Here is a 57671-nt window from a genome sequence, read left to right as displayed (position 1 = left end):
CTGGCTTCCTTGGGGGCCTGCTCGCCCTTGAGCACGCGCTTGATCAGGCGATGGTTGACCATGTCGCCGTACTTGCGGATCGGGGAGGTCCAGGTGGCATAGGCGGCCAGTCCCAGGCCAAAGTGCGGACCCGGCTGGGCCGACATGGCGGTGAAGCCCTGGAACTTGCGCAGGCGGGCATCCAGCCAGGCGTCATCGCGACTTTCCAGCGCGCGCTTGAGCTCCTTGTAGCGGGACAGGTCGGTCAGCGCCTCACGTTCGACGCTGATGTCCTGGGTCTCCAGGAAGCTCTGGGCGGCCTCGGCCTTGTCGTCCTCGAAGGCACGATGGACGTTGAAGATGCCATGACCAACCTTGTCGGCAAGCAGCGCCGCGCAGCACGCATTGGCGGCGATCATCGATTCTTCGATCATGCGGTTGGCGATGCGCCGCTGTTCGGTGCGGATCGCCAGCACGTTACCGGCCTCGTCCAGGTCGAAGACATAGTCGGGACGGTCCTTGAACACCAGGGCGTGCTCCTGGCGCCAGCGAGTGCGTGCCTCGGTCAGATCACGCAGGGCCTTGAGCTGATCGCCGATGGACGCTTCAGGTGCCCACTCGCCCTGGCCCTCGAGCCAGTCAGAGACGTTGTCGTAGACCAGGCGAGCCTGTGAACGCGCGGTGGCAGCGAAGAACTGATAGTCACCGAGGCTGCCATCGGCGTTGACGTCCAGGCGACAGGCCAGCACCGGGCGTTCCTGGCCCTCGTGCAGCGAGCACAGATCATCGGCCAGCTGCTCGGGCAGCATGGTGACGTTCTGGCCCGGCAGGTAGACGGTGAAGGCACGAGTGCGGGCCTCGAGGTCGGCGGCGTGGCCTTCCTCCACGTAGGCGGTGGGGTCGGCGATGGCTACCGACAGGCGCCAGCCGCCGTCCTCGCGGACTTCGACGCGCAGGGCGTCGTCCATGTCGCGGGTCTTCTCGCCGTCGATGGTGAAGAACGGCTCCGCGGTCAGGTCCTCACGGGTGAGCCCTTCGTCGCGTAGCGGCCAGTCGGTGCCGGCGTCGGGGCATTCCTGCTCGAGGGCATGGCGGGCCAGGGTGACGCGCCACGGCACGGCGGGGTCGTCGGTCTTGGCCACCAGTTCGTCGATCTGGGTGAAGAAGGCGCGGTCATCCGGCTTGAGCGGGTGGCGCACCAGTCGTGCTACGACCCAGTCCCCATCGCCGATGGTGTTTTCGTCCAGGCTGCGCTTGATGCGCGCCTTGAGGGCGGTCTTGATCGACGGGTGGTCGGGCACCACCGCCAGGCGGCCCTCGCGCAGCTGCACTCGGGCAACGAAGCGCTCCATGTTGCTTTCGATCAAGGTGTCGGGTTCGACCGACTTGCGCTCACCTTCTTCGTGCAGCACCGCCTCGACGCGATCGCCGTGCAGCACCTTCTTCATCGCGGGAGGTGGCACAAAGTAGGACGCACCATCATCGGTTTCGAGAAAACCGAAGCCTTTTTCGGTGGCTTTGATGACACCCGTGACACGGGGGGTGTTATCGCGGATCTGTTGCTTGAGCTGAGCCAGCAAGGCGTTGTTCTGCAGCATGGTCACGATCGAGTGGCGGGAATAAGGGGGCCACTATACGGATTGTTCGCGCGGCGGCCAAACCCCTTGCTCGGTGACAACGGGAAATCAAGATCTTGTGGGTACTTATCGGCCCTTGCCGACACGCTGACAAGAGCAGGGGCCTCCTTTCGCGCCCTGCTGGATACCTCGGGCGGGGTGTTGAGTGGCATCTCCCTTCGCCGTGAAATGCACAGTCAGGGTTCGACCAATGTGGTACTAGATTGGTATTCAATTGGTCTTCATGTGGAGCTATATTGGTCCTATTAGCTCCGAGGACCTGACCGCCATGGATTCACGATTCGATCGTCTAAGACTTGATGGAACGCTGGCCACCCCCCTGTATCGGCAGCTGGCGAATGAGCTGGAGGCCGCGATTCGCGGAGGCGAGTGGCGTGCCGGCGAAGCCTTGCCATCCGAACGCAACCTGGCCGAAGCGCTGGGTGTGTCCAGAATTACCGCCCGCAAGGCCCTTGATCAGCTGGAAACGACGGGCCTGATTCGACGGGATCGCGGTTCTGGCACCTTTATCCGGCCTAGCATGGACCAGTCTCTGACGCGCCTGACCAGCTTCAGCGAGATGTTGACCAGGCGGGGGTTTCAGCCTCGCTCGGAGTGGATCGCACGTGAGCGTTGCCAGCCCGGCAGTGAGGAGAACCTTCGCCTCGGGCTGTCCAGCAACGCCCAGGTGTCACGGCTCAAGCGTCTGCGCCTTGCCGACGATGTGGTGATGGCGGTCGAAGAAAGCTGCCTGCCGGTCACGGTGTTGCCCAACCCCATGGATGTGGATGTGTCCCTCTACCGCTGGCTGGAGGACGCCGGTACGCCGATCGTCCGCGCGCGCCAGCAGGTGACGGCGGTCAATGCCGATGCCGAGCTGGCCGCCCTGGCCCAGGTAGCACCAGGGCAAGCGCTGCTCAAGGTCACCCGTCTGGGGTTTCTCGCCGACGACACTCCTGCCGAGTTAAGCGTTACTTACTGTCGCACTGACTACTACGACTTCACCGTTGAGCTTGTCCGCTAGGAGGTGTCCATGACGATCGCTGCTACCCGCTTGAGCGGCAATATATTGACCCCGGAGGGCTGGTTGCTGGGTCACATGCGGCTGGAAGATGGCCGCATTGCCGCGATAGAAGGTCGCCCCGTCGACCCTGAGCAAAACGATGCTCCGCGGCTGATTCCGGGATTCATTGACCTGCACGTGCATGGCGGCGGGGGAGCGGACGCGATGGAGGGGGCCGCCTCGGTGGCGACCCTGGCACGCACTCACCTGCGCTTTGGTACGACCAGCCTGCTGGCGACGACCATGACCGCCACTCCGGCACAGGTCCGCGCGGTGCTGCGGGAGATCTCGACCTACATGCGTGAGCCGGAGCCCCAGGCATCGCGAGTCCTGGGCGTGCATCTCGAAGGACCCTACATCAACCCTGGCAAGCTCGGTGCCCAGCCGGCCCATGCCCAGGTCGCCAGCGTGGCCGAGATGGACGAGTTGCTGGCGCTGGCCCCGATCCTGGTGGTCACACTGGCCGCCGAGATCAGCGGCCATGGTGAGGTGATTCGTCACCTCAGCGAACAGGGCGTCAAGGTTCAGCTGGGCCACACCCTGGGCAGCTACGAGGACGGGGTGGAAGCCTTGGCACATGGCGCCTGTGGCTTTACCCACCTGTTCAATGCCATGACCGGCCTGCATCACCGCAAGCCCGGCATGGCCGGTGCTGCGCTAGCCCACGCTGAGTATGCCGAGATCATCCCGGATCTGTTGCACGTTCATCCTGGGGCTATTCGCACTGCGCTTCGCTGTATCCCGCGCCTGTATGCGGTGACCGACTCCACCGCGGCGGCAGGCATGCCCGATGGCGACTACCGCCTGGGAAGCCAGACGGTCTCCAAGTGCCTGGGCGGTGTGCGCCTGGCAGACGGCACCCTTGCGGGCAGCACGTTGACGATGGATCAGGCGCTGCGCAACTTCGTCGGTCTCGGCCTCAGCCTGGCCGAGGCTTCGGATCGCTTGTCGCGTTTTCCCGCCGACTTTCTTGGGCGCACCGACGTGGGCCGCCTGGAGGTTGGCGCGCGCGCCGATGTCGTCACGCTCGATCCCCAGTTAACGCTTTCGGCTGTCCACCTGGATGGTCATCTGGTGTCAGGAGACCCCCATGTCACTCATGCTTGAAGAGGCGCTGAATGCGCCGGAACGACTGCGCGGCCAGCTGGCGCGTAACCAGACCCTGCTGCGCGATCTGGGGGAGCGGCTGCGCCATGAAGCGCCCAGCGCTGCCGTGACGGTGGCGCGGGGCAGCTCGGATCACGCCGCCAGCTATCTGGCCTATCTGTGCATGCAGGCCCGGGGGATACCGGTGGCATCGCTGCCGCCCTCCCTGTCGACGCTTGCACGCACCCCCTGGAAGCTTCAGGGACAGCTATCCATTGCCATTTCCCAGTCGGGCCAGAGCCCCGATCTAGTGGTCAGCCAGCGCGCTCTGAAGCAGGGAGGCGCCACCACTCTGGCCTTGGTCAACACCGCTGAATCGCCACTTGGGCAGGCCAGCGATATCGAGATACCGCTGTTCGCCGGAGAAGAACGCAGCGTGGCAGCCACCAAGAGCTTCCTGGCGACCCTGAGTGCTGGGGCCCAGTTGCTGGCGCACTGGAACGAGAGTGCCATGCTGCTGGGCGCACTCAACGAGCTTCCCGATCGGTTGGTGGAGGCTGCCGCTCAGGACTGGAGCCCTGCCGTGGAAGCGCTCAAGGATGTCGATCGCTTGATGGTGATTGGACGTGGCGCCGGCCTGGGGATCGCCCAGGAGGCCGCGCTCAAGTTCAAGGAAACCTGCGGTATCCAAGCCGAGCCGTTCAGCGGAGCTGAGGTCAAGCATGGGCCGATGGCGTTGATCGAGCCCGGCTACCCGGTGCTGGTGTTCGCTCCCCCAGGCGCCGAGCAGGCCGGTCTGCTGGAGCTTGCGGAATGGCTGGAAGGCGTCGGGGCCAAGGTGCTGCTCGCCGCTGACGAGAGGGTGGCCCGGCGACAGCTGACGCTGACCGGCACCAGCCATGAGGCCCTTGAGCCGCTGTCCGTCATTCAGAGCTTCTATCCGATGGTGGCACGTCTCGCCGAGGCGAGGGGGATCGATCCTGATCAGCCCCGTCACCTGCGCAAGGTGACGTGCACGGTCTAGTGCGATCCCTTCCACCCAAGCGTCCTCTCCTCAATGACAACGATACGGAGCAGATCATGGTTTTGAGCAATGTCACCCTGGTGGCGCCGGTCAAGGGGGTGGTGGTCCCCCTGGCCGACGTCCCGGATCCCGTGTTCGCCGAGGGCAGTCTCGGCCAGGGCATCGCCCTGGACCCGCTAGGCGGGTGCTTGCATGCCCCCTGTGACGGCGAAGTGGTTCAGTCTGCTCGCACCCATCATGCGTTTACCATCAGGAGTGATGAGGGCATCGAGGTCCTGGTGCACCTTGGGCTCGACACCGTGATGCTCGAAGGTCGTGGCATCGAGGCCTGCGTGACCCAGGGGCAACGGGTACAGGCAGGCGAACCTCTGTGTTACTTCGACCTGGACCAGCTGGCCTGCGACGCTGCCTCGTTGGTGACGCCCATGGTCGTGCTGGATAGCGGTGAGCGCCAGTGGATCGAGCTGGAGCTGCGTGCCGGCGATATCGTACAGCGAGGGGAACCACTGATCGTGCTGGGCCCGGCAAGCCCAGCGGTGGCCGGCGGCGTCGCTGGCGTTGAGCCGGCGGGGCCAAAGCTCGAGCGCACGGTGACGCTGGCCATTGAAGCGGGACTGCACGCACGTCCGGCGGCCAGGCTCAGGGCGATTGCCCGCGACCACCAGGTCGTCATGAGCCTGGGTGCCAAGGCGCGCACCGCGAGCTCCGGCAGTGTCAGCGCATTGATGAATCTCGGGCTCGAGTGTGGCGATGCGGTGCAGATCAAGGTGGAAGGGGCCAACGCTGAGGCGGCAATGGCCAGTGCTGTTGCCCTGCTGACCACAGCGGAAGGCCATGGCGCCGGTGAGATTCAGCAGGCGGCCCCCGCTGCAGGGGAGCTGGAGCCTGGACAGTTAGGGGGCCTGACAGCCAGTCGCGGGATGGCCAGTGGGCCGCTTTCGGTGTTGAGCGTCAGGTTGCCTGAGGTGCCGCTAGAGGGTCACGGTCGTCAGGTGGAGTGTCCACGCTTGATGGCGGCGCTGGAGCAGGTAGGGGCGCAGCTAGAGGCGTCCAGGACACGCGCCTTGCGTGAAGGCCAGCAGGCCGAAGCTGAGGTGTTCGAAGCCCATCAGGCGTGGTTGGAAGATCCGGACCTGGTGGCATCGGCGGTCAGCAGGCTGGAAGAGGGGCTCAGTCCGGGGCAAGCCTGGCGTGAAGCCCTGGACGCAGAAGCCGACCGCCTTCGCGCCACCGGCAACGCCATCTTGATCGGTCGCATCGCTGACCTGAGAGACCTTCAGCGTCAAGTGATGCTGACCTTCAGTGATGGCCCGTCAACGGCCCTGGGGGAGCTGCCGGCAGACGCCATTGTCGTGGCCGATGACCTCACTCCCTCATCCTTCGTCGAGCTGTGCCAGCATGATCCGGCGGGGCTCTGCCTGGCGGCGGGCGGTACCACCTCCCACGTATCGATCATGGCCCGCGCCCGGGGCGTGCCCTGTCTGGTGGCCATGGGCGGCGCGCTGCTTGAGGCAGCCGATGCCCATCACGGCAGCACGGTAGTGCTGGATGCCGACAAGGGGCGGCTGGAGCTGACACCTGACCAGCCTCGTTGCGAACAGGTGGTGAAGGAGATCGCCGCCCGGGCCGCCCGCGCCGAAGAAGAACGCAGCCAGGCACACCTGGAAGTGGTGACCCGCGATAGCCGCATGGTAGAGGTCGCCGCCAATATCGGCAGCGCCGAAGAGGCCCGCCAGGCAAGCGCCAGTGGGGCAGATGGTGTCGGCCTGATGCGCAGTGAGTTTCTGTTCCTGGGGCGGGACTCGGCGCCCAGCGAAGCACAGCAGCGTGAGGAATACCAGGCCAGCGTCGATGCCCTGGGCGCCAAGCCAGTGATCATCCGCACCCTGGATATCGGCGCCGACAAGCAGCTGCCGTACCTGACACTGCCGTCGTCACCCAACCCTGCCCTCGGGGTCCGCGGCATGCGCCTGTGGCATTCTCACCCTGAGTTGCTGGATACCCAGCTACGCGCCTTGCTGGGGGTCAAGCCACTGCGTCATCTGCGCATCATGGTGCCGATGGTCAGCGATGCCAGCGAGCTCGAATGGGTGCGCGAGCGCATGGAGGCAATGGCGGCCGACATGCGCCTGACCGAACTGCCGCTGCTGGGAGCGATGATCGAAGTACCCAGTGCGGCGCTATGTTCCGCCGCCATGGCCAAGGTGGCTGACTTTCTGTCGATCGGTACCAACGATCTGACCCAGTATGGGCTGGCCATGGATCGCGAGGATGCGCTGCTGGCGGCCCGGGCGGATGTGCTTCACCCCGGCGTGCTGCGACTGATTCAGGCGACCCTGGCGGGCACCGGGGGGCGCTGCCCGGTGGGAGTGTGCGGAGCGGCAGCCGGCGATGAGCTTGCGGGTCCTCTGCTGGTGGCCATGGGCGTCTCCGAGCTATCGGTGGAGCCTGCCAGCGTAGCGGCGGTGAAGGCGCGCTTGCGCCGCCTGGACGCCAGCGTGATCGCGCGCGAAATCGATACCCTGCTGGCGATGCCAGACGCTGCATCGGTGCGCCATGCACTGACGCAACTGGTAGAGGCCGCGCTGGTCGCCGAGACACCTTCCGAGAGGATCATGACATGACAAGCTCACTGGGCTCACGCCTGATGGCTGCGCTGCAGCTGCTGGGGCGTTCGTTGATGCTGCCGATTGCCGTCTTGCCGGTCGCCGGCCTGCTGCTGCGGCTGGGGCAGCCTGACCTTCTCGACATTGCCTTTGTGGCCAGCGCTGGCCAGGCGATCTTCGCCAACCTGGCGTTGATCTTTGCCATAGGACTGGCCGTCGGCTTTGCCGACGACAGCAATGGTGCTGCGGGCCTTGCCGGGGTCATCGGCTATCTGGTGCTGGATGCGGTGCTGGAAAGTCTCAACCCCGAGATCAACATGGGAGTGCTGGCGGGTATCATCATGGGTACCGTCGCGGGGCTACTGTACAACCGCTTCAAGGCCATCAAGCTACCCGACTATCTGGCGTTTTTTGGTGGCCGGCGTTTCGTCCCCATCGCTACCGGCCTTGCTGGCGTGGTACTGGGCATCGCCTTTGGTTGGGGCTGGCCGCCAATACAGCATGCCATCGACACCCTTGGCCATTGGCTGATTGACGCTGGCGCTTTCGGCAAGTTTGTCTACGGCGCACTCAATCGCCTGTTGATCGTCACCGGCCTGCACCACGTCCTCAACAGCTTTGTATGGTTTGTCTTCGGCAGCTTTGGCGACGCCACCGGCGATCTCAATCGCTTCTTTGCCGGAGATCCTACTGCCGGTGGCTTCATGGCGGGCTTCTTCCCGGTGATGATGTTTGGCCTGCCGGCGGCGGCACTGGCCATGTACCACACCGCCGACAAGGGACGTCGGGCCCAGGTCGGAGGGCTGCTGCTATCACTGGCACTGACCGCCTTCCTGACCGGGGTGACCGAGCCCATTGAGTTCACCTTCATGTTCCTGGCACCGCTGCTCTACGCCTTCCATGCGGTGATGACCGGTCTCAGCATGGCCATCATGCAGTGGCTCGACGTCAAGCTGGGCTTCACCTTCTCCGCCGGGGCCTTCGACTATGCCCTGTCCTACGGTTTGTCCACCAACGGCTGGCTGATGCTGCCGGTCGGCGTGGTCATCGGGCTTGTCTACTACGGCCTGTTCCGTTGGGCGATTGTGCGGTTTGACCTGCTCACGCCGGGACGCGAGCCGCTGACGCAGGACACCCAGATGAGCGCCGCCGAACTCGGTGAGCGTGGTCCCGCCTTTACCACCGCCCTTGGAGGGGCGGCCAACCTCGAAGCGGTGGGGGCCTGTACCACCCGTCTAAGACTGGTGCTGAAACAGCCGGACCAGATCGACGAGGCAGCGCTGAAGGCACTGGGGTCTCGTGGTGTGTTGCGACTGGGTGGGGGCGGTGTGCAGGTGATCCTGGGCCCTATCGCCGACACCGTCGCCGACGAGATTCGTGCGGCCATGGCGGCTCAGGGGCAGACGCCCCCAGTGGGGGCTGATCCCGCCGAGGTCGTGGTCGGACAGAAGGTATCCACCCCGACAAGCCTCAACGATGAGCAGGTAGCAGCCTGGCGCCAAGCCCTGGGAGGAAGTGACAACATCCGCGCGCTGGACGTTCGCGCCGCGACTCGCCTGCGTCTGGCGGTCCGTCACGATAGCGAGCTGGATGAGCAGGCCTTGGCCCAGCTGGGCTGCCACGGTGTGCTAAGGGTGGCAGAGGGGGTCTGGCATCTGGTGGTCGGCAAGGATGCGGACGCTCTGGCCGGGGGCCTGCGTGAGGCAGGTGTGGTGCCCAACTGAGCATGTTTCCCAGGAGACCTTGGCGAAGCACCCTAAGCAACGGCATGCCGAGAGGCGTGCCGTTGCTCTTTCATACGTTGCTCTTTCATATGTTGCTCGCAAGACGCTGTCCCTTTGTGTCGCCGGTCGATGGTGTAGACTGCTGCGATCCCTGGCCCTATCCACTTGCAACGTCCTGGAGCCTTTATGCAGCCACACTTGATCGTGTCCGACCTTGACGGCACCTTGCTGGGTGCCGATCACGACCTGGCCGCGCTGACCATTGATACCCTGCGTGCGTTGGCCGGGGAGGGGCATCGGCTGTGCCTCGCCTCAGGCAGACACCACCGGGATATGGTCGGTTTTCGCGATCGACTGGGTGGGGCGGCACACATCATATCCAGCAACGGCGCCTGGACTCTGGATGCTGCCGGGCAGTGTGTGCGGTCTGCGCACCTGCGGCCGGAACAGGTGGAAATGCTGCTGGGCCTTCCCCGGCCGTCAGAGGTACGCCTCAACATGTACCGCGAGGATGCCTGGTTGATCGACGATCATGCCCCTGGTCTGCTGGCCCTGCATGAAGCGACTGGCTTCGAGTACCAGGTGGCGCCAACGGAGCGAATGGAGGTGGAGGGTGTAGGTAAGGTGCTCTACATCGGCGAGCCTCGTCTGCTGGCCACCATTGAAGCGGCCGCACGGGAGGCAGCAGGCGATGCCTTGCACATCACCTATTCGATGAGTCACTCGCTGGAAATCATGGCGGCAGGGGTCAACAAGGGCAGTGCCGTGTCTGCGCTGCTCGACGATCTGGGGATTCCTGCAGAGCGCTGCCTGGCCTTTGGCGACAACCTCAATGACCTGGAAATGCTGAGCCTTGCGGGCGAAGCCCACGTCATGGCCAACGCCCATCCCCAGCTGGCGCAGGATCTGCCCGGGGCGACAGTGATCGGCCATCACGCCGAAGAAGGGGTGGCGCGCTGCCTGCGCCGTCGCTTCGGGCTCGCGGATGAGCGGCACGGCTAGTTGCCGCGCCAGCCCCACCAATGCCCCAGACATGCCCCTGTCGCTGGCCTCGTGCGGGCCTTGGCGCCCAGCATGAACAGGTCATATAGCCTCGGATCACTTCTCAGGAGCGTCGGATGAACGGATACGACCCGCTGTTTCTCGACCGTCACGTGCGCGACACGATGGCCTTCTACCACCCCAGGGCGATCGATCCCCACGGTGGTTTCTTTCACTACCTGCGCGATGATGGCAGCGTCTATGACGCGGAGCATCGTCATCTGGTGTCGAGCGCGCGCTATGTCGTCACCTATGCGCGGTTTGCGCTGCACAGCGGTCAATCCGAGTATCTGCACTGGGCGCGCCACGGGCTTGCCTATCTGGAGAAGGCCCACTTTCAGACGCGCCATCAGGGCTATGCCTGGACGCTACGAGATGGCAAGCCTGAGGACACCACCCATCATTGCTACGGTCTGGCCTTCGTGCTGCTGGCCTATGCCGAGGCCTACCGGGCGGGGATTGCTGAGGCCTACGCAGGCATTGGTCGGGTTCACCGAATGCTGCAGCAGCACTTCTGGGAGCCCCAGTGGCAGCGTTTTGCCGATGAAGCGGATGAGCGTTGGCGCTTGAAGGACTACCGGGGCCAGAATGCCAACATGCATGGTTGCGAAGCGCTGATCGCAGCCTACGAGGCGACATCTGAAACCCGCTATCTGGATCAGGCCTTGGCCATTGCGCGCTCGATCATCGGCATCAACCGCAAGCATCCCCATGGGTGGATATGGGAGCACTACGATCAGCAGTGGAACCCTGACCTCGACTACAACCGGCAGGACCCCAAGCACCTGTTCCGCCCCTGGGGGTATCAGGTGGGTCACCAGACCGAGTGGGCCAAGCTGCTGGTGTTGCTGTCCCGTTACCGCGACGACGCCTGGCTGATACCTACCGCAGAGCGGCTATTCAGCAGTGCCTGTGAGGCTGGCTGGGACAAGCAGCATGGCGGTCTGGTGTATGGATGCGATCTGGACGGCGAGGTATGTGACGGCGACAAGTACTTCTGGGTACAGGCAGAGAGCTTTGCCGCGGCTGCGGTGCTGTGGGAAGTCACCGGCAAGGGCTGCTACCAGCGCTGGTATCAGCGCCTGTGGGAGTACAGCTGGCAGCATTTGATGGATCATCGACACGGTGCCTGGTATCGCATCCTGTCTGCGAACAACCGCCGCTACGATGACGCCAAGAGCCCGGCCGGCAAGGTGGACTATCACACCATGGGTGCCTGTCAGGAGGTAATGGGCGTGCTGGCACGGCGCGAAGTCGGGTGAACAGAACCCACGGGGCCAGGCGTCGCTTGGCCCCGTGGGTTCGGTAGAGCTTGGTGTGTACGTTGGTTTTTTACGGTGGTTTGTAAGGTGATTCAGGCGTCCTTGTTGGGCGCCTCCATGCGTCTCAGCTGGCGCCACAGGTCGCGGCGAAGGTCGGCCAAACGGGGGCGCTGCTCCGGGCTGAACGTCAGCGGCCGTACCAGGCGCTGGGTCCTCAAGCCCAGCCGAGCGCCGAGCAGACCCACGCCAAGGCCCTGGGCGGCGCGGGCCGAAAGGCGCCCGGCCAGATCCAGTGACAGCATCTGCACGCTGGCGTCGGTGGCGAGCTCGGTGGCGCCTGCGAAGGCCATCTGATACAGCACGCTGCGCAGCAGCTTGAGCCTGGCTGCGTAGCCCAGCTCCAGCCCGTAGAGTCGACACAACCGGTCCACCATCGCCAGGTGGCGCCATGCCACCAGGGTCATGTCCACCAGGGTCATCGGGCTGACGGCGACCATGACCGCGGTTTCTCCGCTCATTCGCGATATCAGGCGCTGGGCCTCTCTATCTCTCGGCGCCAGCAAGTGGTGCGCCACCAGCTGCTGAAGGTCCTGGCCATCATGGTGCGCTTCTCGCGCCGCCTCGAAGGCATGCCAGTGGGGGTCGTCATCGCCCAGAGCGAGCTGAGTCTTGAGGCGCCGAGCCAGCGCCAGTGCCTGTTTGGGCGAGCGCTCATGCATCTGCGCCAGGGCCAGACGCAGCTGATCGTGGCGCTTCAATCGCTTCAGACGAAACAGCTCACGCATCAGGGCCAGTCCGCCAAGTCCAATGGCCGTCAGTCCCAGCAGCTGCCAGCCGGTCGCCAGCAGGTCTCCCCCTGCTAGAGTCTGGGGCACGCCGGTCACCAGTTCGGCAGCGCCAAGGCCGGTAGTGGCGAGCAGCACCGTCACCAGTCCCCAGCGGCGTTTGCGAGGGCGTCCAAGGGTGCCCGCCAAGTCCACCTGATCGTCGTCGGCAGTGGCTGGCGGGGTGGGCGTCAGCGCCCGGCTGTCGACGCCTTCATCGAAGCGCTGGCCAGGCCTGGGGTCAGGGAAAGAGCCGATGGTGGCGTCATCCTGCTCGGCAAAGCGCACCGAGGGGCGCGGGTCGTTCGGCGAGTCCTGGGTCATCTGAGCTTGTCTCCGAGTAGCCAATCCAGCGCCAGATCCATGCGGATGTGGGGCAGGGCTCCTGCCGTCACCGGTTGCGGCCTGAAGGCGGTAAAGTCGAATCCCTGACGTTCCCAGAAGGCAGGGTCTGGAAGCCGGCCTGGCACCTCTCCCGGGAAGGTCAGCAGCGACTCGCCGTCCAGGGTGGTGCCCCTGAGGGCCGGCGATGTACGTCCCTGATGGGTGACCTCACGCGCCTCGGTGGCGCGAATGGAGGCCAGCGACAGTGCCTTGACCGGAATATCGGCGTACTTGAGGTTTTTCAGGGGTTCCGCGAGCAGTGCCTCCAACAGGCTGACAAGCCTGGCATGCTGATCCGGTGTGACATGGTCCGCCTTGGTAGCGGCAATGGCCAGGCGATCGATGCGCGGTGTGAACAGGCGGCTGAAGAGGCTGCGCCTGCCGTAGTTGAAACTCTGCATCAGTTGCTGCAACGCCTGGGACAGGTCCTCGAAACGTTCAGGGCCGGCGTTGAGGGCGCCCAGCACGTCGACCAGAACGATCTGGCGGTCGAATCGACGGAAGTGATCGCGGTAGAACGGCTTGACGATATGTTGCTGATAGTGGGCAAAGCGGCGTGCCAGCGTCCGATACACGCTCGACTCAGGCAAGCGTTCCAGGGTCTCGGCTGAGTGACTGTCAAGACCGGGCAGCGGAAAGAACTGCAGCACGGGGGCGCCTGCCAGCTCTCCGGGCAGCAGGAAACGCCCTGGCTGAAGGTGCGAAAAGCCCGCCTCACGGGCGGCGCGCAGTCCGCTGGCATACTGCTCGCTGATATCGGCGAGGAAAGCTTCATCCGCCTCCTGTGCGATGTCGAGTTGATCAACGCAGGCCTGCCAAGGCGCTAGCATGGCCCGTCGTGCCGGGCCGGCGCTCTCCTGCATGGCTTGCCATTGGGCCATGCTCCAGCTGGCAAAGGTGTGATCCAGCAGAGGCAGGTCCAGCAGCCATTCCCCCGGATAATCGAACAGGTCCAGGGTCAGCTCCGCGTTGTCGGCGCTGAACCAGGATTGGCGCTGCGGACGGTAGCGAATGGTCAGGCGTAGCTCGCTGATGCCGCGGGTGGGCTCTGGCCAGCGCGGTGGAATCTGTTCCAGGCTGGCGCGAGCCTGGTCGAAAGGAAAGCGGGGCACGCCCAGGTCTCGTTGGGCCACCCGCTGGGCGCCCAGCAGACGGCCCTCACGGCTGGCAGCAAGCAAGTCCAGGCGCGCTTCCAGGCCAGCATGGCGCAGCTGATCCACCAGCGAAGTAAGGAAGGCTGTCTTGCCCGCCCGAGACAGGCCGGTGACCGCCAGGCGTAGCTGGCGGTCTCGGCCACGTTCGATCAGATCCATCAGATCACGGGTCAGGTCCGTGGGCATTGCGGCTCCATCCTGTCAGATTACCCCCTAATCTGAGGGCGCCGTGCCGCAAAGACAAGCGATTGTAGCGCGATCACTACCAGCGGCAGGGCCGCCATGGGAAGCAGCCACAGATTCAATGTCTGCCATCCCAGCACTCCCACTAGGGGGCCTGCTGCCAGGGCAGTGATGGCGGCGGTGGTGAACACCAGAAACTCGTTGAGGGCCTGGACCCGCGCTTTTTCGGCGGGCTGATAGCATTCGGTCAGCAGGCCGGTGGCGGGCAGGAAGGTAAAGTTCCAACCGAGGCCGAGCAGCACTAGGGTAATGTTGAAGCCGGCGATGGTCGAGGGCCCCAGGGCGGTGAGTGCGCTGGCCATTAGCAGCACACAGCCCAGGGCGATCATGCTCGAGGCGCCCAGGCGCTGGGTCAATCGCCCGGTGAAGAAGGACGGCACGAACATGGCCAATACGTGCCATTGGATCGTCATCGAGACATGGTGAAACGCGTGACCGTGGGTGGCCATGGCCAAGGGCGTCGCCGTCATGGCCAGGTTCATCACCCCGTAGCCCACCATGGCGCCGAGAATGGCCAGCCATAGCTTGCTTTGCCGTAACAGCTCGGCCATGGGGCGGGCGGGCTCATTACGCGCCTGGCGGTCAACGGGGGGAAGGGGAATGACCAGCAGCAGGCCAAGGGCGATCAGATAGAGCGCCCCCAGGCCAATGAAACTGCCGAGAAACGGGGTGACCGATGCGTCTTGGCTGAATCTGGCAAGCCAGGGGCCGAAAAACGCCGCCAGCACGCCGCCCCCCATCACCAGGCCGACGGCCCGGTCCCGTGCCTGGGCCGGAGCAATCTCGATGGCGGCAAAGCGGTAGAGCTGGCCAAAGCCAATGCCGATACCGATCGCGGTGGTGGCCATCGCGAAGGCGACGAAGTTGCCGGCGACCAGCGTCACGCAGGCGGCCACGGTGCCGCCAAGGCCGATCAGGTTGCCGATCACGAAGCCGCGCTTGCGTCCCAGTCGCCCCATGATCAGTGATGCCGGCAGGGTGGCCAGCATCAAGCCAAGCCACTGGGTAGCGACCGGCAATGTCGATAGCCACGGCGTGGGAGCCAGGGCCTGGCCGATCAGCGGAGACACCGCGATCAGCAGGATGTTGCCGCTGACCAGCAGCGCTTGACACAGCGATAGCAGAACGACGCCGGTGGGCAGTCGCGGTTGAGTGGCGTCGTGCATGTCGAAGACTCCTGTGTGATGTATCAGATGACCGGTGGGGGACCAGGCGTCAGTTGGCGAGGGGGATAACGCGTCAGCTGGCTTCGGATGACGTGCCGAAGCGTGCTCGGTAGATCGAGGGTGATACGCCGTAGTGACGCTGGAACAGGCGTCGCAGCTGCTCGCTGGTGCCCAGGCGCCAGTGCGATGCCAGTTGCTCGAGTGACGCCGCGCCACGAATCAGGTCCTGCCGGGCGGCCTCCAGGCGCACTCGGGTGAGGTACTCCATGGGCGTCGTGCCCAGTTGGCGACGGAACAGTCGAGACAGGTGGCGCGACGACATATGGACCTGTTCGGCCATGCTATGCAGGTCCATATCGGTTGCCGGTGCCGCGTGCAGGCGCTCCAGCAGGGGACGCAGACGGCTGCCGCTGGCGTGTTGGCGGGCCAACAGCTCGCTGAATTGCGACTGGCCCCCAGGGCGGTGGACAAACATCACCAGTTCTCGGGCGACCGTGGCGACCACGTCTGTGCCTAGATCTGCCTCGACCAGTGACAGGGCCAGGTCGATACCCGCCGTCACCCCTGCGCTGGTGTAACGCCCGCGATCATGGACATACAGCGCATCAGCCTGCACGCGTACCTGGGGAAAGGTCTGGGCCAGGCGCTCGCAGTGCCGCCAGTGGGTGGTGGCGTCGTGATCGTCGAGCAGTCCAGCATCGGCCAGCAGAAAGGCGCCGGTACAGACCGACCCGAGCCTGTCCAGGCGTGGCGCCACTCGGTTGAGGCGCTCTTGCCAGCGAGCCTGTTGGCATTGCACAAAGACGCCGTGTCCTCCGGCCACCAGCAAGGTGGCGTTATCCACTGGGCCACCGTCGCCCGCCTCCCACTGACGCCAGCCGAGGTCCGGTCGCAGGCGTAACCCGCCGTTGGACATGACCTCGTCGCCGCGCCCGATCAGCTGGAGGCGGTAGTGGCGGCGCCCAAGCACCTCATTGGTCGTGGCGAACACCTGCCAGGGCCCCGTGACGTCGAGCATCTGGCAATCGGGGTAGGCCAGCAGGGCAACGTCTTTGATGTCCATCATCGGGGTCTCGGCATGTCGTGGAAGCCGTGTTGATGATGGCGCCTGGTGAGGGTGGCGGCAAGGACAGGTACCCCACCGATCCGGACATGGGGCTCGCAATCAGCAACGCCCCGCTCCAGTGGGGTGGAACGAGGCGTTTAGGAGGCGACTCGAGGGAGTGGGGGCTTCAGCCAGCAAAGGCCACGTAGATGGCAATCACCAGCACGACCAGCAGGATGCCTGCGGGAACGGCGCCTTTCCAGGGTGTCAGATCCACGGCGCCGACGTCCTCCTGCTGCCAGGCGTCGGTGCGTGGGCGCCACTTGCCGATCAGCAGCATGATGACCACCAGCAACACGAAGACCAGCGCAACGAAATGGAATTCGTGCATTAGCACGGGCAGCTTGTTGAACGGGGGAATGAAGTAACCGGCAAAGATCATCAGACAGCCGCCAACCAGGGCGATCTTGGCGGCCATGGGCGGCACTCGCTTGGTTAGCAGGCCGACGACCACCACGGCAAGAATGGGGATGAAGTAGATGGCGTTCATTTTCTGCAGGTAGCCGAACAGGCTTTCCTGACCCGCCAGCAGGGGGGCAATGGTCATGGCCGAGATCGCCATGATCCAACCGAACACCTGGCTGGACCTGACCACCTGGGCCTCGCTGGCGTCCTTCTTGAGTACGGCCTTGTAGAGGCCCAGGCTAAACAACGTCGTGGTCGAGTTCAGCGCCGAGTTGAAGGATGACAGGATGGCGCCAACCATCACCGCGGCAAAGAAGCCTGTCAGCGGCGCGGGCAGCACGTTAAAGACCAGGTGGCCGTATGCTTCGTCCGCCTTGATGCCCTGGTCGGCATACAGGTGATAGGCAATGATGCCGGGCAGGACCAGGTAAAGCGGACCCAGCAGCTTGAAGAAGCCCGTCAGCAGCACGCCTTTCTGGCCTTCGGCCAGGTTCTTGGCGGCAAAGGTGCGCTGGATGATCTGCTGGTTGGTGGTCCAGTAGAACACGTTGATGAGAAAGACCCCGGTGAACAGGGTAAAGAACGGTACGCTCTGGTCACTGCCCCCGATCGAGTTCATCTTCTCGGGGTTGGCCTGCTTGAGGATGTCCCAGCCGGCGAGAACGCCGCCACTGTCGCTGACGGCCTGCAAGCCGAAATAGACAATGACAAAGCCACCGACAAGTAGTCCGATGCCGTTGAGAGTATCGGACACGGCCACCGTGCGCAGGCCGCCGAACAGGGCATAGATGGAACCGATGATGCCGACAATCCATACCGTCAGCCATAGCAGCGTGGTACTGGATTCGATCCCGGTCAGTCCCGACAGGTCGAGCATCCCTTGCAGGCCGATCGCGCCGGAATACAGGATGATCGGCAGCAGCACCACCGCGTAGGCGATCAGGAAGATCACGTTGGTGATCAGCTGGGTGCCCTTGTCGAAGCGGATTTCCAACAGCTGGGGCAGGGTGGCGATCCCGCTCTTGAGGAAGCGCGGCAGAAAGAACAGTGCCAGCGCCACCAGTGCCATGACGGCGACCACTTCCCAGGCCATGACGCTAAGGCCATCGGTGAAGGCTGAGCCGTTCAAGCCCACCATCTGCTCCGTGGACAGGTTGGTCATCAGCAATGAGCCCGCAATCAGCGGGAAGGTCAGGCTGCGGCCAGCGAGAAAGAAGCCGCTGGTGCTGGAATGGTCGTCCCGGCGGGTAATCCGCCAGGTGATGAAGGCGACCAGGCCGGTAAAGAACAAAAAGGACGCAAAGGTCAGTAGGGGCATAGTGTCATCCTTGCAATCGTGTTCCGCGGTGGCGGCGTTCCCGCTGCGCGTGCCGTGGGGGCGACGACGGTACTGGCCGACCAAGGGTTCAGTGGTAGCGTCCCCCGCCGGTGCTAACCGGTGGTCAAGGGTCCCGGGACGCTGTATGCAGTATTGCAGCTGTATCGCTTCACTTGATGATCGGTATCGAGATCGCCCCTGCACATGCTGGTCGCGATGGCGGAGCCAGCGCGGTCAGGCCGCCTGAGGTGAACGCGCTTTTCCGTTTCTTAAAGGATTAAGTTCGTCGATATAGTGCCTGTTGGCAGCATGTTGGCTAGTTTATGTGGCTATCACGCTCGAGCCATACATCTTTTGTCTTAGCCGTGTGGTTCCGGAAGAACTGCTGGAACCGGCACAGGCTCAACGATGCCAAGTAGTTGCAGCAATGTAGGCGTTGCCGCAATGATGAATCCGCAGGCGGCCAGAAGCCGCCCTGGCCAGCGATGGGTGCGAGCGATATGCAGACCCAGCAGGCAGACGACCAGGCCAGACATATGAAAAACGACCGCCAGCGAGCGAAGCAGTTCGAAGGGTGTCATGGGTGATGGGATCCAGCAGGTGGGTGGCCGGGTGAGTCACGCGAGCGATCACACAATGCCATCTTGGCGAGTCGTGGTGGTAGACCATCATCCGGTGCCGGCGTCCCAGTGCCGGTAGTCGGGTGCCAATGGCAGAGGATTTCTGTGAGGGGGAGAATGCCATGTCAGTAGCGGTAGCGCGAGCCGATGAGGTCATCGAGTTCTGGTTTCACACGTTGACGCCGCGGCAGTGGTTTGCCAAGGACGCCGACCTGGACCAACGCATGCGCGATGCGTTCAGTGCGACGCTGTCTGCTGCCGCGTCTGCCGAGACCTGGCAGTGGCGTACCTCGGCACGCGGGCGTTTGGCGGAAATTCTGGTCCTGGATCAGTTCTCGCGAAACATCCACCGTGATAGTGCGCTTGCCTTCGCCTGCGATGGCCAGGCATTGGTGCTGGCGCAGGAGGCGGTGGCACAGGGGGCGGATCGGGTGCTGGATGTCGCCTGGCGTGCCTTTCTCTACATGCCCTACATGCACAGCGAGTCACTGCTGATACACGAGGAAGCCTTGCGCCTGTTTGACCAACCGGGACTGGAAAGCAATTTGCACCATGAGCACCGGCACCGGGAGGTACTGCTCCGCTTCGGTCGTTATCCTCAGCGCAACGCTGCCTTGGGGCGGCGCTCCACGCCAGAGGAAGAGGCGTTCCTCGCCGAGCCGGGAAATCGCTTCTGACGGTGACTCGGTGAGGCCAGAAGGCAGACGCGGTGAGTGAGGGCTCGCAAGCTGTGCGGGGAGTGATGAAGGCCAGGCATTGCGTTGTTCTGATGACTCCATGGTGGTGTGCGGTGGCGGTAGGGCACGGCTGTTGACCGTCTATGGCGGCCGCGGCAGGGGCTGCTGGTGCTTAGCCTGGCCTCCTCTTGCGTGGCTCGAGATACAGATCGCTACTTTCGTATGCATGAATGTAATGGTATAGCTGTAAATGCATGGGCGATGGCCTCTAGGGCACGCCTGAAGGTCTTGCTCCTCGGCCAAGGGATCTGCCGCTGGGGGGCTTGTACCGCAGAACCGCAAGCTTTCATTCAGCGACGAAGGAGAACGCAATGGGCTTTATCGCGTGGTTGATCATTGGCGGACTGGCCGGCTGGATCGCAGGTAACATCATGCGTGGTGGTGGTTTCGGTCTGCTTGGCAATATCGGGGTTGGTGTCGTTGGTGCATTGATCGGTGGCCTGCTGTTCAGCCTGGTTGGGCTTTCCAGTGGAGGATTCATCGGCTCACTGGTGACGGCCGTGGTAGGTGCCGTGGTATTGCTATGGGGCGTGGGGAAGCTGCGAGGTTAGCGTTCACTCACGACCGTTGAGGGGTGATATGGCCTCATAAGAAGCGTCATCATCGCCCAAACGCCAAGGGCCCGGTGCATTGCACCGGGCCCTTGGCGTTTGGGCGGGCTAGGCATCTCGTTACGCCGGTTCTCTTGTTCACGCCATGGCTGCCCGGTAGGCGCTCTTCGCCATGACGGGTACCGCTGAGGCAGCGTTGCAGGGTGTTTCAAAGCAGCGATAGAGGTTTCGGCCCGTGGTCGACAGATGATGAAGGTCGCCGTTTACCTGGTCGGGGAGTCATGCGGTGACGATATTGCGCTGATATGCAGGATACCTGTCATCGGGCTATCCATAGTGAGTCATTTTTCGATTGATCGCCTGCGGTAACCGCTCGAGCAGACTTGCTATCACTCGGTTGCTCCGTTTTTACTCGATGATAACGTGCACCATGATGTGTTCTTCAAGATTGGGTCCGGAGTTAGTCGTTAGTACAACGGCCTTGCTGACTAGGTGAAGCCGAGTATTCGTTGTTTCTAGCTAGCAAACTATGTCGTCCACCGTATGGGATAAGCTTCCAATTAATGACGTGGGGTAAAGTATGTGTGCTCATTAATATAGAGGTGGAACGCTTTCTTTGCCTCATGGGTTTTGATCTAGGTCAAGTTTGTGATGGTTATGTGTGGTGTGGTCGTGTTAGAGATTTGCATAGTCGATAGGCAGCCTTTGAAGGATCCTTTCTCAAAATAGGCGAGGACAGTTGTGATAGTGAGAAGTGGCCTCAGATGCTGTGCATACTCATGTTTACCAGGTTTTCCAAGAATAAGGGGTATCAGATTGTGAGAAATTTTTTTATATTTATCATCGCACTATGCTGCGTTTTCTTGATTTCAGCATGCTCAATAGCCCATTCCGAAAATATCGGGCCGCATAAATACAGAGTGACGAGTAGTGGTAATGTTTGGGCATCAAAATCGGATCACATGGACAATGTGAGAGAAGAGGCTGAAGAGGTATGTGGCGACTCGAACTATACCATAACGGGAAATGAGGATGATGCATTCGTCTCATCTGTTCCTAGTGTGGTAAATGGTATTCCCATGAGGATTCCTTCGACAGGGCTCGTCGCGGAGTTTGAATGCCACTAAATCGCCAATGTGGTGGTGGAGAAAAGCGAAGGTCGGGATACCTTCGCTTTTCTCATACGGGTAGGGCGCTGGAAGGGGCTTGTTATTGGGTTAAGTGGTGGGTTTGAAGTAGCAGCGCCATTATGTTGTGTTTATTTTTTGATCTTCCCTTGGCGCCGATGGCAAGCGCCATTCAGCCTGCATGACGGGCGGGGTCAGGCAGGGAGGGAAAGCGGGGTGGGTGTGCCTGCAGGTACGCGTGGCACGCCCTGAGCACCCTGACGTCATCGTACTTGCCTCCCGCCAGTTGAAAACCGACAGGCAGTCCCTGTTCGGTAAAGCCGCAGGGAACTGACGCTGCGGGCTGCTGACTGAGGTTGAAGGGGTAGGAGAAGGGCGCCCATTCCTCCCAGTCGCGCATGCCACTTCCCGGAGGCACCTGGTGGTGAATCTCGAAGGGACTGATGGGCACGGATGGGGTCATCAGCAGGTGATAGTCCTGATTGAACTGTTCCAGGCGCATCGTCAGGTCGGCCCGGGCGGCCTGGGCGCGGAAGAGCTCTACGGCCTTCCAGTCCTCTGCGCGCAAGGCATTCTCGTAAAGGCCGGGGTCCAGCTTGGCACGGTCGTCATCACTGAGCTGCGAGACCATCTCCAGTGAGGCGGTAAACCACAGTCGCTGAAAGATCCACAGGGGGGACGGGAGGTCTGGGTTGACCTCGCAGACCTCGGCACCCAAGGCTTCGAGGTGGTGGGCGGCCTCTCTGACCTTGGCGACGATCTGAGGGTCCACGTCGGCGAAGCCGAGATCGGTGGAGAAGGCGATGCGCAGACCGCGCAAGTCCTGGCCCAGGTCCTGGCCCCAGTCGCTCGGCTGACCTCGGGTAGCATAGGGGTCCACGTAGTCGTAGCGGCCAATGACGTTGAGCATGGCGGCGGCGTCTTCCACCGTGCGCGTGATCGGGCCGATATGGGAAAGCGTCGGGGCCTCCGCTGGCGGCCACTGCGGTGTCCAGCCAAAGCTTGGTTTGAAGCCGAAGACGCCGCAGAAGGCGGCGGGTATGCGAATGGAACCGCCAGAGTCGCCACCTTGATGCAGCACTCCCATGTTCAGGGCGGCAGCTGCGGCAGCACCTCCCGACGATCCGCCGGACGTCAGGCGAGTGTCCCAGGGGTTGCAGGTGGCACCGAACACGCGGTTATCGGTGACCGCCTTCCAGCCATCTTCCGGCGTGTTGGTCTTGCCCAGCAGAACAGCGCCGGCCTCTCTCAGTCGCCGGGCCGGTGGCGCATCAGTGTCACAGGGCTGACGAGATCCCAGCAGCGAGCCATTTGACGTGGGCATGCCCGCGACGTTGGTCAGGTCCTTGATGGAGACCGGTACGCCGTCGATGGGGCTGAGTGGCTTGCCTTGCCCCCATCGCCGCGCCGAGGCTGTTGCGGCTTTCTCGGCGCCTTCGGCATCGATATAGGTGTAGGCATTAACGGTCGGGTTAAAGCGTTCAATCCTGGACAGGGCGGCTCGAGTCGCTTCCAGCGGTGAGACGCTGCCATTGCGGTAATGTTCCGTCAGTGCCGCAACGCCCATGTTGCCTAGTTCATCCTCTTGCATGGTCGGGTCCCTCGCGTCCATGAGTGAGGCTTTACCGTAGCTTGTTTGGGCACATTTTTTCCAATCTGGGTGCCCGCAAGGGCGAGCATTGCTGCTGTTTCACTGCCCCCAAACAACAACGCCACCGGCATCAGCCGGTGGCGTCGAGGCATGACGGCGGTGGGCCGTCAGCGTCTTAGCATTACGCCGTGGCGGCGGCAGTGCTGCCCAGCATGGCCTTGAGGTCGTTCTCGATGATGCCAAGGCCTTCTTCGAGAACCGCGTCCTCGATGGTGACCGGCATGAGGAAGCGAATGGTGTTGCCGAACATGCCGCAAGAAAGCAGGATCAGGCCGTTCTCGCGAGCGCGCTTGCAAAGTTCAGCGGCCAGCTCGGGGGCCGGCTGACCATCCTTGCCGTTCAGTTCGAAGGCGGCCATGGAACCGAGGTTGCGGGGGTGCACGACAGCGTCGAATGTCTCGGCCCACTGGGCGAAACGTTGTGCCAGCTTGTCACCCAGCGCGCGGCTCTTGGCCAGGATATCCTCTTCTTCGAACACCTCTAGTACTGCCAGGGTGGCGGCGCAGGACACTGGGCTACCGGCATAGGTGCCACCCAGCGAGTTGGCGCCGGAGGCGTCCATGTGCTTGTCAGTGCCGACCACTGCTGAGATCGGCATGCCTGCTGCCATGCTTTTGGCCATGGTCATCAGGTCGGGCTGAACGCCGCTGTGTTCGATGGCAAACATTTTTCCGGTACGACCGAAGCCGCTCTGAACTTCGTCGATGATCATCAGAATGCCGTGCTCGTCGCAGATCTCGCGAATCTTTTCGAGGAAGCTCTGCGGAGCCGGGTAGAAGCCACCTTCGCCCAGCACAGGCTCAAGCACGATGGCCGCGGTGTCGGCCGGGTTGGCGTCGGTCTTCAGTACCATCTTCAGGCGACGAATGGCTTCCTCTTCGCTGATGCCGTGCTCAGCGACCGGGTAGCCGGCGCGGAAGACGCAGCCCGGCATGGTGCCGAAGTCGTTGGCATAGGGAGCCACCTTGCCGTTCATGGCCATGGTCATGAAGGTACGGCCGTGGTAGCCACCGTCGAAGCAGATGACGTTGTTGCGGCCGGTCGCGGCACGCGCAATCTTGACCGCGTTTTCCAGCGCTTCGGCGCCGGAGTTGGCGAGCATGACCTTGGCATCGCCGCGCACCGGGGTGATCTCGGCCAGCTTCTCGGCCACTTTGACGTAGCCTTCATAGGGCATCACGGTCTGGCAGGTGTGCATCACCTTGTCCAGCTGGTCCTTGACCGCCTGGACCACCTTGGGGTGGCAGTGACCAATATTGAGGACGCCGATGCCGCCGGCGAAGTCAATGAAACGGTTGCCGTCGGCGTCCCACAGTTCCGCATTCTTGGCATGGTCTGCGAAGGCGGTCGCGGGGCTGGCGGCACCCTTGGCCACGTACTTTTGCTTGAGTTCGTTCAGTTGTGCGTTGGACATCTTCAGACTCCTTGTGCCTGCAGTGTGGAGAGAGTGTGTTCAGGGTAGACGTTAACGACAGGACGCGCAGTGCGCGTCCCGGCATATTTTGTGGTGAGGATGCACGGTCTAACTCAAGTGTTCCTCTGGTGTTCGTGGCATGAGGCAGACGGCTGGTCGCCCGGCTTTCACAGGCCGCCGACGCAGGCGTACTTGAGTTCGGTGTATTCGTCGAGACCATGGCGCGAACCCTCGCGTCCAAGACCCGACTCCTTGACGCCCCCGAAGGGCGCGAGTTCGGTAGACAGGATGCCTTCGTTGATGGCGACCATGCCGTACTCCAGCTGCTCCATGGTGCGCCAGATGCGACGGTAATCGCTGGCGTAGAAGTAGGCAGCCAGGCCGAACTCGGTATCATTGGCCATGGCGATGGCCTCATCGTCACTGCTGAAGCGGAAGATGGGGGCCAACGGGCCGAAGGTCTCTTCCTTGGCCACGCGCATGGCGGTGGTGACATCGGCCAGCACCGTGGGCTGGAAGAAGGTGCCTTCCAGAGCTTCACCACCGGTCACCAGACGCGCACCCTTGTCGAGGGCGTCAGCGATATGCGATTGCACCTTGTCCACCGCGGCCGCGTTGATCAGCGGGCCCTGGACCACGCCTTCTTCCAGGCCGTTGCCCACCTTGAGCTGGGCAACACGCTTGCCCAGCTTTTCGACGAAGGCATCGTACACCCCGTCCTGAACCAGGAAGCGGTTGGTACACACACAGGTCTGACCGGAGTTGCGGTACTTGGAGGCAATGGCGCCTTCCACGGCTGCGTCCAGGTCAGCGTCATCAAAGACGATGAAGGGAGCGTTGCCACCTAGCTCCATGGAAGCCTTCTTGACGGTATCTGCGCATTGGGCCAGCAGAATCTTGCCTACCGGAGTAGAGCCCGTGAAAGACACCTTGCGCACTCTAGCGTCACCGGTCAGCACGGGGCCCACTTCGCGAGGCGAGCTGGAGGTCACGATATTGATGACACCAGCGGGGATGCCGACCTCTTCTGCCAGCTTGGCCAGCGCCAGGGCGGTCAGAGGGGTCGCCTCCGCCGGCTTCACCACCACGGTGCAGCCTGCTGCCAGAGCAGGGGCGCACTTGCGGGTGATCATGGCCAGCGGAAAGTTCCACGGGGTGATGGCAGCGACCACGCCGACCGGTTCACGGAATACCAGAATGCGCTTGTCCTGGCCGTGGCCTGGAAGCGTCTCGCCGGCGATGCGCTTGGCTTCCTCGGCATAGAACTCGACAAAGGCAGCCCCGTAGGCCACTTCGCCGCGAGACTCTGCCAGCGGCTTGCCTTGCTCAAGGGTCATCAGCTCGGCGAGGGCTTCCTGATGGTCCATGATCGCGTTGAACCAGGCGCGTAGCAGCGCGGAGCGCTCCTTGGCGGTCTTGCGCTTCCAGCCAGCCCAGGCCTGATCAGCGGCGCCGATGGCCTCTTTCACCTCATCGGCACCGAGGTCCGGTACTTCTGCCAGAACGGCACCCGTGGCGGGATTGGTCACACTGAAGCGACGGTCGGTGGCACGCCATTGGCCGCCGATGTATGCCTTGTCGATAATCAGGTCCTGAGCGTTGGACATGGGGGGCTCCGCGAAAGTCAGGGAATAGGTGTTATCTCATGATTGACGAGTGTGCATTATTTGAAACATGGCGCCAAGGGGCGTGATCATAATTTTTTACGGCTGTTTGAAGAATCCGGTGGAAGCGCACAGCACGACCATCGTTCACCCCTCGAACAGGACATTGGCATCGGCGCGACGAGCAGTTTCCGGTACACTATGTCGCCGTCTTGTTGCCACCGCCTGCGACGTTGGCTCTGCGGCCACTGCGGGGTTGCCTGTCGACAAGCGCAGTTGTGTAGAGACGGCGACGCAACATAGTGAAGAGTGAAACGCCGTAGCAGGCTTCTGCCGGGCCGGCCTGATATTCGTGTTCCAGCGAGGTGAGACTTGGTTGATCCGCTCAATGCCTGGTGGGCGCAGCAACTGGTGCTGTGTGACTGGGCTTTCATGCCTGACCCTTTGACGTTGCCGGAAGAGGCGGCGCTTGAGCGCCTGGCTGCCATTGAAGTGGTGGATCGAGGTGAGCTGGCCTGGCGTCTGCTTGAGCTGGATGCGGCCGGTCATGCATCCGCATCGCAATTGCTGGCGTCTCTGGAGCTGATTGCGCTGGGTGGGGCTGCTGGTTGGCTGACAGCCGATGTCGCCCGGTCCTGGGCCGTCAATCGCTGCCGCGAGATTCAGCGCCGCTACGACAGCCTGGATGATTGGCTTGAGGCCCTGTGCGAGGCGCGTGGACGAGAAGGCTGGTTGCACGGCGACGAAGGTTTGCTCGATGCCTGCCGAGCCTTGTCCAAGCTGGAGGGCGAAGGTGCTGGCATCACCTGGCCATTGCTGGAACAGGGCCTCGCCCAGGCATCTGTCGGGCCGCTATGGCCGGATAGTCCCGAGGACCGTGTCTGGCGCTTGCGTGCTGCCTTCTCTCCCGTGCTGGTCACGCCAGCCAGTCAGCACGACTGGCAGGGTGTCGACACCTGGCTGGCTGAGGTCTGGCAGATTCATTGTGTCGAGGATCTTGAGCGGGCGCTGCTCTGGCTGACGAGCCAAGGCGACCGGCAGGGGTGGGATATCGACGCCTCGCGACTGATGAGTGTCAGCACCGCAGAGCGACAGGCGTGGTGTGAAGGTCTCGGCCCTCAGGAGCGTGCCTACGGCCGCCTGCTGTGCCGTTACATCGACCAGGGCGAGCCGCTGGAGTGGGCCGCCTGGGACTGGCTGCGTGCGGTGGACCTGGCCTGGGCGGGCGCCTGCATGGGCTGGCTGTCCCCCAGCGACGCAGCTCTAATGGCCTATCACGCTGCCGACCTGGTGCAGCGTCGGTACAGTGATTGGAGCGCGTTGGCTCGGTCCTACCAGCGGGGGCGTGGGTTGTTCGAAGGTCAGGACCGGCTTCCCAGCTTGGCCGCGGACTGGCAATGGCTGATGGGCTCTCCCCTCAGCCCCTGGCAGGACAGTCTGGCGGAGCTGTTGGACGAAGGCATGATTGAGGCCTCGCGCGAGGCCGCCCGTGGCTTTCGTCTATCGCCGCGGCACTGGGTGCTCGCCCTGGCCTCGGTACGCGAGCCCGAACTGGCTGCGCGCCAAGGGCCGCCGCCGACACTGGTGCAGTCCCGCCGAGATGAAGCCCGCAAGTATCTGGTCGAGACGCTGGACCTGCATCCGGACGAAGGGGCCCGGGCATTGGTTCGCTACTGGTTACCGGCCCAGGCCCATCACCTTAACCAACTGGCGGCCGACGCTGCCCATCGTGCCTTGCCCTCCGCCCGAACCCCCTTTGGTGATGCGCCCGCTGGCGACATCTCCGGGCGTGACGGATTGGCCAAGGCCACGCGCCACTCGGCCACCATTCATATGGCGGAAAAGTACGCTTTCTACCTGTTGATGAGCATGGATAGTGAGCAGTTTGATGCCGCCAGTCTTGAGGAAATGGCGGCAGCACTGCGTGATGTCCTGTGCCGTTTTTACAGTTCGCCAAAGCGGTTACTCGAAGCGTGGGCGACCTGGGACAGTCTGCTACCGGAGCCTGAACAGCCGACGTTGAGTCATGAGATTCGCTGGCACCTGGACGATCCTGGCAGTCTGTTTCATTGGCTGACCTGGCAGGGCGGGGACTGGCGAGAGCCGGGAGAGCGGCCCAGTCTGATGCATTTTACGGCGCTGTCTCTGGTCGGACCTTTGAATACCGCCTCCTGGAGTCTGCCACAGCCAGAGAGCGATCGTGAGGGTGCGTCGATCCGCGATTGGATCGATGGCCATTACGGGCTGCATACGGCGACGGAGCTGATCGATTTCGTGCGCTTTCTGCTCGATGTGGGAGATCGCCAGGAGTATCAGATCAACTATGCGCCCTACACCCTGAATGCCGCGCGCTTGAACTCCGAGATTGCCACTCTTGAGTCCGGGGAGTGCAATGAGGAGGAGCGTAATCACCTGCTGCGCCTGCTGCGTGTTCGCGACAATGCCGACCATTGCAACGATATCGACATGTGTGCCTGGGATCTGGCACAGGCCGTCGACCTTGCCATTGCCGGTCGACAGCTTGGGTGGCTGGCACAGCCAGACTTTCTGGCCCTGCTTGAACGGGCCTATCAGTTGGCATCTACCCACTATGCCGGCTGGCAGGACTACGCAAGAGGGCTGTACGCAGGATTCTCGTTCTTCATGGGTGAGACGCCAGAGCGCGAGTCATTTCTGGCCAGTTTTCGACAGGCTTTGATCGCCTGGTTGTCGGGAGCTCCACCCCTCGCGGGAACCTGGGCGAGCCTGGACTTTCCGGGGGCGCGCCCGCGACACTGGGCACCTCTGCATATTGATACTTTGCCGGGAGATGGTCGAACCCTGCACTGATCGTCTTGGAACAACAGAAAAAAAGTGCCAAAAAATTGTCCTGATCTATCGTCATAACAGATTATTTTGGCTACTATCCATGAGAACTTTCGTCAGACCCCCCGTAAAGAAGGGGGTCGTCGATCCACTAGCGTAGCTGAGGGTATTGTGGCAGTGGCACTAGTGCGTCACTTCCACAGGGGCTCTTGGGCGCCGGATCTGTCGTCAGCGGGTCCGGTTCAGGGAATGAGGTGTGTGTCGCATGAGCGTCGCCCAGACCTGCCGCGTGACAGCGGCTATGATGATGCTTGGCCTGTTGGTCGGATGTGCGAGTCAACAGGATACTGCCCAGAACGATTATTTCAGCAGAGACATGCCGACATTGGCGGAGCGAGCCGCCTCGCGAATGTCACCTGTTGAAGTGCCCAATACCGGCGGCAGCTTCCTGGATGATCCAGCCGCCGCGATTCGTGAGGCCCTGATGGCAGAACACGATCGCTGGGCGGGAACGCCCTATCGGTTTGGTGGCACCAACATGAGTGGCATCGACTGTTCGGCGCTGGTGCAGAACATTTTCAGCGACGCCTTCCAGGTCGAGCTACCCCGAACCACCGGCAGCCAGCTCCACATGGGCGAACCCATCACTCGCGATCAGCTGTCCCCTGGTGATCTCGTCTTCTTCAAGCCTCCTGGCAATCGTCATGTCGGCATCTACGTCGGGCAGGGGCGTTTTCTGCACGCGTCTTCTTCACGTGGTGTCATGATTTCCAAGCTCGACAACAGCTACTGGCGCCGCTACTACTGGCAGGCGCGCCGCCCGCTCGAGCCGACACATCTGAGCATGCGACAGTTTGCCTACAGCCCGGCACAGTTTGGCGGCTGATAGCGCTTGATGGCGGACAAGCGGCTGCTCAGGTCACTGGTCATGGCCTGCGCCCCATGATGCTGTCCTGTGAATCGTTAGATGGACATAAAAGAGGCAAGCCTGATGGCTTGCCTCTTTTATGTCGTCAACTCTACGGCTTGCGGCTTGGTCATAGCCCGTGGCGGTTGGCCAGTGCGTAGTCGATGAAGGCCCGTTCGGCGCGCGACAGGTACCCCTGGGGCTGCCAGGCGAGGGACAAGGTCAACATGGCTGGCGGCGAAAAGGACACGGCGGCCAGGTCGTCTTCCTCCACGACCCGACGCAGAAATGTGGTGATGCCGAAGCCTTGGCGCACGATAGCCTTGGTCAGCGGAATCAGGTTGGATTGAAACGCCAGTTGAGGTGCCATGCCAAGTTGGCGGGCCATGGCGTCCACAAACTCTCGATGAAAGTAGCCGTCCTGAAACAGCACCAGCGGCTGTGACAGAAATTCCGCCGCACTGACCTGGCCTTGTGACACAAAAGGATGGTCGCGAGGGGCACAGATCACCATTTCTTCACACAGCAGGGTTTCCGTCTCCAGGTCGTGATTCGTGCCGTCTTCCACCACGATGCCCAAATCCAGTTCCCGCTCCTTGATCAGGGCTTGCAGGCGGCGTGCGCCTGCCTCGATGACGGTCATGCGGATGCCGGGGTGACGCGCGGCAAATCCCATCAGCAGCGGGGGCAGGTAATAGGAGCCCAGCATGGAAGGAATGCCGATGCGGACCTCACCCTTGACCAGGCCCTTGAGTTCCCGCATGGCGAGCTCCGTGGCGCTGGCATCGTCAAGAAGACGCCTCGCATGCTGCAGCAGCACCTCACCCTCTGGAGTCAGCTGTATGGGGCGTTCCTGACGTTTGAACAGCGGCGTATCCAGGCGTTGTTCCAGTGAAGCGATGGTCTGGCTGACGGCAGATTGGGCTACATGTCGCGCACGAGCGGCAGCGCTGAAGCCGCCATGGTCGACCACGGCAACGAAAACAGCCAGCGACCTGAGATCAAAGGGTAGACTCATAAGTCAATCTGATGGTGAGCATCATTTTCTTCTGTTGGTGTGATGGAAGTGAAGCATGGATGATAGCGTTTGCCAAAGGAGACTTTCATGATTCATGCCGATACGCCCACCTGGCGCAGAGCGACACTGGCTCTGTGTCTGGGTTCCATGCTGGTGTTCATCAACCTGTATGCACCCCAGCCCTTGCTGCCCATGTTGCGAGAGGCACATGATGCATCGACCTTGATGATCGGCCTGGTCATGTCCTTGGCAACGTTGACGCTGGCCTTGTCATTGTTGGTGTATGGCCCGCTATCCGACGCCATTGGGCGCGGTGCGATCATGAAGGTCAGTCTGGCCGCGGTGGGTTTGGCGACGCTGTTGATTGCCTTTGTTCCGGGGCTGGAGAGCCTGCTGGCTGCCAGGGTGCTGCAGGGGCTTGCGCTGGGCGGTTTGCCGGCCGTCGCCATTGCATGGATGGGGGACGAATTTTCCCCTCAGGCCATGACCCGTGCGGTAGGACTGTATATCGCCGCCAACACCCTGGGAGGTATCGGCGGGCGCATCCTGGGCGGCGTCATCGGTGAGTGGCAGGGGGTGCAGGCAAGTTTCGTTTCGGTGGCGGTGGTCACGCTGGCAGGCACGATGTTGTTCTGGTGGTTGCTGCCTGCCGCCAGGAGCTTCAAGCCCCAGCCTTTTCGCGTGTCCGGCGCGGTGCAGCAGATGAGGTCGCATCTTGGCAATCCATGGCTGTGGCCGGCCTATCTGATTGGGGGGCTGAACTTTCTGGTGTTCATCAACCAGTACAGTTACATGACGTTCCGTTTGGCAGAATCCCCGTTTCTGCTTGGCCCTCGCTGGCTGGGGCTGCTGTTCCTTACCTATCTGGGCGGCACCCTTGGCTCGACCCTGTCAGCCCGGGTGGTCGCCAGGCTTGGTGCGCCGGGCACCATGCTGCTGGGAATTGGGATCGTGAGTGTGGGGCTGGGGGTGACGCTGGTCGAGTCCCTCAGCGTGATCGTGCTGGCGCTGATGGTCAGTGCCTTTGGCTTCTTTCTGTGCCATGCGACCGCATCAGGCTGGGTCGGGCGCCAGGCCAAGACGGGACGGGGCAGCGCGTCGGCGCTTTACCTGGTCTTCTACTATCTGGGTGCGAGCCTGGGGCCGCTATGGCTGGAGCCATTTTGGCTGTGGCAGGGGTGGACCGGTGTGATCGGCGCCAGCTGGTGTGTACTTGCCGTGACGGGATGGCTGAGCTGGCGCTTGTGTCGGCGTCAGCGGCAAGAAGAAGCACGCAACATCGCCGTGGCGACGTCCGGCAGTCATTAGCCGGCCGGCGCCACCCGCCACCCTTCTGCCGTATAGACCTGCTGGCCAAGAGCTGTCAGGAAGACAGCGTCCCCTCTCGTCCACGTCGGTCGAGAGGGGCCGTGAGGGTAATGGGCTCGCGCAGAGGAGCCCCAGAGCGGCCCTCATGGCAAGGGCTCAGGAGGTCGCCTGTTGACCCGGGGCCGCGTGGGGCATGGCTTCTTCGCCCCAGATCTCCTTGAGGCGATCCGGGCGACCGCATGCGTTCTTATAGAAGGTGTAGCGAACCTTGTTGTTCTGATAGTAGTTCTGGTGATAGTCCTCGGCCGGATAGAAGGTGCCGGGGTCTTCGATCAGGGTCTCGATAGGCTGATCAAAGCGTTCGGCGATGGCGTCTCGGCTTGCTTGCGCCTGGCTGCGCTGCTCGTCGTTCAGCGGCAGCAACGAAGAGCGATAGGTGTCGCCTTCGTCACAGAACTGCCGATTGGCGACAAAGGGATCAATGTTGCGCCAGTAGACGTAGAGCAGGTCCTCGTAGTCGAGCTTGTCGGTGTCGTAAGTGACTTGCACGACTTCCACGTAGCCGGTCCCCCCAGCGCTGACCGCCTGATAGGTCGGGTCCTCTGTGTTCCCGGCGGCAAAGCCCGATACGGTCGCCTCGACGCCGTCGATCTTGTCGAACGCTTCTTCCATGCACCAGAAACAGCCCCCACCAAAGATAGCCGTCTGCTGATCGGCAAAGGCCGCGGGGGCTGTCAGCGTGGCACCAGTCAACATGCCGGCAACAATGACGCTTCGTGGGATCAGGGGAATTCGCATCAATTCACTCCGTTTAGTGTCCAGGGTGCAGGTGACCTTCCGCAGGTTTGGTCAGTGTGGCAGGTCCTTCCTTACAGGACGACTCAGCTAAATTCAGAATCTTTGCATTTTCAGCCGTAAGGCTAGGGCGGCTATCCGCGACATAGCCGCTGCTGCTAACCTCGAAGGCATCGTGATGCCTTGGCCCTGAGCCAGCGAGAAGCGTCTTGTTACTGACGCACGGCGAGATCGTGACGTCTGTTGCCCAGGCCCCTGTGCCCTACCGAGTCGAGAAGGAGAGACGGGTGACCCGTAAAAAATGGATATTGCTGGCAGTGATCGCTCTCGCGGTTGTCGGCTTCTTCGCCACCGGCGCCAACGATGCCTTTACCCTGGAGGCCATCAAGTCGCAGCAAGCGCAGTTTCAGCAGTGGTTCCATGACGACCCATGGACCGTGGCGGGAGGCTTTTTCGCAATCTACGTACTGATGGCTGCCCTGTCGCTGCCAGGGGCGGGATTGCTGACACTGCTGGCCGGTGCACTGTTTGGCTTCTGGGCTGGGCTGTTGCTGGTGTCGTTTGCCAGTTCTCTGGGTGCAACGTTGGCGGCACTGATTGCCCGGACGTTGCTGCGCCAGAGTCTGGAAGCGCGCTTTTCCCGGCAGCTCTCGCGGATCAATGCCGGCATTGATCGAGAGGGGCCTTTTTATCTCTTCACCCTGCGTCTTATCCCCATCTTTCCTTTCTTTGTGATCAACCTGGTGGTGGGGCTGACCCGGATGCGTCTGCCGACCTTCTACTGGGTCAGCCAGCTTGGCATGTTGCCGGGAACCGCCGTGTTCGTGAACGCCGGGCGTGAGCTCGGGGATCTGGATTCGTTGTCGGGGATTCTGTCGCCGGGTCTGGTGTTGTCGTTCGTGCTGATTGGCCTGTTCCCTTGGCTTGCCAAGGCGCTGGTGGGCGTGCTCAAGCGTCGTCGCCTGGCGTCAGCCTATCAGCGTCCAGCTCGCTTCGATCGCGACATCGTGGTCATCGGGGCGGGGTCTGCTGGCCTGGTAGCGAGCTATATCGCGGCGGCGGTAAAGGCCAAGGTGACACTGGTCGAACGCCATCGCATGGGGGGCGACTGTCTCAATACGGGCTGCGTTCCGTCCAAGGCACTGATCCGCGCAGCCCGGGCGGCGGAGGACATCCGTCGGGCGCCTGCCTATGGCGTAAGCGCTGGCGAGCCCCAGGTAGATTTCGCCGCGGTGATGGGGCATGTACACGGTGCCATCGCTGAGGTGGAGCCCCATGACAGCCCTGAGCGTTATCGGGGGCTTGGCGTGGATGTGGTCGAGGGGGAGGCACGGCTTCTTGACCCCTGGCGCGTGCAGGTGGGGGAGCAGGTGCTGACCACGCGGCATGTCATTATTGCCAGCGGCGCGCGGCCCAGGGTGCCGCCGCTTCCGGGAATCGACGACATTGAGGTGTTGACGTCGGATAACCTGTGGCAGTTGACCTCGCTGCCCAAGCGACTGGTCGTGCTGGGGGGAGGCCCGATCGGCAGCGAGCTGGGGCAGAGTTTCTCTCGGCTGGGCAGTCAGGTCTCGCTGGTCGAAATGGGGCCTCAGCTGCTGCCCCGTGAGGATTCGGATGTGGCGCGTGAAGCGGCAGCCGGGCTTGAAGCCAGCGGTGTGCACCTGTATCTGTCGACCCGAGCGCTCAAGGTGCTGGCAGGCGACAACGGCGAGCACCGTCTTGAGGTAGAGATCAACGACGGTGGAGAGACCCGTATTGAGCACTTGGCCTTTGACCAGCTGCTGGTGGCGGTGGGGCGCCAGGCGAACGTAGAGGGGCTGGGCCTCGAGGCGCTAGGCGTAGGCACTCGCGATAATGGCACCCTGGATGTGGACGGTGGTCTGCAGTCCATTCTGCCGAATGTCTGGGCGTGTGGTGATGTGGTCGGGCCTTTCCAGTTGACCCATGCCAGTGCCCACCAGGCGTGGCATGCCACCGTCAACGCGCTGTTCGGTGAATTCAAGCGATTCACGGTGAGCTACAAGGCACTGCCCGCCGTGACCTTCTGTGACCCTGAAGTGGCCAGGGTCGGTCTCAACGAGCGTGAGGCCGAGGAACAGGGCGTAGCCTTCGAGGTGACGCGCTATGAACTGTCAGAACTGGACAGGGCCATCGCTGAAGGTGACACGACTGGCTTCGTCAAGGTGCTGACCGTACCTGGCAAGGACCGCATCCTTGGGGCAACCATTGTGGGTGCCGGAGCAGGAGAGATGCTGGCGGAATTCACTCTAGCGATGACGCGTGGCATCGGGCTCAACAAGCTGCTGGGGACCATTCACCCTTATCCGACCCACTCCGAAGCGGTCAAGGCGGCTGCTGGTGTCTGGAAGAATGCCCACAAGCCCGAACGTGTGCTTGGCTACCTTGAGCGTTACTTCCGCTGGCGTAGAGGTGGCGCCGAGGCGGATCAGGCCGCGTCATCCGGGGAGGCCGACGCGGCGACCAAGTCGGACGGCGCGACGCGAGCTGCCAACGATACCGCGGCCTAGTCCCTGACGAGCGAGTCACTCCAGAGCGCACGGCGGAGGTTTCCGCCGTGCGCCTTTTCACCCTTGATACCCTTCCTCTTACCGAGACTGAAAATGCTAGATCGCTGGACCATGCCGAAAACCCAAGGGCCCCTGAAGCCTCTGGTCACACTGCTTCAGCGTGCTCAGGTACGCCCAGATCACGTGACCTTGGCAGGCTTCGCCATCGGCATGCTGGCGCTGCCGTTGCTGGCGATTCAGGCCTATGGTTGGGCGCTGCTGGCAATTGTCTTGAATCGTGTGGCAGACGGTCTCGATGGAGCTCTGGCGCGCCGCTTGGACATTGCGTCCGATGCGGGAGGTTTTCTCGATATCGGCCTCGACTTCGTTTTCTACGCGAGCGTCGTGCTGGGGTTTGCTCTGGCCGATAGCGAGCAGAATGCGCTGCCGGCGGCCTTGTTGCTGTTCGCTTTCATCGGCACGGGGACATCATTTCTGGCCTTCGCCATCATGGCGGCCCGACATGATCTGGAGCGTCCACGCTTTCAGCGCAAAGCCTTCTACTACCTCCACGGATTGACCGAGGGTACCGAAACCGTGCTGGCGTTGATCGCCTTTTGTCTGTGGCCCGGTCACTTCCCGACGTTGGCGGTCGTCTTTGCAGGGGCGTGTCTGCTGACGACGGCCACGCGACTCTGGGGCGGTTATCACACCCTGAAGGCGATCTCATCCCAGTCATTGCCCAATCCCTGATCGCGCGTCGCCACTATTCCCGTAAAGGTAGGGCAGCGACAGAAAGGGGCGGCGACCTAAGGGGCCACCCTATCGTCACCATAGGGTGGCAACAGGGTAACGACTGGGTAGCGAAAGGCTAACAACAGGGCAGCGCTAAAAGGCAGTGAGCGCAAGCAGGGAGAAGACGCCAGCGCGGGCCTTCTGCTGAGCAGTGCCCAGACATGCAAAAGGACAGCCTAAGCTGTCCTTTGCTGCCCTGTCAGGGCTAAGCCGATTCGCTGATCCTGGGATCTAGCGCTGGCTCAATGTGCCGCGATGTCGCTGCGGGTAAAGCGCAGCAGCGCGGTGATCGTGGCGAGTCTTAGTGCTCGTGGCCGCCTTCACCGTGCACGTGGCCGTGCTCGATTTCTTCCTGGCTAGCCTCACGAACTTCGGCAATCTCCACGTCGAAGTTCAGGTTTTGGCCTGCCAGCGGATGGTTGCCGTCAACGGTAACCGTATCGCCTTCCACCTGGGTCACGGTGACCATCAGCGGACCGCCCTGGGTCTGGGCTTGGAACTGCATGCCCGGCTCGATGCTCTCGACGCCCTGGAAGGCATCGCGCGGCACTTCCTGGACCAGTTGCTCCTGGACCTCACCGTAACCTTCGGCGGGAGCGACCTTGGCGTTGACCTTGTCGCCTGCGGCCTTGCCTTCGAGTTCCTTTTCCAGACCCGGAATAATGTTGCCGGCGCCGTGGAGGTAGGTCAGCGGCTCGCGGCCTTCCGAGCTGTCCAGCACTTCACCTGCGTCATTGGTCAGGGTGTAGTGGAACGCGACAACGGAATTCTGCGCAATTTGCATTGATGAACCTTTGGTGAGTGCGTGTGAGGACGCATGGTAACGCGACGGTGCGGGGGCTGTCAGGGGAATGGGACATTTTTCACCTTACGTGGTCATATCCTGAGCAGGATTCACGCGGGTGCCCACCCATGGTGCTGTTGCGCAGTGCCGATGGTGGGGATACCCTCAGGGGAGATTTTTCATCCTGCCTTCCACGCTGTTTTTGCGGAGCTACGATATGACATCGCTACTTATCTGGGTGCTGGCCTTTGCGGTATTGCTGGCGGTTATGATCAAGTCCTGGGAGAAAGGGCTTGGGTGCGTGCTCGACGGGCTGTTGCCGTCGGTACTGCGCAGCGACGACGATCGCTGGATCTGGTGCCCGGCCCTGGCGGTTCTGGGCGCTACCTTTATCGTCTTCCCCATCGATATGCTGATGACCCTGCTGGTGATTGGCGTCATTGCTCTGGTGGCCTGCAAGCTGGGCTGCTGGGTCATGGGCAAGGTGCACTGACCCAGTTCTGTGACGCCCTGAAGGCGGAAGGGGCGTTAGGCTGTCGATGGTGAAGTGCCTGCCAAGCGCACTCGAGATACACACACCCCATAGCGTCGCTATGGGGTGTGTGTGTATTGGCTTGGTCTAATGGCGGGAGGAGGCCATCTCAAGCATGTCGGCTCAGTAAGGAGCAACGCTCTGGCGTGAACCACTGCCAATCAAGCGGACGCGCTGACCGACCTGGAAGGCCTGATCTGCTTTCTGCACGATGACGACGGTCTGGCCAGTGTCCTTGCGAATCTCCATCTCCCAGGCATCGGTGCGGTTGACGCCTTTTTCAATCTGGTTACCTGCGACTGCACCGCCGATGGCGCCCGCGGCAGTGGCGATGGTGCGGCCGGAGCCTCCGCCGACCTGGTTGCCGAGAAGACCACCGATGATGGCACCCCCGCCGGTGCCGAGAATGCCACTGGCAGCGCTGTCGCCTTGAATCTGCACGCGGCGCAGGGCGGTGATGGTGCCGACCTGGACATTCTGGGCTGTCTGCGCCTGATTGCCAGAGTAAACGTTGCCGGAGTATTGGTTGGTGGCAGTACAGCCTGCCAGCGTCAGAGCGCTGATGGCGAGGACGGGCAGCAGTGTGATCTTCATGGGTGTTCTCCTTGAATGCAGTTGCGTCGCAGCAGGGCGTTCTGCCCGGGATGATGGCGTAGCCCTTGGCTTGCGAAACGCTGTTCGATAATAGTCTAGTGCCTCATTAGAAGCTATCACAGGCTTTTGGTTCCCGCTTACCGGGCCACTCCCGACGCTTGTTGGGCCGACAGCGCCCCAGCGGTGACTCGCCGTCGATAAGGTAATGTCGCAGTGCTGGCGCTTTCCTGACAACAAGAGTGTGCTGGCGCGCCTGTCCTTGGCTAGCGTTGATGCAAGGAGATGTTGATGCAAGGAGCTCTGTGCAGCGCATCTCAAGCAGCAGGGAGACGAAAGGGCACTGAAAATGTTCGCCGGTGACACGTCCGCCGGTGTGTCCGCCCAGACGAGTGCGCCCCGAACCGCCACTTGGCAGTCCGGGGCGCCGCAGCCCAATCTACCGCTTTTTAGCCGAACTGGTTCATGGTGTTGTCCTTGCCGCCAGCCTTGAGTGCGGCATCACCGTGGAAGAACTCCTTGTGGTCATCGCCAATGTTGGAGCCGGCCATGTCCTGATGCTTGACGGTGGCAATCCCCTCGCGAATTTCGCGACGCTGCACCCCGGCAACGTAGGCCAGCATCCCCTCGTCACCGAAGTAGCCCTTGGCCAGCGTGTCGGTGGACAGCGCGGCTGTGTGGTACGTCGGCAGCGTGATGAGATGGTGGAAGATACCGGCTTCCCGGGAGGCATCACGCTGGAAGTTGCGTGTCCACTCGTCAGCCAGCTGACCCAGCTCCGTTTCGTCGTAGCGCGCATTCATCAGGTCGGCGCGATCGTAGGCAGACACATCCTTGCCTTCGCTCTCCCAGGCGTCGAAGACCTGCTGGCGGAAGTTCAGCGTCCAGTTGAAGGACGGTGAATTGTTGTAGACCAGCTTGGCATTGGGCACCGCTTCGCGAATGCGGTTGACCATGCTGGCGATCTGCCCGACGTGGGGTTTCTCGGTCTCGATCCACAGCAGGTCGGCTCCGTTTTGCAGGCTGGTGATACAGTCCAGCACGACCCGGTCTTCACCGGTGCCGGGCTTGAACTGATACAAGCCGGACGCCAGTCGCTTGACCTTGACCAGTTTGCCGTTCTGCTTGATGACCACGTCGCCGTTGTCGATATCACTGGCAGAGGCAATCTCATCGCCATCCAGGAAGCTGTTGTACTGATCGCCAAGATCGCCAGGCTCCTGAGTGACTGCGATCTTCTGGGTCAGACCGGCACCGAGAGAGTCGGTTCGGGCCACGATGACACCATCATCGACGCCCAGTTCGAGGAAGGCGTAGCGCACGGCGTTGATCTTGGCGATGAAGTCCTCGTGGGGCACCGTGACCTTGCCGTCCTGATGTCCGCACTGCTTCTCGTCAGACACCTGGTTCTCGAGCTGAATGCAGCAGGCGCCTGCTTCAATCATCTTCTTGGCCAGCAGGTAGGTCGCTTCGGCGTTGCCGAAACCGGCGTCGATATCGGCGATGATCGGCACCACGTGGGTCTGGTGGCTGTCGATCTGCTGGGTCAACTCCTCGACCTTGGCGTCGTCGCCGGCCTGTTGGGCGTCATCCAGTGCCCGGAAGAGGTGGTTGAGCTCCCAGGTGTCCGCTTGACGCAGGAAGGTGTAGAGCTCCTCGATGAGGGCGGCGACGCTGGTCTTTTCGTGCATGGACTGGTCGGGCAGAGGTCCGAATTCGCTGCGCAGGGCGGCGACCATCCAGCCGGACAGGTAGAGGTAACGACGCTTGGTCGTGCCGAAGTGCTTCTTGATGGAGATCAGCTTCTGCTGGCCGATGAAGCCATGCCAGCAGCCCAGGGACTGGGTGTAGTTGGCGCTGTCAGCATCATAGGCGGCCATGTCTTCACGCATGATGGCGGCGGTGTAGCGAGCGATATCGAGGCCGGTGCGAAAGCGATTCTGCACGCGCATGCGGGCAGCGCTATGCGGGTCGATGTTGTCCCACTTGCCGCGTTGGGCTTCACGAAGCTGGGTCAGTGTCTTCAGTTCTTCACGAAAGGTCATGGTCTGGCCGTCCTGATGTTGTGATGAAGCGACTATCGCGGTGCCACATGCAGCACACTGCCTCTGTTCTCTCTGCCAGTCCTGTCGTTGCCCAGTGCTGGCATCGGTGTCGTGCTGATTCAGTGCCATGCAGCAAAAGTGCTGTCCGCCTTATGCTGCATCTGCGAAGTGTAGTCGTATTTTTCGACCCAGCCAGTGAACGATACTGCAGCCGTGGTCCCGTTTCGGCGCGGCGGATCAGGATGACTACAAAGTAGGCGAGTTACCTTCCTGTAGCGGCCCTTCGTCCGCGCCATGGAACAGACTATGGCCCAGCAGCATGAGGGTTTGCTATTGGTACTTGGGGTAATACAACGTTGTAGTCCGACTACAGGAATGCGTCATTGCGAGGTATTCCTGTAGTCGAATTTCCTGAGGTATCAGGGTGGGGAAGGGATCAGGTGGCAAGCGTTAGCGTCATGTTGCGATGCGGTATTCCGGCATCGAGGAAGACCTCGCCTTCCGCGACAAAGCCAAGGGCTTCATAGAAGCCTAGCGCCTGTGTCTGGGCGGCGAGCTCGACCTGGCTGAAGCGTTGTTCGCGTGCGGCATCAATGGCTGCCCGCATCAGCGCAACGCCAACGCCGAGTCCGCGGGCTTCGGCCAGGACGGCGACGCGACCGATGTGGCCGTCCGGCAGCAATCGGGCAGTACCCAGCGGCTGCTCACCGCGGATGGCCAGAAAATGCAGGCATTGTGGGTCTCGACCGTCCCATTCCTCCTCCAGGGGAACGTTCTGCTCGATAACGAATACGCGGTGGCGAATCTCGCTGGCAGCCTCGCCAAGCTGCTCCCAGCCTCCGTGCTGTATGGTGACCTCAGTCATGGTCCTCCTCCTCGTCCCATTCGTCGTCTGTGACAGGCCAGCCCAGGCTACCGGCGTCCACCAGCTTGACCAGTACCCGCGGGGCATCGGGGTGATCCAGCAGGCTGGCATCGAACTCGTTACGGCCTGCGATGTCTTGCGCCAACGCCAGATCGCATTCGATCCCGTCGCCGTCGGCGAACAAGGTTGCTCGGTCGGCGCTGATGGCATGCCAGGCAAAGCGCGAGCCAGGCGCGGTGACCAGGATGTCGCCTTCCTGTAGTGCAGTGACAAGCTCATCCTCAGGGGTGGGCGTGTCGCTGGGGGCGAGCTGGTCGACATACTTGGGCTGGGTCATCACCCGGCCAAACCATTGTGCCAGCTGAGCGGGGTCGTCAATGGTGTCGAGAATCAGCGCTCGCATGCGCTCCAGCGCGGCGCTGTCGAGCTCTCCAGGATCCGTGGACGGTGGCATGCCGGCATCGCTGTAGCGCTTGGACGCTGGCTGCTGCTCACCCAGGTAGTCGGCAAAGGAGGTGATCGCTTCATCGGCAGACGGGGCTCGAAAGCCGACGGAATAGGTCATGCAGTCATCCGACTGGCTGACGCCATGATGCGCCCAGCCCGGGGGCAGGTAGAGCATATCACCGGGTTCCAGCACCCAATCGTGGTCGGGGTCGATGTCGAATGTCTCGAGGATGCGTAGATCGATGCCCTTGATGATCGGTGCATCGTCCGCCACCTTGCCCCCCAGCTGCCAATGCCGTTGACCACTGCCCTGGACAAGAAACACGTCGTACTGGTCGACGTGGGGCCCCACGCTCCCGCCGGGAGGGGCATAGCTGACCATGATGTCGTCCAGTCTCCAGCGTGGCAGGAAAGAAAACTCTTCCAGCAACGCCGCGACGTCCGGCACGTAGTGGTCGACCGCCTGCACCAGCAGGGTCCAATCCTGTTCCGGCAAGCGTGCGAAGGTGCTGTCATCGAAGGGGCCGTGGCTGACCTGCCAGGCACTCTCGGGGCCCTGTTCTTCCACCAGACGCGCCTCGACATTGTCTTCACAGGCAAGTCCTGCCAACTCATCGGGAGACAGAGGGTTGTCGAAGTCAGGGAAGGCGCCACGAATCAGCAGTGGCGCCTTCTGCCAGTAGTCCCGGAGAAAATCGGCGGCTGACAGGCCGCCGAGCAGGGTAAGAGGGGTATCGGCTGACATGATGATTCCTGATGATGGTGAGAAGCGGCTCGCTGGGCAGTCGAGCATGTGATGAGTGCAAGGGCAAGGACTGAATACGCCTCACCCCACCATAGGGTGGGGTGAGAACGGGTCTGACAGCTGCCGCGAGCACAGCAACGTCGCGAACAGACGCTGCGTGAGGCCGCAGCCGGGTCAGTGGCGAGGCAGCGCCTGGGCCTGTGCCACGGCATTGCCGATGTAGCTGCCTGGGGTCAGTTGCTTGAGCTCTGCCTTGACGGCTTCCGGCAGCTCGAGGCCATCGATGAAGGCGGCGAAACCGGCCTGATCGATGCGCTTGCCGCGGGTCAGTTCCTTGAGCTTTTCGTAGGGCTTTTCAATGCCGTAACGACGCATGACGGTCTGAATCGGCTCCGCCAGCACTTCCCAGCTGGCGTCGAGATCTTCTGCCAGGCGCTGGGGGTTGGCTTCCAGCTTGCTGATGCCCTTGAGCGACGCCTGGTAGGCAATCAGGCCATAGGCCAGACCGACGCCGAGGTTTCTCAGCACGGTGGAGTCCGTCAGGTCCCGCTGCCAGCGGGAGATCGGCAGTTTCTGGGCCAGGTGAGCAAGAATGGCATTGGCCAGGCCCAGGTTGCCTTCGGAATTCTCGAAGTCGATCGGATTGACCTTGTGGGGCATGGTAGAGGAGCCAATCTCACCGGCCACGGTGCGCTGCTTGAAGTAGCCCAGCGAGATGTAGCCCCAGACATCACGGTCGAAGTCGATCAGGATGGTGTTGAATCGGCAGACCGCATCGAACAGCTCGGCGATATAGTCGTGAGGCTCGATCTGGGTGGTGTACGGGTTGAAAGTCAGACCCAGGCCCTCGACAAAGGTGCGGGCATTGGCCTCCCAGTCGATGTCCGGGTAGGTCGCCAGGTGGGCGTTGTAGTTGCCGACCGCACCGTTGATCTTGCCCAGCACCTCGGCGCTTTCGATCTGCTTGAGCTGGCGACGCAGACGGTAGGCCACGTTGGCCATTTCCTTGCCCAGCGTCGTGGGGCTGGCGGTCTGGCCGTGGGTGCGCGAGAGCATCGGCACTTCAGCGTGCTCGGCTGCCAGTCGTGCAACCTCGTCGGCCACCTGGCGCATGGTGGGCAGCAGGCTGTCCAGGCCATCGCGCAGCATTACCCCGTAGGACAGGTTGTTGATGTCCTCGCTGGTGCAGGCGAAGTGCACGAACTCGGTGACGGCATGCAGCTCTGCGTTGTCGGCGATCGCTTCCTTGATCCAGTACTCCACCGCTTTCACATCGTGGTTGGTGGTGCGTTCGATGTCCTTGATGCGTGAAGCGTCTGCTTCGCTGAAGTTCTTTACCAGGCCGTCCAGGAAGGCGGTGGCTGCGGCCGACAATTCCGGCACCTCGGTGATCTGGGGGTGAGCGGCGAGGCGCTCGAGCCAACGGATCTCGACGGTGACGCGGGCACGAATCAGGCCAAATTCGCTGAAATGCTCGCGTAGGGATTCGGCCTTGCTGCCGTAGCGGCCGTCGACGGGGGAGAGGGCGGTCAGTGCGGAGAGTTGCATGGTGTGGTTCCGGTGGGGTAGGTACAGGGTAGAGTGTCGAAGCGATATCGTTATAGCGAGTCCAGGGCACGCTTGAGGCTGCCTCGCTGGAAGACCAGCTTCCAGCGTCGCCCGCCCTGCTGGTGCCACAGCAGGCCGAAGCGGATGCCGGACAGCAGGCACGCCCGCACTCGCTCGGGCATCATTCGGCTCTGCAGCAGGGAGGGGTCGCCCTGGACCACGATGCGGTTCTTGAAGGTCGACAGGGTCTGCTGGTAGGCCTCGCCGAGGCTAGCCACCACGTTTTCGTGGGTGGGGCCGAAGTGTTCGGCCTGGCCCTGAATGCGGGTCAGGTGAGCGCCGAGCTCATCCATCATGGCGGGCTGGTTGCGCAGCTTGTTCATCAGCAGCATCAGGCTGAAGCCGTAGCGCATCACAACCGGATTGGCCTGCCGGCGACCCAGGACGCCGTCCAGCGTCTCCAGGCCCAGCCGCAGGTTGTTCGGGTGTCCACCGTAGATCGATTCGAAGGTGGGAGGGTTGGTCACCAGGGTGGCGTTGATCTGAGTGTCCCAGGCGCGACTGTCCACTTGGCCGGTGCGGGCAAGGTCATCCACCAGATGAGCCGCCTGGAACACGCCCGCCATGGCAATGGCCTGGCGGGCAGCCGGGGATTCCGGCGCGCGGTGAATAGGTACCGAATCGGTCATGCCGCGCGCTCCTTGGCGTTCCAGGTGTGTCGGATGACGCCGCCACCGAGGCAGACATCTCCGTCGTAGATGACCAGTGACTGGCCGGGTGTCACGGCGCGTTGAGGCTCATCGAAGTACACCTCGACACCGCCGTCTGCCATGCTGGTCAGCGTGCAGGGCACGTCCTCCTGACGGTAGCGCGTCTTGGCAGTGAAGCGACCCTGCTGGCAGGGAGCGTGACCGGCTACCCAGTCCATGGCTTCAGTGGCCAGGCTGTCGGTGTAGAGCAGAGAGTGATGCTTGCCTTGCACGGCCACCAGGACATTACGCTCCAGATCCTTGCCAGCCACGTACCAGGGGTCCTCGGAGTAGTTGGCGAGGCCGCCGATACCGAGCCCCTGACGCTGTCCCAGGGTGTAGTACATCAGTCCCATATGTTCGCCGATGTCGTCACCATCAGGTGTCTCGATGCGGCCGGGCTGAGCCGGAAGATACTGCTTGAGGAAATCGCTGAAGCGTCGTTCGCCGATGAAGCAGATGCCCGTGGAGTCCTTCTTCCTGGCGGTGACCAGACCGTGGCGCTCGGCAATGGCACGAACTTCCGGCTTTTCGATCTCGCCCACAGGGAACAGCGTGCGGGCGATGGCCGCTTCCGGCACCGCGTGCAGAAAATAGCTCTGGTCCTTGTTGCCATCCAGGCCCTTCAGCAGGCGAGGACGGCCATCGCGCTCACCGCGGCGGACATAGTGGCCGGTGGCGATCATCTCGGCTCCCAGCATCTCTGCGTAATCAAGGAACACCTTGAACTTGATCTCGCGGTTGCACAGGATATCCGGATTCGGCGTGCGGCCAGCCTTGTACTCTGCCAGGAAGTGCTCGAACACATTGTCCCAGTATTCAGCGGCAAAATTGGCGGTATGCAGGGGGATGTCGAGTTTTTCGCACACGGCCTGGGCGTCCGCCAGATCCTCCATGGCGGTGCAGTATTCGGTGCCGTCGTCCTCGTCCCAGTTCTTCATGAACAGACCTTCTACCTGATATCCCTGTTCGATCAGGCGCAGTGCGGAAACGGAGGAATCGACTCCGCCGGACATGCCGACGATGACTTTGCCGTTGGACGCTGACATAACAACTCTCGGGGTGGTGGTGCAGGGGCGAAGATTATACACGAAATGCGGCGCTCAACCGAAGCCTCACCGCTCGTGGAGCACGTCCATGGGAAAGGTCTTGCCAGCCAGGGCATCGCGGATACGTTTAAGCACCAGAGGGCTGCGTAGACGTCCGTCCCGATCCAGTGCTTCGATTTCTTCCAGGGTCAGCCAGTGGATGGCGTGGATATCGCGGTCAAGCTCGGTACCCAGGTGGGCCAGTGCCATGCCCAGAAACGCGTGGCTGTGAAACGCCTTGCCGTCCTTGGTCTGATACACGTACATGCCCAGATAGTCGGTGATACCCACCCGCCAGGCGGTCTCCTCGGCGACTTCACGCAGTGCGCCATCGCGAATGCGCTCACCGGGTTCCAGATGGCCTGCGGGCTGATTGAACAGGGTATGAGGGCCGCCATGGTCCTCTTCCACCATCAAGAAGCGCCCAGCGCGTTCGACCACGGTGGCCACGGTCACATAAGGGGTCCATCGCATTATCGGCGTCTCCTCGCTGGGGATGCGGTTCTCGGGCGCTTGGGTGCATGCAGCGTCTGACGCTGCCATTGCCCCGGCGCCAGCCCGTCCAGGTTCCATGGGCCAATGGCCACCCGTACAAGTCTAAGTGTGGGGTACCCGACGTGTGCTGTCATTCTGCGCACCTGGCGGTTTCGCCCTTCGCTGATGGTCAGCTCCAGCCAGCAGGTATCAGGATGGCGTTTCGGGTCGAGAGGTGGTTCACGCTCCGGCAGGCCGCTGTGGACAAGGCGTCGTACCTTGGCAGGTCGGGTCGGTCCGTCCTTGAGCGTGACGCCTTTTGCAAGGGCGTCCAGAGCGCGCTGATCCGGCTGTCCTTCAACCAGCACACGGTACGTCTTGGGCTGCTTGTGGCGGGGGTGGCTGATACGATGAATCAACTCACCGTCGTCGCTGAGCAACAAAAGCCCCTCCGAGTCGTAGTCGAGACGTCCGGCAGGGTAGATGTCGGGTACATCGATGAGCGACGCCAGCGTATCGCGTCCCTGCTCATCGGTGAACTGGGACAGCACGCGGTAGGGCTTGTGCAGCAGGTAGAGTTGACTCATGGGCTGGCTCGGTAGTCCTGACGAGGCCCGTCTGACGGGGCTCGTGCGGTCATTTGCAAAGATTGTCGACAAAGCCTACTCCGGGCGCTGGGGGTAATGCTATACTCCGCGCTCCACTGAATAGACCTGACAGGGGAGTTCTCAATGGGTTTCCAGAAAATTGTCGTCCCTGAGGGCGGCGAAAAGATCACCGCTAACGCCGACAACAGCCTGAATGTGCCGAACAACCCGATCATCCCGTTCATCGAGGGTGATGGTATCGGTGTCGACGTCACCCCGGCGATGAAGATCGCCATCGACGCCGCTGTGCAGAAGGCCTACAACGGCGAGCGCAAGATCCACTGGATGGAAGTCTACGCCGGCGAGAAGGCCACCCACGTCTATGACGCGGACACCTGGCTGCCGGAAGAAACCCTGGAAGCGGTCAAGGAATACATCGTTTCCATCAAGGGCCCGCTGACCACGCCGGTGGGCGGTGGTATCCGCTCCTTGAACGTCGCACTGCGCCAGAAGCTGGACCTGTATGTCTGCCAGCGTCCGGTGCGCTGGTTCGAAGGCGTGCCTAGCCCGGTCAAGAAGCCCGCTGACGTCGACATGGTTATCTTCCGCGAGAACTCTGAAGATATCTATGCCGGTATCGAGTGGAAGGCGGGTACCGCTGAGGCCGACAAGGTCATCAAGTTCCTGCGCGAGGAAATGGGCGTGACCAACATCCGCTTCCCCGAGGGTTGCGGCATTGGCGTCAAGCCGGTGTCCGAGGAAGGCACCAAGCGTCTCGTGCGCCAGGCCCTGCAGTACACCATCGACAACGACCGCGAGTCGCTGACCCTGGTGCACAAGGGCAACATCATGAAGTTCACCGAAGGCGCCTTCAAGGATTGGGGCTATGAGCTGGCCAAGGAAGAGTTTGGCGCTGAGCTCCTCGATGGCGGCCCCTGGATGACCTTCAAGAACCCGAAGACCGGCAAGGACATCGTGGTCAAGGACGTGATCGCTGACGCGATGCTGCAGCAGATCCTGCTGCGTCCGGCCGAATATGACGTCATCGCGACCCTGAACCTGAACGGTGACTACCTGTCCGACGCTCTGGCGGCTGAAGTCGGCGGCATCGGTATTGCTCCGGGCGCCAACATCTCCGACACCACTGCCATGTTCGAAGCGACTCACGGTACTGCGCCGAAGTACGCTGGCCAGGACAAGGTCAACCCGGGCTCGCTGATCCTGTCTGCCGAGATGATGCTGCGTCACATGGGCTGGGTCGAGGCTGCTGATCTGGTGCTGAAAGGCATGGAGAAAGCCATCAGCAAGGGTGAAGTCACCTATGACTTCCACCGCCTGATGGAAAATGCCACGCTGTTCAAGTGCTCTGAGTTCGGTCAGGCTGTCGCTGACAACATGTAAGCGACTGCACCGAGCGACGAGCCGTCCTGCTCGTTGTCAGTGCTGACAGACAAGGCCCTCGCCCTCGCCGGCGAGGGCCTTTTGCATTTTGTCCGCGTAGAGGGTGAAAGCCGCGTCGGGATTCCCGATAATGAGAGGGAACCCTACCGCGCCCCAGACGTCCAATGCTCGACGCGGGTGAGCGCGGGCACCCGATTGACAGTGTGAGGCCTATGTTCAACGCAAGAGACGAGGATCCGCTCTGGATCCAGATGCCGGTGGCAGGAATGACGCGTCCGCCGGGAGAGCCCGACGAACAGGACGACGGTGACCTGGCCACTCAGGAAGCCGATCCTGAGTTAGCCAAGCCACCCATGTATAAGGTTGTCTTGCATAATGACGACTTCACCCCCATGGAGTTTGTGGTGGAGGTTCTCAGGACGTTCTTTCACCTGGATAGCGAGACGGCCGTGCAGATCATGCTGACAGTGCACAGCCATGGCAAAGCCACCTGTGGCGTCTTTACCCACGACATTGCCGAGACCAAGAGTCACCAGGTCAACGAGTATGCCAGGGAGTGTCAGCATCCTCTGCTGAGCGATATAGAAGCGGCGGACTAGGTGGAATCCTGAGAATCGCTGATCTGCCTGTGATGTGGGCGCATGAGGCGGCACATGCGTTAACGGAGACGCGTCCTTCGTTGACGAAGAACTTGCAACGGCGCCATTTGTACCCGATGTTGATGGTGCCGGACCATAAAAGATCCGACGCAAGCCCTAGGCGGCGAGAAGGGGACTGCCATGCTGAGCAAAGAACTTGAACTGACCCTGAACACGGCCTTCACCGTGGCGCGCTCCAAGCGCCACGAGTTCATGACCGTGGAGCACCTGCTGCTGGCACTTCTGGATAATGCGTCAGCATCAGACGTGCTGCGTGCCTGCGGGGCCAACCTCGACAAGCTGCGGTCTGACCTGCAGGACTTTATCAATTCCACGACGCCGCTGATTCCGGAAGACCAGACCGAGCGCGAGACGCAGCCGACCCTCGGGTTCCAGCGTGTCCTGCAGCGTGCGGTCTTCCATGTGCAGTCTTCAGGCAAGAGCGAAGTGACGGGCGCCAACGTGCTGGTGGCCATCTTCTCCGAGCAGGAGAGCCAGGCGGTCTACTTCCTGAAACAGCAGAACGTGGCCCGTGTCGACGCCGTCAACTATATCGCTCACGGTATTTCGAAGGTGATCGGTCACGGTCAAAGCCCGGCGGCATCGTCGCCGGAGGCAGAAGATGCTGAAGATGGCAGCACCGAGGCCGGCGGCAACCCGTTGACCGGGTTTGCTACCAACCTCAACGAACAGGCGCGTATGGGCAAGATCGATCCGCTGATCGGCCGCGACCACGAGCTTGAGCGTGTGGTGCAGATTCTGGCACGCCGTCGCAAGAACAATCCGCTGCTGGTGGGCGAGGCCGGGGTGGGCAAGACAGCCATCGCCGAGGGCCTGGCCAAGCGCATCGTCGAGGAGGACGTTCCCGACGTGATCGGGGATGCCGTCGTGTACTCCCTCGATATGGGCGCCCTGCTGGCGGGTACCAAGTATCGCGGTGACTTCGAGAAGCGCCTGAAGAGCCTGCTGGCCGAATTGCGCAAGTTGCCCAACGCGATTCTGTTCATCGACGAGATTCATACCGTGATCGGCGCGGGGGCGGCCTCTGGCGGGGTGATGGATGCCTCGAACCTGCTCAAGCCTCTGCTGTCTTCCGGCGAGTTGCGCTGCATCGGTTCGACCACCTTCCAGGAGTTCCGCGGTATCTTCGAGAAGGACCGGGCGCTGGCGCGTCGTTTCCAGAAGGTCGACGTCCTGGCTCCCTCGGTGGAAGACTCCATCAAGATCCTCAAGGGCTTGCGCTCGCGCTTCGAGGAGCATCACCAGCTCAAGTACACCGACGCTGCGCTCGACAGCGCGGCCCGCTTGGCCGACCGTTACATCAACGACCGCTTCCTGCCGGATAAGGCCATCGATGTCATTGACGAAGCGGGCGCTCACCAGCGCTTGCTGCCGCCCGAGATGCGTGTCGATACCATCGATGTGGATCAGGTCGAGGCGGTAGTCGCATCGATTGCTCGAATTCCGCCGAAGAGCGTGTCCAGCTCCGATCGCAAGCTGCTGGAGAATCTGGATCGGGATCTCAAGATGCTGGTGTTCGGCCAGGATGAGGCCATCGATAGCCTGGCGGCGGCGATCAAGCTCTCTCGCGCTGGGCTCAAGTCTCCTGACAAGCCAGTGGGCAGCTTCCTGTTTGCTGGCCCGACGGGGGTGGGCAAGACCGAGGTGGCTCGCCAGCTGGCGCACATCATGGGCGTCGAGCTGCTGCGCTTCGACATGTCGGAGTACATGGAGCGGCACACCGTTTCACGTCTTATCGGCGCACCTCCTGGCTATGTAGGGTATGACCAGGGCGGCCTGCTGACAGAAGCAGTGACCAAACAGCCCCATTGTGTGCTGCTGCTGGATGAAATCGAGAAGGCACACCCGGAAGTGTTCAACCTGCTGCTGCAGGTGATGGATCACGGGCGTCTTACCGACAACAATGGTCGCGAGGCGGACTTCCGTCATGTCATCCTGATCATGACATCCAACGCGGGTGTGGAGATCGCGACGCGCCGCTCCATCGGCTTCCAGACCCAGGATCACTCCACCGATGCCATGGAGGCGATTCGCAAGACCTTTACACCGGAATTCCGCAATCGCCTGGACGGCATTATCCAGTTCTCGGCGTTGCCCAAGCCGGTGGTGCGCAACGTGGTCGACAAGTTCCTGGTGGAACTGCAGGCTCAGCTAGACGAGAAGCGTGTTCAGCTGGAAGTCGATGACGAGGCGAGAGATTGGCTTGCGACCATGGGCTATGACCCGGACATGGGAGCTCGCCCGATGGCAAGGTTGATTCAGGAGAAGCTGAAGAAGCCCTTGGCCGAGATGATCTTGTTTGGAGATCTGGCTGAGCACGGGGGTGTTGTCCATGTCAGCCTCGAAAGTGGCGAGTTGCATCTCTCCACCGATGTGGAGCTGGCCGATGCGCCCTGACTGAGCTCTCTGGTTTAGGCCGCAGCGAGTCTTGAGGACACCGCTGACGCAAGAGATGACGCCCTGTCTTATGACAGGGCGTTCTTGTAGGTATCGCCTGCTGGCTCGCTTGCCCACGGGACCGGGCAGCAAGGCGGCAGGGTGTGAAAAACGCAGGCGAGTTCCGGACGCCAAGCGCCACCCTGCTACGTAAATCGTGGCAGGGGTGGGCTGCGCAGCAGGCGGCTTTTGCGCCAGGCTCCGGAGTTATCCGCACCAGTGTCAGGTGTGCTCCAGCACTGGGCGATAGGGGCCGAATGCCGATGGGCATTGACCCGAATATCAGGGAGCTGCGCTTGCCGGCGAGGCGGGCACGCCCGACGGGCGCGATACCGGCAAGTGGCGTCTACGCAAAGCGCTGACGCCGGCCGATCTCAACGAGAACGGTATACGATGCGACCCTTGGACAGGTCATAGGGAGTCAACTCGACCTTGACCTTGTCCCCGGTCAGGATGCGGATGTAGTTCTTGCGCATCTTGCCCGAGATGTGGGCGGTGACCACGTGGCCGTTTTCCAGCTCGACCCGGAACATGGTGTTGGGAAGCGTGTCGACGACCACGCCTTCCATTTCAATATGGTCTTCGCGTGCCATATAGGCGAATCCTCGCATGTGTAGACAGAGTGATGCCCGACCGCGCGGCGCGACTGCCGTTACTCTGGTCAGGATAGCGCGATATTCTGCCGGATGCTGGGGCAGATGGCAAAGTGAGTTGCCTGAAAAAACGGCAGATGTCTAGGCTGAGGTCTGACGCCTTTGGCGTTTACCCTGTCACTGGCATGCCGTCGTTGCTGGCGGCATAGGCTGTCTGGATCGAGTGAGCAGTGGCGACCCTGGCGCGACTCAGGGCGGTACAGCGCCAGGCGTTCAGCTGTGTTCGGTAGGTACCAGCCGGCGCCACAGGCGTCCGTCCAGCCTTTCGAGGGGAGTGAAGTTGCTCTTGTAGCTCATCTTGCGACACGCCTCGATCCAGTAACCCAGGTATACGTGGTCAAGCCCTTTCGCCGACGCCATCTGGATCAGGGTGAGCACCGCCTGGGTGCCAAGGGATCGCCTCTCGAGGCTCTGCTCGGGGTCGAAGAAGGTGTAGATGGCTGACAGGCCGTGGCCGAGTTCATCGAAGGCGGAGACCGCCACCAGCCTGTCGTCGAGTCGCATCTCCAGCAGTCGGGCATAAGGCTGGTCGAGACTCAGAAAGGTGCGGTACTGTTCATGGCTTGGGGGGAACATGTCGCCATCGTGGTGGCGAGTGCAGATATAGCGCGCATAGAGATCATAGTGGGAAGAGTCGAAGCGGGCAGGTACCACATCGACGGTCAGATCGGCATTGCGCCGCATCAAGCGTTTCTGGCTCCTGTTTGGGCGAAATTCCGCGACAGGAATTCGCACCGAGACACAGGCATGGCAGCCTTCGCAGTGGGGGCGGTACAGGTGAAGCCCGCTGCGCCGAAAGCCGAGCAGCGTCAGCGCATCATATACACTCGGCCCCGGCGATTCCTTGGGATCAAGGAACAGCGTGGTCGCCTCTTTTTCTGGCAGGTAGCTGCAAGCGTGTGGCACCGTGAGGAAAAACCTCAGGTCGCGGACCGGTTGCCGCGGTGTGTTGCTGCTCAAGGCGGCCGTCTCCCTGTCGGATGGCGTCTCGTCGGTCGTCAGGCAAAGGCATGACCCGCTGCAATGGTCTCAACTGCCATGGTCTCAACTGCTGTGGTCTGAACTGCCGTGGTCTGAGCTGCAATGACCTCAACTCAATCATCTCAACTCAATGATTCCCACAGCAGGGGGCGTGGCGATGCACCCACTGCGATGGCAAGCGCCGAGTCAGACGTTGTCGACGCAAGCCACGTCAGCAAAAGACCACGCAGGCGTGACCAGAGCGTCTGTGTCCAGGCCATCCAGCCACTTCTCAAGATAGCCGATGAACTCGGATCGGGCGATACCTCTAGCGCCCAGGCTGGCCAGATGCGGGGTCTGCATCTGGCAGTCGATAAGCTTGCCGGCTCCCCGCTGCATCGCATGTGCCAGGTGGACCAGGGCGATCTTGGACGCGTCAGCCTCGCGACTGAACATGGATTCGCCAAAGAACACAGGACCAAGTGCTACACCATACAGCCCGCCTACCAGAGTGGTGTCACGCCATACTTCTACCGAATGAGCCACACCCATGCGGTGGAGTTGGTCATAGGCGCTGCGCATCTCGTCGATGATCCAGGTGCCATCCTGGTCGCCACCTCGGGGAGCAGCGCAGGCGGCAACCACCGATGTGAAGGCGCGATTGGCGGTGACCGTAAAACCTGCATTGCGGACGCGTTTGGCCAGACTCCGACGCACGCGCAGTTCGTCGGGACGCAGTACCATGCGAGGATTCGGACTCCACCACAGGATGGGCTGGTCATCGCTGTACCAAGGAAAGATGCCGCGACGATAGGCGGCAATCAACCATTCGGGGGTCAGGTCGCCCCCTGCAGCCAACAAGCCGTCGGGGTCGTCAAGGGCCGTCTCGACGCTGGGAAAGGCGACCGGGTAGGGGGATAGCCAGGGTAGCATGGGGCTCCCTTCAACAGGGTTTTTGATCAACAGGCGAGTGTGCCCCCAGATGGCGGCACGCTCAAGCCGTCTGGGGCCTATTCGCTCACCGGCTGGCTCGGTATCATGAGGGCCAGTCAGTAGGATGGAAGACGCCGCCATGGCGCAAGGGGAAGGCCATTTGAGTGCCAACAAGAAGTCTGTGTCGTCTCGAGCGACGGCGGCAGCTGCCAAGGAGACCGCCAAGAAAGTTGGCCTGCGTCTGCACGGCTCTGCCAGGGAAGGTGTCATCATCGTGCTGCTGGCCGCCTGTGTGTTCCTGTTGCTGGCACTGTTCAGCTTTGAACCTGCAGATCCTGGCTGGTCGAGCAGCGGTCCTGAAACCGACGTCGCCAACTGGATGGGGCCGATCGGCGCCTGGCTAGCCGACGTGCTGTACTCGCTGTTTGGGGTCAGTGCCCTGTGGTGGCCGGGAATGCTGGCGTTCGCGGCGTGGTATCTGATTCGCTCCCGGCGGGTCGAGTTTGAGTGGGATGCCACTGCGCTAGCCGTTCGCTGTGGCGGCCTGGTGCTGCTGCTGCTGGGATCGACGACTCTCGGCGCGCTGTATTTCAACCACCCGGAAAGTGTGTTGCCGTATTCCACTGGCGGCATACTTGGCGTGGGGCTGGTCGGTGCGCTGCGCCCGCTAGTCGGGTATGGCGGCACAGGGCTGCTGGCGGTCGTCGGGATTCTGGGCGGGATGCCATTGTTCACCGGCTTGTCCTGGCTGAACGTGATGGACGAGGCCGGTCATCGTTGCCTGCTGTTGGGGCATTGGATCAAGGCGCGTTTCGCGGGCGGCAAGGATGCCTCCGACGAGGCTGTCTCCGCGCGCAAGCAGGCCCAGGATCCGGCTCTTTCGGATGCTGAGGCGGATCGTGTGGAGTCAACGGTCGAGGACCACACCCAGCGCGACATTCAGGACGAAGACGAGCAAGACGGCGCCGCAAACAAGCCTGCCTGGTGGCAGCGCTTGCTGGGCCGTCGTCGCGATGTCGCCTCCGAGCGCCCGCAGTGGGACACCGAGGACGGCACCGATATTCCATGGGAGGTGGCGGAATCCACGCCGTCAGCCAAACAGCCGGGGGCTGCCTATACCGAACGACTGGCGACAGCCGGCCATAGCCGCGCGGCCACTGAGCCCTCCATTGGGCTGAGGGCAAGCAGGGAGGAGCCAGCGCCTGCCCTGGATGCTGATGAGCGTCATGGGCGTGCCCCCGCTGCTAGAGATTCTGTCAGCCCCTCTCGGGAACACGAAAGGGAGGCTGGGACAGCCGCTCGCCGTGAGCCGTCTTTTGGCAGTGCACCAACCTCAGCCCGCGAGCGCCGGGAGCCCACCTTGGGCGCGAGTCTCGGGACAGGCCCGAGTGACGATACGGTTGCGGGCTCGCCAACACGACACTCCGCTGACGTCAGGCGTGACACCCGCCAGCCCGCGGAGCCAACGTTTGCCCTGCGCGCTGAGCGCGATGAGCCCGCCGCCGGGGCTGCTGCCCCTGAGCCGGCGGCCTCGATGCCCCATGAGACGCGCAGCGTGGCCCCAGAAAGCACCAGTGCCGAGGCCCAGGAGCGCAGGCTTGACGCTGACACCGCGCAGAGCGGCGTATCAGCCTCTCCGGCGCCTCAAGATCACGCGGGCCAGCGTGCAGCCGAAGATGCCGCTGACGCCGGTGCGACGACATCGCAGCCTCCGTCGCCGGCTCACGCCGAGGACGAAGCGCCACCTCAGGGCTCTGCTATTCGGGGCGCTGCTATTCAGGGACAGCACAGTACGAATCAGGGACAGCACAGGACGAACGCCCCGCAGCCGCCCAGCGAAGCTGCATCCTCCACAACTGCTCCCTCTACAACTGGGCCCTCCACAGCTGGTTCCGCCACAGCTGGTTCCTCCACAGCTGGCGCTGCAGCTCCCGCTGCTGCTACCCCTGAAGCGCCTCAGCGCGAAGAAAGGCGGGCGGAGGATATCCCCGAGCCGGTGTTGCCAGACGACGGCGGCGCGCTGGCTGGTGGCGCCCTGGCGTCCAGCGCTGGACTGCTGTCATCCACGCACGAGGTCCCTCGGCGGGTGGTGAGCGCTCACCATGACAGCGTGTCGCAGCCCACCATGGACAGTCGGCAGCAGTCGTCTGTGACGGCGGCAGAGGCTCCGCCAAGGGGCGACGCCTCTTCAGCTGAGCCATCGGCCGAGGACCGCGGGCATGTCCACCACCAGGATAGCGATGCGCCGGTCACTCCCCATGTGGCGACAGCGGAGCAGGGGAGGGAAGCGGCCGATCAGGGCGGCCCGACGCTGTGGACCGTGGAGCACCTGCAGAACCAGCGTTCCGGCTTCGATGATCTGCCCGAACCCGATGGTGACTTGCCGGGTCTGCGACTGTTGACGCCGCCGGAGCCGCACCAGCCCAACTACACCGAAGAGCAGCTTGCCGACATGGCGGAGCTGCTGGAAATGCGCCTGCGCGAATATGGCGTGAAGGCCGAGGTGGTCGACACCTGGCCGGGTCCGGTCATCACCCGCTTCGAGATCAAGCCCGCAGCGGGAGTGAAGGTGTCCAAGATCAGCAATCTGGCCAAGGATCTGGCGCGTTCGCTGATGGTCAAGAGCGTCCGCGTGGTGGAGGTGATTCCAGGGCGTCCCACCGTGGGGATCGAGATTCCCAATCCCAACCGGGCCATGATTCGCCTGCGCGAGGTGATCGATTCGGATCGCTATCAGGACGAGGCCTCCGCTCTGACCATGGCATTGGGCCAGGACATCGGGGGAGCGGCGGTGGTCGCCAACCTGGGCAAGATGCCTCACGTGCTGGTGGCCGGTACGACCGGTTCGGGCAAGTCCGTCGGGGTCAATGCCATGTTGATCTCGATGCTGCTCAAGGCGACCCCTGACGAATTACGCCTGATCATGGTCGATCCCAAGATGCTTGAGCTGTCGGTCTACGACGGAATCCCGCATCTGCTGGCGCCTGTCGTCACCGACATGAAGGAAGCCGCCAACGCGCTGCGCTGGTGTGTGGCCGAGATGGAACGCCGCTACAAGCTGATGGCGGCCATGGGGGTGCGGAATATCGCCGGCTTCAACAGCAAGCTGGATGAGGCCGAGCGTGCCGGCGCCCAGGTGGCGGATCCGTTGTGGGAGCCTCAGCCGTGGGAAATGCATCAGACCCCTCCGGTGCTGGAAAAGCTGCCGTACATCGTGGTGGTGATCGACGAGTTTGCCGACATGTTCATGATTGTCGGCAAGAAGGTCGAGGAACTGATTGCTCGGCTGGCCCAGAAAGCGCGCGCCGCGGGTATCCATCTGGTGCTGGCGACCCAGCGCCCGTCCGTGGACGTGGTGACCGGCCTGATCAAGGCCAACATTCCCACGCGCATGGCCTTCCAGGTGTCGTCGCGAGTGGATTCGCGCACCATTCTCGACCAGGGCGGCGCTGAAAACCTGCTCGGTCACGGCGATATGCTCTATCTGCCGGCCGGCTCGGGCCAGCCCACTCGCGTTCACGGGGCCTTCGTCGATGATGACGAAGTTCACCGAGTGGTCGAGGACTGGAAGCGCCGTGGCGAGCCTGAGTACATTGACGAGATCCTGTCGGGAGGTGTCTCCGCCGATGCCTTGACCGGGCTGGAAGCTGAGGGCTCCGGTGACGACAGCGATGCCGAACAGGATGCGCTGTATGACGAGGCGGTGGCTTTTGTTACCGAGTCGCGGCGCGCATCTATCTCCGCCGTGCAGCGGCGTTTCAAGATCGGCTACAACCGGGCCGCGCGTCTGGTGGAAGCCATGGAAATGGCCGGTGTCGTGTCCTCCATGGGCACCAACGGCGGACGTGAAGTGCTGGCACCGCCTCCCGCAGGAGGCTAGCCCCCGATCGTCGCATGCGTCGCTTTTTGGCGACGCATGCGGCGCTACCATGAAACGACCATGCAACAGACGGTTGCGTTTGAGACCCATGGCAACTTGCCAGGCATACTGGGCTCAAAGGGACATGCCCGTTCATGCCGGAGCATCTTCGGCACGACAGGGAAATCGACCATATCGACGGAGAGACGCTATGCCTGCACGCCTTACCCTGACTTCCGGCCTGGCCACGCTGGCACTGGCACTTGCGGTGCCTGCTACTGCGCTGGCGGATGGTGCCGAGCGACTGACGCGCATGCTGGAGCCGCTGAACACCTACTCTGCCGATTTTGAACAGCAGATCCTGGACGGCAGCGGTCAGCGACTGCAGCGTACGGAGGGTCACATGTGGCTGTCACGTCCCGGCAAGTTCCGCTGGGAGGTAGAGGCGCCATATGAGCAGGTGGTGGTATCGG

At 62.4% G+C, this 57671-nt stretch carries 45 protein-coding genes (2 of these 45 cut by a window edge); 20 read left to right on the top strand and 25 right to left on the bottom strand.

The window, feature by feature from the left end; translation table 11 throughout:
* Window positions 1-1577, bottom strand: the 5' portion of a protein-coding gene (locus KUV86_RS17390; protein WP_222485916.1) for an exoribonuclease II. 364 nt of this gene lie to the left of the window's left edge; 1577 of the gene's 1941 nt are visible here — the first part of the coding sequence; its start codon is at window positions 1575-1577; its stop codon lies off the left edge, out of view.
* 307 nt (window positions 1578-1884) lie between these two features.
* Between KUV86_RS17390 and KUV86_RS17385 the strand changes: the two genes are divergently transcribed.
* The 7 genes from KUV86_RS17385 (at window position 1885) to KUV86_RS17355 (ending at window position 11401) form a co-directional block, all read left to right on the top strand.
* Window positions 1885-2619 (top strand): GntR family transcriptional regulator, encoded by a 735-nt coding sequence (locus tag KUV86_RS17385; RefSeq protein WP_206944413.1) that lies wholly within the window; start codon window positions 1885-1887, stop codon window positions 2617-2619.
* A 9-nt stretch (window positions 2620-2628) separates the two neighbouring features.
* A complete protein-coding gene (gene nagA, locus KUV86_RS17380) occupies window positions 2629-3765 on the top strand; it encodes an N-acetylglucosamine-6-phosphate deacetylase (protein ID WP_222239276.1) in 1137 nt (378 codons plus the stop codon).
* The gene (locus KUV86_RS17375; RefSeq protein WP_206944409.1) at window positions 3749-4768 is read left to right on the top strand and encodes an SIS domain-containing protein; all 1020 of its coding nucleotides are present in this window, start codon (window positions 3749-3751) and stop codon (window positions 4766-4768) included. The genes nagA and KUV86_RS17375 overlap by 17 nt, the downstream gene beginning before the upstream one ends.
* 56 nt (window positions 4769-4824) lie before the next feature.
* Window positions 4825-7392 carry a phosphoenolpyruvate--protein phosphotransferase gene (gene ptsP / locus KUV86_RS17370; RefSeq protein ID WP_222485914.1) on the top strand — a complete coding sequence of 856 codons (2568 nt, stop codon included), beginning with the start codon at window positions 4825-4827 and terminating at the stop codon, window positions 7390-7392.
* Window positions 7389-9098 (top strand): N-acetylglucosamine-specific PTS transporter subunit IIBC, encoded by a 1710-nt coding sequence (nagE, locus tag KUV86_RS17365; protein WP_222485912.1) that lies wholly within the window; start codon window positions 7389-7391, stop codon window positions 9096-9098. Before ptsP ends, nagE begins: the two co-directional genes overlap by 4 nt.
* Window positions 9099-9284: 186 nt before the next feature.
* A complete protein-coding gene (locus KUV86_RS17360; protein WP_222485910.1) occupies window positions 9285-10100 on the top strand; it encodes a Cof-type HAD-IIB family hydrolase in 816 nt (271 codons plus the stop codon).
* A gap of 116 nt (window positions 10101-10216) precedes the next feature.
* Window positions 10217-11401, top strand: a complete 1185-nt coding sequence (locus KUV86_RS17355) for an AGE family epimerase/isomerase (RefSeq protein WP_222485908.1) — start codon at window positions 10217-10219, stop codon at window positions 11399-11401.
* 92 nt (window positions 11402-11493) lie between these two features.
* On the opposite strand, the gene KUV86_RS17350 is transcribed toward KUV86_RS17355, so the two are convergent.
* The 6 genes from KUV86_RS17350 to KUV86_RS17325 all read right to left on the bottom strand — a co-directional run bounded on the left by KUV86_RS17350 (window position 11494) and on the right by KUV86_RS17325 (window position 18581).
* The gene (locus KUV86_RS17350) at window positions 11494-12549 is read right to left on the bottom strand and encodes a YcjF family protein (RefSeq protein ID WP_222485906.1); all 1056 of its coding nucleotides are present in this window, start codon (window positions 12547-12549) and stop codon (window positions 11494-11496) included.
* Complete coding sequence (locus tag KUV86_RS17345; RefSeq protein WP_222485904.1) at window positions 12546-13949, bottom strand: YcjX family protein; 1404 nt, start codon at window positions 13947-13949, stop codon at window positions 12546-12548. The genes KUV86_RS17350 and KUV86_RS17345 overlap by 4 nt, the downstream gene beginning before the upstream one ends.
* Window positions 13950-13969: 20 nt before the next feature.
* A complete protein-coding gene (locus KUV86_RS17340; protein WP_222485959.1) occupies window positions 13970-15148 on the bottom strand; it encodes an MFS transporter in 1179 nt (392 codons plus the stop codon).
* Window positions 15149-15245: 97 nt separating this feature from the next.
* Complete coding sequence (locus tag KUV86_RS17335) at window positions 15246-16238, bottom strand: GlxA family transcriptional regulator (RefSeq protein ID WP_261397700.1); 993 nt, start codon at window positions 16236-16238, stop codon at window positions 15246-15248.
* A gap of 166 nt (window positions 16239-16404) precedes the next feature.
* Entirely contained in the window at window positions 16405-18000 is a 1596-nt protein-coding gene (locus KUV86_RS17330) for a solute:sodium symporter family transporter (protein ID WP_222164245.1), read from the bottom strand.
* 359 nt (window positions 18001-18359) lie between these two features.
* Window positions 18360-18581 carry a hypothetical protein gene (locus tag KUV86_RS17325; RefSeq protein WP_222485902.1) on the bottom strand — a complete coding sequence of 74 codons (222 nt, stop codon included), beginning with the start codon at window positions 18579-18581 and terminating at the stop codon, window positions 18360-18362.
* Between the two features lie 161 nt (window positions 18582-18742).
* On the opposite strand from KUV86_RS17325, the gene KUV86_RS17320 reads away from it, so the two are divergent.
* Together KUV86_RS17320 and KUV86_RS17315 are read left to right on the top strand one after the other, a co-directional pair.
* Window positions 18743-19297 (top strand): DUF924 family protein, encoded by a 555-nt coding sequence (locus tag KUV86_RS17320; RefSeq protein ID WP_206944396.1) that lies wholly within the window; start codon window positions 18743-18745, stop codon window positions 19295-19297.
* A 371-nt stretch (window positions 19298-19668) separates the two neighbouring features.
* Window positions 19669-19908, top strand: coding sequence for a GlsB/YeaQ/YmgE family stress response membrane protein (locus KUV86_RS17315; RefSeq protein ID WP_206944395.1), 240 nt, complete (start codon window positions 19669-19671; stop codon window positions 19906-19908).
* A 1299-nt stretch (window positions 19909-21207) separates the two neighbouring features.
* Here KUV86_RS17315 and KUV86_RS17310 read toward each other — a convergent pair.
* From KUV86_RS17310 to KUV86_RS17300, 3 genes are all read right to left on the bottom strand, one after another.
* A complete protein-coding gene (locus KUV86_RS17310; protein WP_206944394.1) occupies window positions 21208-22626 on the bottom strand; it encodes an amidase in 1419 nt (472 codons plus the stop codon).
* Window positions 22627-22807: 181 nt separating this feature from the next.
* The gene (locus tag KUV86_RS17305; RefSeq protein ID WP_206944392.1) at window positions 22808-24100 is read right to left on the bottom strand and encodes an aspartate aminotransferase family protein; all 1293 of its coding nucleotides are present in this window, start codon (window positions 24098-24100) and stop codon (window positions 22808-22810) included.
* 167 nt (window positions 24101-24267) lie between these two features.
* Window positions 24268-25707 (bottom strand): NAD-dependent succinate-semialdehyde dehydrogenase, encoded by a 1440-nt coding sequence (locus KUV86_RS17300; RefSeq protein WP_206944390.1) that lies wholly within the window; start codon window positions 25705-25707, stop codon window positions 24268-24270.
* A gap of 369 nt (window positions 25708-26076) precedes the next feature.
* Here KUV86_RS17300 and KUV86_RS17295 point away from each other — a divergent pair, with 369 nt between their 5' ends.
* Together KUV86_RS17295 and KUV86_RS17290 are read left to right on the top strand one after the other, a co-directional pair.
* A complete protein-coding gene (locus KUV86_RS17295; protein WP_222485900.1) occupies window positions 26077-28533 on the top strand; it encodes a DUF1266 domain-containing protein in 2457 nt (818 codons plus the stop codon).
* Between the two features lie 385 nt (window positions 28534-28918).
* Entirely contained in the window at window positions 28919-29395 is a 477-nt protein-coding gene (locus tag KUV86_RS17290) for a C40 family peptidase (RefSeq protein WP_308126695.1), read from the top strand.
* 151 nt (window positions 29396-29546) lie between these two features.
* On the opposite strand, the gene KUV86_RS17285 is transcribed toward KUV86_RS17290, so the two are convergent.
* Window positions 29547-30434 carry a LysR family transcriptional regulator gene (locus KUV86_RS17285; RefSeq protein ID WP_222164240.1) on the bottom strand — a complete coding sequence of 296 codons (888 nt, stop codon included), beginning with the start codon at window positions 30432-30434 and terminating at the stop codon, window positions 29547-29549.
* A gap of 87 nt (window positions 30435-30521) precedes the next feature.
* Between KUV86_RS17285 and KUV86_RS17280 the strand changes: the two genes are divergently transcribed.
* Window positions 30522-31742: an MFS transporter gene (locus tag KUV86_RS17280; RefSeq protein ID WP_222485898.1), complete on the top strand. Its 1221-nt coding sequence runs from the start codon at window positions 30522-30524 to the stop codon at window positions 31740-31742.
* Window positions 31743-31898: 156 nt separating this feature from the next.
* Here KUV86_RS17280 and msrA read toward each other — a convergent pair whose 3' ends face one another.
* Window positions 31899-32540 carry a peptide-methionine (S)-S-oxide reductase MsrA gene (gene msrA, locus KUV86_RS17275; protein WP_222164238.1) on the bottom strand — a complete coding sequence of 214 codons (642 nt, stop codon included), beginning with the start codon at window positions 32538-32540 and terminating at the stop codon, window positions 31899-31901.
* Window positions 32541-32824: 284 nt separating this feature from the next.
* Here msrA and KUV86_RS17270 point away from each other — a divergent pair, with 284 nt between their 5' ends.
* Both KUV86_RS17270 and KUV86_RS17265 read left to right on the top strand, forming a co-directional pair.
* Window positions 32825-35068, top strand: coding sequence for an FAD-dependent oxidoreductase (locus tag KUV86_RS17270; RefSeq protein WP_222485896.1), 2244 nt, complete (start codon window positions 32825-32827; stop codon window positions 35066-35068).
* Between the two features lie 93 nt (window positions 35069-35161).
* Window positions 35162-35800, top strand: a complete 639-nt coding sequence (locus KUV86_RS17265) for a CDP-alcohol phosphatidyltransferase family protein (protein WP_222483652.1) — start codon at window positions 35162-35164, stop codon at window positions 35798-35800.
* 343 nt (window positions 35801-36143) lie between these two features.
* Here KUV86_RS17265 and KUV86_RS17260 read toward each other — a convergent pair whose 3' ends face one another.
* Window positions 36144-36626 carry a peptidylprolyl isomerase gene (locus tag KUV86_RS17260; RefSeq protein ID WP_045992921.1) on the bottom strand — a complete coding sequence of 161 codons (483 nt, stop codon included), beginning with the start codon at window positions 36624-36626 and terminating at the stop codon, window positions 36144-36146.
* Window positions 36627-36843: 217 nt separating this feature from the next.
* Between KUV86_RS17260 and KUV86_RS17255 the strand changes: the two genes are divergently transcribed.
* Window positions 36844-37119, top strand: coding sequence for a hypothetical protein (locus KUV86_RS17255; RefSeq protein WP_206944381.1), 276 nt, complete (start codon window positions 36844-36846; stop codon window positions 37117-37119).
* 162 nt (window positions 37120-37281) lie between these two features.
* On the opposite strand, the gene KUV86_RS17250 is transcribed toward KUV86_RS17255, so the two are convergent.
* From KUV86_RS17250 to KUV86_RS17210, 9 genes are all read right to left on the bottom strand, one after another.
* Window positions 37282-37752 (bottom strand): glycine zipper 2TM domain-containing protein, encoded by a 471-nt coding sequence (locus KUV86_RS17250; RefSeq protein ID WP_222164235.1) that lies wholly within the window; start codon window positions 37750-37752, stop codon window positions 37282-37284.
* A 446-nt stretch (window positions 37753-38198) separates the two neighbouring features.
* The gene (locus KUV86_RS17245) at window positions 38199-39794 is read right to left on the bottom strand and encodes an isocitrate lyase (protein ID WP_206944379.1); all 1596 of its coding nucleotides are present in this window, start codon (window positions 39792-39794) and stop codon (window positions 38199-38201) included.
* Window positions 39795-40230: 436 nt separating this feature from the next.
* Window positions 40231-40659: a GNAT family N-acetyltransferase gene (locus tag KUV86_RS17240; protein ID WP_222485893.1), complete on the bottom strand. Its 429-nt coding sequence runs from the start codon at window positions 40657-40659 to the stop codon at window positions 40231-40233.
* On the bottom strand, window positions 40652-41851 hold the full coding sequence (locus KUV86_RS17235; protein ID WP_222485891.1) for a cupin domain-containing protein: 1200 nt from the start codon (window positions 41849-41851) through the stop codon (window positions 40652-40654). The genes KUV86_RS17240 and KUV86_RS17235 overlap by 8 nt, the downstream gene beginning before the upstream one ends.
* A 174-nt stretch (window positions 41852-42025) precedes the next feature.
* The gene (gene purB, locus KUV86_RS17230; protein WP_222164233.1) at window positions 42026-43399 is read right to left on the bottom strand and encodes an adenylosuccinate lyase; all 1374 of its coding nucleotides are present in this window, start codon (window positions 43397-43399) and stop codon (window positions 42026-42028) included.
* Window positions 43400-43449: 50 nt separating this feature from the next.
* Entirely contained in the window at window positions 43450-44088 is a 639-nt protein-coding gene (gene hflD / locus KUV86_RS17225; RefSeq protein ID WP_206944372.1) for a high frequency lysogenization protein HflD, read from the bottom strand.
* Window positions 44085-45197 (bottom strand): tRNA 2-thiouridine(34) synthase MnmA, encoded by a 1113-nt coding sequence (mnmA, locus tag KUV86_RS17220; RefSeq protein ID WP_206944370.1) that lies wholly within the window; start codon window positions 45195-45197, stop codon window positions 44085-44087. The genes hflD and mnmA overlap by 4 nt, the downstream gene beginning before the upstream one ends.
* Before the next feature lie 66 nt (window positions 45198-45263).
* Window positions 45264-45713 carry an NUDIX domain-containing protein gene (locus KUV86_RS17215; protein WP_206944515.1) on the bottom strand — a complete coding sequence of 150 codons (450 nt, stop codon included), beginning with the start codon at window positions 45711-45713 and terminating at the stop codon, window positions 45264-45266.
* A complete protein-coding gene (locus KUV86_RS17210; RefSeq protein ID WP_222164231.1) occupies window positions 45710-46297 on the bottom strand; it encodes a pseudouridine synthase in 588 nt (195 codons plus the stop codon). Before KUV86_RS17210 ends, KUV86_RS17215 begins: the two co-directional genes overlap by 4 nt.
* A 144-nt stretch (window positions 46298-46441) precedes the next feature.
* Between KUV86_RS17210 and icd the strand changes: the two genes are divergently transcribed.
* The 3 genes from icd (at window position 46442) to clpA (ending at window position 50754) form a co-directional block, all read left to right on the top strand.
* Window positions 46442-47698 (top strand): NADP-dependent isocitrate dehydrogenase, encoded by a 1257-nt coding sequence (icd, locus tag KUV86_RS17205; protein WP_206944366.1) that lies wholly within the window; start codon window positions 46442-46444, stop codon window positions 47696-47698.
* Between the two features lie 251 nt (window positions 47699-47949).
* Complete coding sequence (gene clpS / locus KUV86_RS17200) at window positions 47950-48297, top strand: ATP-dependent Clp protease adapter ClpS (RefSeq protein ID WP_206944514.1); 348 nt, start codon at window positions 47950-47952, stop codon at window positions 48295-48297.
* Window positions 48298-48477: 180 nt separating this feature from the next.
* Window positions 48478-50754 carry an ATP-dependent Clp protease ATP-binding subunit ClpA gene (clpA, locus tag KUV86_RS17195; protein ID WP_222485889.1) on the top strand — a complete coding sequence of 759 codons (2277 nt, stop codon included), beginning with the start codon at window positions 48478-48480 and terminating at the stop codon, window positions 50752-50754.
* A gap of 413 nt (window positions 50755-51167) precedes the next feature.
* Here clpA and infA read toward each other — a convergent pair whose 3' ends face one another.
* From infA to aat, 3 genes are all read right to left on the bottom strand, one after another.
* A complete protein-coding gene (infA, locus tag KUV86_RS17190) occupies window positions 51168-51386 on the bottom strand; it encodes a translation initiation factor IF-1 (RefSeq protein WP_013332816.1) in 219 nt (72 codons plus the stop codon).
* 273 nt (window positions 51387-51659) lie between these two features.
* Window positions 51660-52406, bottom strand: a complete 747-nt coding sequence (locus KUV86_RS17185) for an arginyltransferase (protein ID WP_222485887.1) — start codon at window positions 52404-52406, stop codon at window positions 51660-51662.
* Window positions 52407-52613: 207 nt separating this feature from the next.
* Window positions 52614-53339: a leucyl/phenylalanyl-tRNA--protein transferase gene (gene aat, locus KUV86_RS17180; RefSeq protein ID WP_222239297.1), complete on the bottom strand. Its 726-nt coding sequence runs from the start codon at window positions 53337-53339 to the stop codon at window positions 52614-52616.
* A gap of 139 nt (window positions 53340-53478) precedes the next feature.
* Here aat and KUV86_RS17175 point away from each other — a divergent pair, with 139 nt between their 5' ends.
* Window positions 53479-57219 (top strand): DNA translocase FtsK, encoded by a 3741-nt coding sequence (locus KUV86_RS17175; protein WP_261397699.1) that lies wholly within the window; start codon window positions 53479-53481, stop codon window positions 57217-57219.
* A gap of 190 nt (window positions 57220-57409) precedes the next feature.
* On the top strand, window positions 57410-57671 hold the beginning of the coding sequence (lolA, locus tag KUV86_RS17170) for an outer membrane lipoprotein chaperone LolA (RefSeq protein WP_206944357.1). Its footprint extends 377 nt past the window's final position; the window shows 262 of its 639 coding nt (coding positions 1-262); the start codon lies at window positions 57410-57412; the stop codon falls past the right edge of the window.

Source organism: Halomonas sp. DP8Y7-3, assembly GCF_019801675.1.
Classification (GTDB): Bacteria; Pseudomonadota; Gammaproteobacteria; order Pseudomonadales; family Halomonadaceae; genus Halomonas; species Halomonas litopenaei_A.
The sequence above is the reverse complement of the archived record's forward strand: the minus strand, read 5'-3'. Positions and strand labels throughout refer to the sequence as shown.

Coding starts and splice junctions, on each gene's coding strand:
- icd (WP_206944366.1), top strand. CDS start 46,442: ATGGGTTTCCAGAAAATTGTCGTCCCTGAGGGCGGCGAAAAGATCACC.
- KUV86_RS17280 (WP_222485898.1), top strand. CDS start 30,522: ATGATTCATGCCGATACGCCCACCTGGCGCAGAGCGACACTGGCTCTG.
- KUV86_RS17255 (WP_206944381.1), top strand. CDS start 36,844: ATGACATCGCTACTTATCTGGGTGCTGGCCTTTGCGGTATTGCTGGCG.
- KUV86_RS17285 (WP_222164240.1), bottom strand. CDS start 30,434: ATGAGTCTACCCTTTGATCTCAGGTCGCTGGCTGTTTTCGTTGCCGTG.
- KUV86_RS17375 (WP_206944409.1), top strand. CDS start 3,749: ATGTCACTCATGCTTGAAGAGGCGCTGAATGCGCCGGAACGACTGCGC.
- clpS (WP_206944514.1), top strand. CDS start 47,950: ATGCCGGTGGCAGGAATGACGCGTCCGCCGGGAGAGCCCGACGAACAG.
- msrA (WP_222164238.1), bottom strand. CDS start 32,540: ATGCGAATTCCCCTGATCCCACGAAGCGTCATTGTTGCCGGCATGTTG.
- KUV86_RS17305 (WP_206944392.1), bottom strand. CDS start 24,100: ATGTCCAACGCACAACTGAACGAACTCAAGCAAAAGTACGTGGCCAAG.
- KUV86_RS17260 (WP_045992921.1), bottom strand. CDS start 36,626: ATGCAAATTGCGCAGAATTCCGTTGTCGCGTTCCACTACACCCTGACC.
- KUV86_RS17310 (WP_206944394.1), bottom strand. CDS start 22,626: ATGCAAGAGGATGAACTAGGCAACATGGGCGTTGCGGCACTGACGGAA.
- clpA (WP_222485889.1), top strand. CDS start 48,478: ATGCTGAGCAAAGAACTTGAACTGACCCTGAACACGGCCTTCACCGTG.
- KUV86_RS17355 (WP_222485908.1), top strand. CDS start 10,217: ATGAACGGATACGACCCGCTGTTTCTCGACCGTCACGTGCGCGACACG.
- nagA (WP_222239276.1), top strand. CDS start 2,629: ATGACGATCGCTGCTACCCGCTTGAGCGGCAATATATTGACCCCGGAG.
- infA (WP_013332816.1), bottom strand. CDS start 51,386: ATGGCACGCGAAGACCATATTGAAATGGAAGGCGTGGTCGTCGACACG.
- KUV86_RS17175 (WP_261397699.1), top strand. CDS start 53,479: ATGGCGCAAGGGGAAGGCCATTTGAGTGCCAACAAGAAGTCTGTGTCG.
- KUV86_RS17385 (WP_206944413.1), top strand. CDS start 1,885: ATGGATTCACGATTCGATCGTCTAAGACTTGATGGAACGCTGGCCACC.
- KUV86_RS17345 (WP_222485904.1), bottom strand. CDS start 13,949: ATGCCCACGGACCTGACCCGTGATCTGATGGATCTGATCGAACGTGGC.
- KUV86_RS17240 (WP_222485893.1), bottom strand. CDS start 40,659: ATGACTGAGGTCACCATACAGCACGGAGGCTGGGAGCAGCTTGGCGAG.
- mnmA (WP_206944370.1), bottom strand. CDS start 45,197: ATGTCAGCGTCCAACGGCAAAGTCATCGTCGGCATGTCCGGCGGAGTC.
- KUV86_RS17300 (WP_206944390.1), bottom strand. CDS start 25,707: ATGTCCAACGCTCAGGACCTGATTATCGACAAGGCATACATCGGCGGC.
- aat (WP_222239297.1), bottom strand. CDS start 53,339: ATGCTACCCTGGCTATCCCCCTACCCGGTCGCCTTTCCCAGCGTCGAG.
- KUV86_RS17330 (WP_222164245.1), bottom strand. CDS start 18,000: ATGCCCCTACTGACCTTTGCGTCCTTTTTGTTCTTTACCGGCCTGGTC.
- hflD (WP_206944372.1), bottom strand. CDS start 44,088: ATGACCGATTCGGTACCTATTCACCGCGCGCCGGAATCCCCGGCTGCC.
- KUV86_RS17335 (WP_261397700.1), bottom strand. CDS start 16,238: ATGATGGACATCAAAGACGTTGCCCTGCTGGCCTACCCCGATTGCCAG.
- KUV86_RS17290 (WP_308126695.1), top strand. CDS start 28,919: ATGTCACCTGTTGAAGTGCCCAATACCGGCGGCAGCTTCCTGGATGAT.
- KUV86_RS17235 (WP_222485891.1), bottom strand. CDS start 41,851: ATGTCAGCCGATACCCCTCTTACCCTGCTCGGCGGCCTGTCAGCCGCC.
- KUV86_RS17210 (WP_222164231.1), bottom strand. CDS start 46,297: ATGAGTCAACTCTACCTGCTGCACAAGCCCTACCGCGTGCTGTCCCAG.
- purB (WP_222164233.1), bottom strand. CDS start 43,399: ATGCAACTCTCCGCACTGACCGCCCTCTCCCCCGTCGACGGCCGCTAC.
- KUV86_RS17245 (WP_206944379.1), bottom strand. CDS start 39,794: ATGACCTTTCGTGAAGAACTGAAGACACTGACCCAGCTTCGTGAAGCC.
- ptsP (WP_222485914.1), top strand. CDS start 4,825: ATGGTTTTGAGCAATGTCACCCTGGTGGCGCCGGTCAAGGGGGTGGTG.
- KUV86_RS17320 (WP_206944396.1), top strand. CDS start 18,743: ATGTCAGTAGCGGTAGCGCGAGCCGATGAGGTCATCGAGTTCTGGTTT.
- KUV86_RS17360 (WP_222485910.1), top strand. CDS start 9,285: ATGCAGCCACACTTGATCGTGTCCGACCTTGACGGCACCTTGCTGGGT.
- nagE (WP_222485912.1), top strand. CDS start 7,389: ATGACAAGCTCACTGGGCTCACGCCTGATGGCTGCGCTGCAGCTGCTG.
- KUV86_RS17315 (WP_206944395.1), top strand. CDS start 19,669: ATGGGCTTTATCGCGTGGTTGATCATTGGCGGACTGGCCGGCTGGATC.
- KUV86_RS17350 (WP_222485906.1), bottom strand. CDS start 12,549: ATGACCCAGGACTCGCCGAACGACCCGCGCCCCTCGGTGCGCTTTGCC.
- KUV86_RS17325 (WP_222485902.1), bottom strand. CDS start 18,581: ATGACACCCTTCGAACTGCTTCGCTCGCTGGCGGTCGTTTTTCATATG.
- KUV86_RS17250 (WP_222164235.1), bottom strand. CDS start 37,752: ATGAAGATCACACTGCTGCCCGTCCTCGCCATCAGCGCTCTGACGCTG.
- KUV86_RS17265 (WP_222483652.1), top strand. CDS start 35,162: ATGCTAGATCGCTGGACCATGCCGAAAACCCAAGGGCCCCTGAAGCCT.